Annotated in this window: 57 protein-coding genes (1 of these 57 running past the window's edge); 40 read left to right on the top strand and 17 right to left on the bottom strand. The window is 38.8% G+C overall.

Annotation, left to right across the window (positions count from 1 at the left end):
- The 7 genes in view from ACFSFY_RS13455 to ACFSFY_RS13425 are tightly spaced (at most 21 nt apart) and all read left to right on the top strand, a layout consistent with a single transcriptional unit that may run on beyond the window.
- A protein-coding gene (locus tag ACFSFY_RS13455; RefSeq protein ID WP_381538836.1) for an ABC transporter ATP-binding protein crosses the window boundary here: on the top strand, window positions 1–155 show its end. Its footprint begins 778 nt before the window's first position; 155 of the gene's 933 nt are visible here — the last part of the coding sequence; its start codon lies beyond the left edge, outside the window; it ends in the stop codon at window positions 153–155.
- A 1-nt stretch (window position 156) separates the two neighbouring features.
- Complete coding sequence (locus tag ACFSFY_RS13450; protein WP_381538834.1) at window positions 157–1,008, top strand: ABC transporter permease; 852 nt, start codon at window positions 157–159, stop codon at window positions 1,006–1,008.
- A 13-nt stretch (window positions 1,009–1,021) separates the two neighbouring features.
- Complete coding sequence (locus ACFSFY_RS13445) at window positions 1,022–2,494, top strand: hypothetical protein (RefSeq protein ID WP_381538832.1); 1,473 nt, start codon at window positions 1,022–1,024, stop codon at window positions 2,492–2,494.
- A gap of 21 nt (window positions 2,495–2,515) precedes the next feature.
- The gene (locus tag ACFSFY_RS13440) at window positions 2,516–3,511 is read left to right on the top strand and encodes an AAA family ATPase (RefSeq protein WP_381538831.1); all 996 of its coding nucleotides are present in this window, start codon (window positions 2,516–2,518) and stop codon (window positions 3,509–3,511) included.
- Entirely contained in the window at window positions 3,508–4,380 is an 873-nt protein-coding gene (locus ACFSFY_RS13435) for a DUF58 domain-containing protein (protein WP_381538829.1), read from the top strand. The genes ACFSFY_RS13440 and ACFSFY_RS13435 overlap by 4 nt, the downstream gene beginning before the upstream one ends.
- Window positions 4,381–4,396: 16 nt before the next feature.
- Window positions 4,397–6,151, top strand: coding sequence for a vWA domain-containing protein (locus tag ACFSFY_RS13430; protein ID WP_381538827.1), 1,755 nt, complete (start codon window positions 4,397–4,399; stop codon window positions 6,149–6,151).
- Window positions 6,135–8,729 carry a VWA domain-containing protein gene (locus ACFSFY_RS13425; protein WP_381538825.1) on the top strand — a complete coding sequence of 865 codons (2,595 nt, stop codon included), beginning with the start codon at window positions 6,135–6,137 and terminating at the stop codon, window positions 8,727–8,729. Before ACFSFY_RS13430 ends, ACFSFY_RS13425 begins: the two co-directional genes overlap by 17 nt.
- A gap of 517 nt (window positions 8,730–9,246) precedes the next feature.
- Here the strand turns inward: ACFSFY_RS13425 and ACFSFY_RS13420 are convergent.
- The 6 genes from ACFSFY_RS13420 to ACFSFY_RS13395 all read right to left on the bottom strand — a co-directional run bounded on the left by ACFSFY_RS13420 (window position 9,247) and on the right by ACFSFY_RS13395 (window position 14,904).
- Window positions 9,247–10,446 carry an MFS transporter gene (locus tag ACFSFY_RS13420; protein ID WP_381538823.1) on the bottom strand — a complete coding sequence of 400 codons (1,200 nt, stop codon included), beginning with the start codon at window positions 10,444–10,446 and terminating at the stop codon, window positions 9,247–9,249.
- A gap of 118 nt (window positions 10,447–10,564) precedes the next feature.
- The gene (locus tag ACFSFY_RS13415) at window positions 10,565–11,638 is read right to left on the bottom strand and encodes an ABC transporter substrate-binding protein (protein WP_381538822.1); all 1,074 of its coding nucleotides are present in this window, start codon (window positions 11,636–11,638) and stop codon (window positions 10,565–10,567) included.
- A complete protein-coding gene (locus tag ACFSFY_RS13410; RefSeq protein WP_381538821.1) occupies window positions 11,635–12,435 on the bottom strand; it encodes an ABC transporter permease in 801 nt (266 codons plus the stop codon). The genes ACFSFY_RS13415 and ACFSFY_RS13410 overlap by 4 nt, the downstream gene beginning before the upstream one ends.
- Window positions 12,419–13,243: an ABC transporter permease gene (locus ACFSFY_RS13405; RefSeq protein ID WP_381538819.1), complete on the bottom strand. Its 825-nt coding sequence runs from the start codon at window positions 13,241–13,243 to the stop codon at window positions 12,419–12,421. Before ACFSFY_RS13405 ends, ACFSFY_RS13410 begins: the two co-directional genes overlap by 17 nt.
- Window positions 13,233–14,339: an ABC transporter ATP-binding protein gene (locus ACFSFY_RS13400; RefSeq protein WP_381538817.1), complete on the bottom strand. Its 1,107-nt coding sequence runs from the start codon at window positions 14,337–14,339 to the stop codon at window positions 13,233–13,235. Before ACFSFY_RS13400 ends, ACFSFY_RS13405 begins: the two co-directional genes overlap by 11 nt.
- A gap of 22 nt (window positions 14,340–14,361) precedes the next feature.
- Window positions 14,362–14,904 carry a helix-turn-helix domain-containing protein gene (locus ACFSFY_RS13395; RefSeq protein ID WP_381538815.1) on the bottom strand — a complete coding sequence of 181 codons (543 nt, stop codon included), beginning with the start codon at window positions 14,902–14,904 and terminating at the stop codon, window positions 14,362–14,364.
- Window positions 14,905–15,094: 190 nt separating this feature from the next.
- On the opposite strand from ACFSFY_RS13395, the gene ACFSFY_RS13390 reads away from it, so the two are divergent.
- From ACFSFY_RS13390 to ACFSFY_RS13375, 4 genes are all read left to right on the top strand, one after another.
- Complete coding sequence (locus ACFSFY_RS13390; RefSeq protein ID WP_381538813.1) at window positions 15,095–15,415, top strand: hypothetical protein; 321 nt, start codon at window positions 15,095–15,097, stop codon at window positions 15,413–15,415.
- Window positions 15,416–15,567: 152 nt separating this feature from the next.
- The gene (locus ACFSFY_RS13385; RefSeq protein WP_381538811.1) at window positions 15,568–16,110 is read left to right on the top strand and encodes a peroxiredoxin; all 543 of its coding nucleotides are present in this window, start codon (window positions 15,568–15,570) and stop codon (window positions 16,108–16,110) included.
- Window positions 16,111–16,193: 83 nt separating this feature from the next.
- Window positions 16,194–16,646 (top strand): TlpA family protein disulfide reductase, encoded by a 453-nt coding sequence (locus tag ACFSFY_RS13380; RefSeq protein ID WP_381538809.1) that lies wholly within the window; start codon window positions 16,194–16,196, stop codon window positions 16,644–16,646.
- Between the two features lie 155 nt (window positions 16,647–16,801).
- Window positions 16,802–17,461, top strand: a complete 660-nt coding sequence (locus tag ACFSFY_RS13375) for a potassium channel family protein (protein WP_381538807.1) — start codon at window positions 16,802–16,804, stop codon at window positions 17,459–17,461.
- A gap of 927 nt (window positions 17,462–18,388) precedes the next feature.
- Here the strand turns inward: ACFSFY_RS13375 and rnjA are convergent.
- The 3 genes from rnjA to def all read right to left on the bottom strand — a co-directional run bounded on the left by rnjA (window position 18,389) and on the right by def (window position 21,066).
- The gene (gene rnjA / locus ACFSFY_RS13370; protein WP_381538805.1) at window positions 18,389–20,056 is read right to left on the bottom strand and encodes a ribonuclease J1; all 1,668 of its coding nucleotides are present in this window, start codon (window positions 20,054–20,056) and stop codon (window positions 18,389–18,391) included.
- Window positions 20,057–20,059: 3 nt separating this feature from the next.
- A complete protein-coding gene (locus tag ACFSFY_RS13365; protein WP_381538803.1) occupies window positions 20,060–20,269 on the bottom strand; it encodes a DNA-dependent RNA polymerase subunit epsilon in 210 nt (69 codons plus the stop codon).
- 239 nt (window positions 20,270–20,508) lie between these two features.
- Entirely contained in the window at window positions 20,509–21,066 is a 558-nt protein-coding gene (gene def / locus ACFSFY_RS13360) for a peptide deformylase (RefSeq protein WP_381538801.1), read from the bottom strand.
- 145 nt (window positions 21,067–21,211) lie between these two features.
- On the opposite strand from def, the gene ACFSFY_RS13355 reads away from it, so the two are divergent.
- From ACFSFY_RS13355 to ACFSFY_RS13300, 12 genes are all read left to right on the top strand, one after another.
- Window positions 21,212–21,853, top strand: coding sequence for a YkyA family protein (locus tag ACFSFY_RS13355; RefSeq protein WP_381538799.1), 642 nt, complete (start codon window positions 21,212–21,214; stop codon window positions 21,851–21,853).
- 264 nt (window positions 21,854–22,117) lie between these two features.
- A complete protein-coding gene (gene pdhA, locus ACFSFY_RS13350) occupies window positions 22,118–23,233 on the top strand; it encodes a pyruvate dehydrogenase (acetyl-transferring) E1 component subunit alpha (RefSeq protein ID WP_381538797.1) in 1,116 nt (371 codons plus the stop codon).
- A 3-nt stretch (window positions 23,234–23,236) separates the two neighbouring features.
- A complete protein-coding gene (locus ACFSFY_RS13345) occupies window positions 23,237–24,214 on the top strand; it encodes an alpha-ketoacid dehydrogenase subunit beta (RefSeq protein ID WP_381538795.1) in 978 nt (325 codons plus the stop codon).
- Window positions 24,215–24,247: 33 nt separating this feature from the next.
- Complete coding sequence (locus ACFSFY_RS13340; RefSeq protein WP_381538793.1) at window positions 24,248–25,615, top strand: dihydrolipoamide acetyltransferase family protein; 1,368 nt, start codon at window positions 24,248–24,250, stop codon at window positions 25,613–25,615.
- A gap of 2 nt (window positions 25,616–25,617) precedes the next feature.
- Window positions 25,618–27,030, top strand: a complete 1,413-nt coding sequence (gene lpdA / locus ACFSFY_RS13335) for a dihydrolipoyl dehydrogenase (RefSeq protein WP_381538792.1) — start codon at window positions 25,618–25,620, stop codon at window positions 27,028–27,030.
- A gap of 123 nt (window positions 27,031–27,153) precedes the next feature.
- Complete coding sequence (locus ACFSFY_RS13330; protein WP_381538790.1) at window positions 27,154–27,984, top strand: polysaccharide deacetylase family protein; 831 nt, start codon at window positions 27,154–27,156, stop codon at window positions 27,982–27,984.
- A gap of 233 nt (window positions 27,985–28,217) precedes the next feature.
- Window positions 28,218–29,198, top strand: a complete 981-nt coding sequence (locus ACFSFY_RS13325) for an NAD(P)H-dependent flavin oxidoreductase (protein ID WP_381538788.1) — start codon at window positions 28,218–28,220, stop codon at window positions 29,196–29,198.
- A complete protein-coding gene (locus ACFSFY_RS13320; protein WP_381538786.1) occupies window positions 29,199–29,477 on the top strand; it encodes a UPF0223 family protein in 279 nt (92 codons plus the stop codon).
- Window positions 29,478–29,728: 251 nt separating this feature from the next.
- Window positions 29,729–30,136, top strand: coding sequence for a hypothetical protein (locus ACFSFY_RS13315; RefSeq protein ID WP_381538784.1), 408 nt, complete (start codon window positions 29,729–29,731; stop codon window positions 30,134–30,136).
- A 111-nt stretch (window positions 30,137–30,247) separates the two neighbouring features.
- Window positions 30,248–30,658 (top strand): hypothetical protein, encoded by a 411-nt coding sequence (locus ACFSFY_RS13310; RefSeq protein ID WP_381538782.1) that lies wholly within the window; start codon window positions 30,248–30,250, stop codon window positions 30,656–30,658.
- Window positions 30,659–31,113: 455 nt separating this feature from the next.
- Window positions 31,114–31,602: a DUF4871 domain-containing protein gene (locus tag ACFSFY_RS13305; RefSeq protein ID WP_381538780.1), complete on the top strand. Its 489-nt coding sequence runs from the start codon at window positions 31,114–31,116 to the stop codon at window positions 31,600–31,602.
- 125 nt (window positions 31,603–31,727) lie between these two features.
- Window positions 31,728–32,510 carry a DUF3888 domain-containing protein gene (locus ACFSFY_RS13300; protein WP_381538778.1) on the top strand — a complete coding sequence of 261 codons (783 nt, stop codon included), beginning with the start codon at window positions 31,728–31,730 and terminating at the stop codon, window positions 32,508–32,510.
- A gap of 65 nt (window positions 32,511–32,575) precedes the next feature.
- Here ACFSFY_RS13300 and ACFSFY_RS13295 read toward each other — a convergent pair whose 3' ends face one another.
- A complete protein-coding gene (locus ACFSFY_RS13295; RefSeq protein ID WP_381538776.1) occupies window positions 32,576–33,202 on the bottom strand; it encodes a YktB family protein in 627 nt (208 codons plus the stop codon).
- Between the two features lie 155 nt (window positions 33,203–33,357).
- Here ACFSFY_RS13295 and ACFSFY_RS13290 point away from each other — a divergent pair, with 155 nt between their 5' ends.
- Window positions 33,358–33,555: a hypothetical protein gene (locus tag ACFSFY_RS13290; protein ID WP_381538775.1), complete on the top strand. Its 198-nt coding sequence runs from the start codon at window positions 33,358–33,360 to the stop codon at window positions 33,553–33,555.
- A gap of 117 nt (window positions 33,556–33,672) precedes the next feature.
- Window positions 33,673–34,467, top strand: a complete 795-nt coding sequence (locus ACFSFY_RS13285) for an inositol monophosphatase family protein (RefSeq protein ID WP_381538773.1) — start codon at window positions 33,673–33,675, stop codon at window positions 34,465–34,467.
- 42 nt (window positions 34,468–34,509) lie between these two features.
- Here ACFSFY_RS13285 and ACFSFY_RS13280 read toward each other — a convergent pair whose 3' ends face one another.
- Window positions 34,510–34,695 carry a YlaF family protein gene (locus ACFSFY_RS13280; RefSeq protein ID WP_381538772.1) on the bottom strand — a complete coding sequence of 62 codons (186 nt, stop codon included), beginning with the start codon at window positions 34,693–34,695 and terminating at the stop codon, window positions 34,510–34,512.
- Between the two features lie 101 nt (window positions 34,696–34,796).
- On the opposite strand from ACFSFY_RS13280, the gene typA reads away from it, so the two are divergent.
- Window positions 34,797–36,632, top strand: coding sequence for a translational GTPase TypA (gene typA / locus ACFSFY_RS13275; protein ID WP_381538770.1), 1,836 nt, complete (start codon window positions 34,797–34,799; stop codon window positions 36,630–36,632).
- 32 nt (window positions 36,633–36,664) lie between these two features.
- Window positions 36,665–37,039, top strand: a complete 375-nt coding sequence (locus tag ACFSFY_RS13270; protein WP_381538768.1) for a YlaH-like family protein — start codon at window positions 36,665–36,667, stop codon at window positions 37,037–37,039.
- Window positions 37,040–37,315: 276 nt separating this feature from the next.
- Here the strand turns inward: ACFSFY_RS13270 and ACFSFY_RS13265 are convergent, their stop codons facing one another.
- On the bottom strand, window positions 37,316–37,519 hold the full coding sequence (locus ACFSFY_RS13265; RefSeq protein WP_381538767.1) for a YlaI family protein: 204 nt from the start codon (window positions 37,517–37,519) through the stop codon (window positions 37,316–37,318).
- Between the two features lie 11 nt (window positions 37,520–37,530).
- Window positions 37,531–38,031, bottom strand: a complete 501-nt coding sequence (locus ACFSFY_RS13260; protein WP_381538765.1) for a peptidyl-prolyl cis-trans isomerase — start codon at window positions 38,029–38,031, stop codon at window positions 37,531–37,533.
- A 179-nt stretch (window positions 38,032–38,210) separates the two neighbouring features.
- On the opposite strand from ACFSFY_RS13260, the gene ACFSFY_RS13255 reads away from it, so the two are divergent.
- The 3 genes from ACFSFY_RS13255 (at window position 38,211) to pyc (ending at window position 43,189) form a co-directional block, all read left to right on the top strand.
- Window positions 38,211–38,492 (top strand): Fpa/YlaN family protein, encoded by a 282-nt coding sequence (locus ACFSFY_RS13255; protein ID WP_381538763.1) that lies wholly within the window; start codon window positions 38,211–38,213, stop codon window positions 38,490–38,492.
- A gap of 63 nt (window positions 38,493–38,555) precedes the next feature.
- Window positions 38,556–39,737, top strand: coding sequence for an FtsW/RodA/SpoVE family cell cycle protein (locus tag ACFSFY_RS13250; RefSeq protein WP_381538761.1), 1,182 nt, complete (start codon window positions 38,556–38,558; stop codon window positions 39,735–39,737).
- A 14-nt stretch (window positions 39,738–39,751) separates the two neighbouring features.
- Window positions 39,752–43,189: a pyruvate carboxylase gene (pyc, locus tag ACFSFY_RS13245; RefSeq protein WP_381538760.1), complete on the top strand. Its 3,438-nt coding sequence runs from the start codon at window positions 39,752–39,754 to the stop codon at window positions 43,187–43,189.
- 774 nt (window positions 43,190–43,963) lie between these two features.
- On the opposite strand, the gene ACFSFY_RS13240 is transcribed toward pyc, so the two are convergent.
- Window positions 43,964–44,875, bottom strand: coding sequence for a COX15/CtaA family protein (locus tag ACFSFY_RS13240; RefSeq protein WP_381538759.1), 912 nt, complete (start codon window positions 44,873–44,875; stop codon window positions 43,964–43,966).
- A 323-nt stretch (window positions 44,876–45,198) separates the two neighbouring features.
- Between ACFSFY_RS13240 and cyoE the strand changes: the two genes are divergently transcribed.
- The 7 genes from cyoE (at window position 45,199) to ACFSFY_RS13205 (ending at window position 51,737) form a co-directional block, all read left to right on the top strand.
- Window positions 45,199–46,116 carry a heme o synthase gene (gene cyoE / locus ACFSFY_RS13235; RefSeq protein WP_381538757.1) on the top strand — a complete coding sequence of 306 codons (918 nt, stop codon included), beginning with the start codon at window positions 45,199–45,201 and terminating at the stop codon, window positions 46,114–46,116.
- Between the two features lie 106 nt (window positions 46,117–46,222).
- Window positions 46,223–47,296 (top strand): cytochrome c oxidase subunit II, encoded by a 1,074-nt coding sequence (gene coxB, locus ACFSFY_RS13230; RefSeq protein WP_381538755.1) that lies wholly within the window; start codon window positions 46,223–46,225, stop codon window positions 47,294–47,296.
- Between the two features lie 31 nt (window positions 47,297–47,327).
- Entirely contained in the window at window positions 47,328–49,202 is a 1,875-nt protein-coding gene (locus tag ACFSFY_RS13225; RefSeq protein ID WP_381538753.1) for a cytochrome c oxidase subunit I, read from the top strand.
- Window positions 49,202–49,828, top strand: a complete 627-nt coding sequence (locus ACFSFY_RS13220; protein WP_381538752.1) for a cytochrome c oxidase subunit 3 — start codon at window positions 49,202–49,204, stop codon at window positions 49,826–49,828. Before ACFSFY_RS13225 ends, ACFSFY_RS13220 begins: the two co-directional genes overlap by 1 nt.
- 1 nt (window position 49,829) lies before the next feature.
- Window positions 49,830–50,177: a cytochrome C oxidase subunit IV family protein gene (locus ACFSFY_RS13215; RefSeq protein ID WP_381538750.1), complete on the top strand. Its 348-nt coding sequence runs from the start codon at window positions 49,830–49,832 to the stop codon at window positions 50,175–50,177.
- Between the two features lie 138 nt (window positions 50,178–50,315).
- A complete protein-coding gene (gene ctaG, locus ACFSFY_RS13210; protein WP_381538748.1) occupies window positions 50,316–51,248 on the top strand; it encodes a cytochrome c oxidase assembly factor CtaG in 933 nt (310 codons plus the stop codon).
- 27 nt (window positions 51,249–51,275) lie between these two features.
- Window positions 51,276–51,737, top strand: coding sequence for a DUF420 domain-containing protein (locus ACFSFY_RS13205; RefSeq protein ID WP_381538746.1), 462 nt, complete (start codon window positions 51,276–51,278; stop codon window positions 51,735–51,737).
- A 37-nt stretch (window positions 51,738–51,774) separates the two neighbouring features.
- On the opposite strand, the gene ytvI is transcribed toward ACFSFY_RS13205, so the two are convergent.
- Both ytvI and ACFSFY_RS13195 read right to left on the bottom strand, forming a co-directional pair.
- Window positions 51,775–52,833, bottom strand: coding sequence for a sporulation integral membrane protein YtvI (gene ytvI, locus ACFSFY_RS13200; RefSeq protein ID WP_381538744.1), 1,059 nt, complete (start codon window positions 52,831–52,833; stop codon window positions 51,775–51,777).
- A gap of 104 nt (window positions 52,834–52,937) precedes the next feature.
- Window positions 52,938–53,303 carry a YugN family protein gene (locus ACFSFY_RS13195; protein ID WP_381538742.1) on the bottom strand — a complete coding sequence of 122 codons (366 nt, stop codon included), beginning with the start codon at window positions 53,301–53,303 and terminating at the stop codon, window positions 52,938–52,940.
- A 231-nt stretch (window positions 53,304–53,534) separates the two neighbouring features.
- Between ACFSFY_RS13195 and ACFSFY_RS13190 the strand changes: the two genes are divergently transcribed.
- Complete coding sequence (locus tag ACFSFY_RS13190) at window positions 53,535–54,608, top strand: CAP domain-containing protein (protein ID WP_381538740.1); 1,074 nt, start codon at window positions 53,535–53,537, stop codon at window positions 54,606–54,608.
- 7 nt (window positions 54,609–54,615) lie between these two features.
- Here the strand turns inward: ACFSFY_RS13190 and ACFSFY_RS13185 are convergent, their stop codons facing one another.
- Window positions 54,616–55,374: an amino acid kinase family protein gene (locus ACFSFY_RS13185; protein WP_381538738.1), complete on the bottom strand. Its 759-nt coding sequence runs from the start codon at window positions 55,372–55,374 to the stop codon at window positions 54,616–54,618.
- A gap of 80 nt (window positions 55,375–55,454) precedes the next feature.
- Between ACFSFY_RS13185 and ACFSFY_RS13180 the strand changes: the two genes are divergently transcribed.
- Window positions 55,455–56,951 (top strand): UDP-N-acetylmuramoyl-L-alanyl-D-glutamate--2,6-diaminopimelate ligase, encoded by a 1,497-nt coding sequence (locus ACFSFY_RS13180; protein WP_381538736.1) that lies wholly within the window; start codon window positions 55,455–55,457, stop codon window positions 56,949–56,951.
- Between the two features lie 35 nt (window positions 56,952–56,986).
- The gene (locus ACFSFY_RS13175) at window positions 56,987–57,430 is read left to right on the top strand and encodes a YlbF/YmcA family competence regulator (RefSeq protein WP_381538734.1); all 444 of its coding nucleotides are present in this window, start codon (window positions 56,987–56,989) and stop codon (window positions 57,428–57,430) included.
- The last annotated feature ends 241 nt before the right edge of the window (window positions 57,431–57,671 follow it).

Raw genomic sequence — 57,671 nt, 5'->3', positions numbered from 1 at the left:
AAAATGAATTCACTTTTACTTATAATGGAACAAAAGAAGATCAAGTTGCGCTTTTAAAACGTGCAGTACTGAGTAATTTGCCCATACTTTCGTTTACGGAACATATTACAAATTTAGAAGATGTGTTCATGGAAATTACGAAAGGGGTGGATTGAAATGAAAATGAACTTTAAAAATCCAGTCTTGTCCAAGGAATTGAAACTTAGATTTCGTTCCTCGAAGAGTTTTACAGGAATTCTATTTTATTTAATTGCAATGTGCATATTTGTTTTTGGGTTTATTTTTGTAACGATACAAGTGAATGGAACATCCTATTTTAGACCGGATGAAAGTTTAATTTTATTCTCTATATTAGCATTCATTCAGCTCGGCCTCGTATTATTCACTACGCCAGGGTTGACTGCCGGAACTATAAGTACGGAAAGAGAAAAACAAACATTACCGATTTTATTAACAACATCGCAAAGTTCGTTTCAAATAATACTAGGAAAATTATTATCATCGATTGCGTTTTTGTTATTATTAATTGTTGCAGCATTACCGATATACAGTCTTGTTTTTTTGTTTGGAGGGACTTCACCACAAGAATTTGTTCTTGTGTTCGCATTCCTATTCATAACGTTACTGGCGATTGGTAGCATTGGCGTTATGTTTTCCACGCTCATACGGAGAACCATTGTAGCTATGATTGTGACATATGGAACAATGTTGTTCCTATCCATTATTACTGCATTTTTATTTCTACTCGTCATGCAGTTATCGGTTTTCGGACAAATGGGAACGGGGGTACAATCCTCATCCTATTTCGGCTATTTTATAGCATCTATTAATCCGGGGATTTTGATGGCTAGCTTATTATCGCCGTCAGTCGGTGTCGGAATTGCTGAATTCACCAGTGTTCAGTTTCCAATTTGGGCGAGTTATTTAATTTTCTACTCAATCGTAACTGTCGTGTCCTTATTTATTGCTGTTAAAGGGTTACGTGTCAATATGAAACGTTCAAAGTGAAGGGGGTACACGAATGAAGAACGAAAACCTGTTGAAAAAATATATAACTGCTGCTTTAGCACGGCTTAGATTTGAAAAAATAATTTATCAAATTCAAGGTGGTTTATTAGTTGCTTCATTCTGTGCGGTTCTAATCTTTCTACTTTCTAGAATGTTCATTCTTCCAAACTATGAGTTTTACGCGTTTGGGGCAGCGGTCACCGCACTTGTTGGCTCGGTTATATGGATTGTTTATAAACGGGTCCAAATGGGCGAAGCAATTCATAAACTTGATGGATTCATCCCGGAAAACATTTTGATTACCGCTGTTTCATTAAACCGGGATGAATCGATTTTAGCAACTGCTGTTATTGATAAAGCCTCGTCTGAAGTACCCGCGGCTTATGAGCTGTTTAAGAAACGAAAGAAAAAATATTTGAATGTGAAGATGTTTGGAGGATTTGTTTTTTTTACAATTCTCTTAATAGGGTTGATGTTATTTCCTTCTGAACCCCAAATTGAAGCGATAGCCATGCAGAAGGAAAAGGCAATCGTGGAAGAAATGAAAAAAGATATTCAAAAGTTAATTGAAAAAGAAAAAGTACCTGTTGTGAAAAAAGAGTTGCAAGAGCTTGGCGACAAGCTTCAAGACGCAAAAGTTTCTGAAGAGGTATTGAAAGAAATAGTGAAGAAGCAAAAAGAAATGCAGTTAAAAGAACAACGGCTTCGGGACAAAGAAACAGTTGCGAAAAATACTGGAGAAGCTTCAGATGCCTTGTCGGACGCAGAAATTGAGGAGCTTGCTGCTGTTGGGGAGTTATCCAATAAGTTGGCACAAAATATAGGTAAGTCACATTCTGCTTTAAATAAAATCGGTAAGGCACCAAAACTTCCTGCATCATCGACTGCTTTAGGCAACCCAACGAATCCGAGTGATTCGAGCAAACCAGGGGAATCAGGCGGTACTACAAAACCTGGAAGTTCTACTGATGGAAATGAAGGTACTGGTGAAGCAGGTGAAGGTTCAGACAAGGAACCTACAGAAGGTCAGGGAGAAGGTCAAGGCGAAGGTCAAGGCGAAGGTCAAGGTCAAGGTCAAGGCCAAGGTCAAGGTCAAGGACAGGGTCAAGGTCAAGGACAGGGCCAAGGTCAAGGTCAAGGTCAAGGTCAAGGCCAAGGCCAAGGCCAAGGTCAAGGCCAAGGACAGGGTCAAGGTCAGGGTCAAGGTCAAGGTATTGGAACAGGTTCAGGTGGAAGGAATCTTCTGTCTATACCAGTAGATCGAATTGGTGGGAAAACAGATCCATCTATTGATAGCGGTGAGCTTGGTAAGGGAGAGTTCATAGAAGAATCTGAAGCGACTACACCTACTGAACGAGGAACTGTTCGTCCATATCAAGAAGTAGTCGGTAGCTACAAAGAATCTTACTTAAAGGGTACAGACAAAATGAGATTACCATCCGATTTACAGCAAATTCTTGCTGATTATTTCTCCTCAATTGAATGAATAAAGAATGGGAGTGTATTGATGTCATTTACGCCAGAACAATTTAAAGAGATGAGCGAAAGACTAGGTGAAGTAAGAAATGAAATAGGGAAGTTTATCGTTGGTCAAAATGAGGCTGTTGAATTCTCTCTCTACTCTATCTTAGCGGATGGTCATGCACTTCTAGAAGGGTTACCAGGGCTTGGAAAAACGATGCTCATTCGAACAATTTCCGATGTTTTGGACTTATCTTTTTCACGAATTCAGTTTACACCCGATCTAATGCCAGCAGATATAACGGGAACGAGTATATTGGAGCGAAGCGAGGAAGGAATGCAACGTTTCGCTTTTAAGAAAGGACCGATTTTCAGTCAGATGGTTCTTGCGGATGAAATAAATCGGGCGACACCAAAAACTCAAAGTGCATTGCTCGAGGCCATGGGTGAAAAAACGGTGACCGTTCTTGGAGAGACAAGACAAATGGCGCGGCCTTTCTTCGTTCTTGCAACACAAAATCCAATAGAAATGGAAGGGACTTACCCGCTACCTGAAGCACAAATGGACCGATTTATGTGTAAGATTTTATTACCGTATCCAAAGAAGTCTGAACTAAAGGAAATTATTTTACGGACAACTGGTTCACAGAAGATACAAATCGAAAAAGTAATGAACGCAGAAGAAATAGTCATTGCTCAAGAAATGGTTAAAGAAGTGATTATCGCAGATGAAATGATTGATTATGCCGTAGATCTTGTTTCTGCAACACATAATAAGACCGGCTCGGCAGAAGAGTGGACGAAGTATGTTCAATATGGAAGTGGACCTCGTGGACTTCAATCCATTATTAAACTTGCGAAGGCTCGTGCGCTAATAGCAGGAAGATTCCACGTTTCTATCATGGATATTAAATCGGTTGCCAAACCCGCTCTTCGTCATCGAATTCTTATGAACTACGAAGGGGAAGCGGAGGGCATAGAAATCGATGAATTGATTGAAAAGCTAATTGAAGAAGTTCGGCAAGGAGAATCTTCGAGATGACGGGTGAGTTATTTTCAAACCGGCTGACGAAGAGGCTAAGTTCGTTATCTATTATTTCAAAATCAGGTCGTCTGGGGCAACATAAAGGAACGCATCGATCTAGAAAAATGGGGTCTTCACTCGACTTCTCGGATTACAGAGAATATCATCCTGGTGATGACCTTAGACATATTGATTGGAATGTATATGCTCGAACCGATAAGCCGTTCATCAAACAATTTTTAGATGAACAGGAGATGCGTATACATATTTTACTCGATCCTACAAAATCAATGGGTGCGGATGACAAATGGGATTTTGCGCGTCAATTAGCGATTGCTCTCGGTCATATTGCATTAAAGAGTGGAGATACTCTATCTTTTTCCACATGGTCAGATGAACAAAATTACTTTCTTAGAAAAAAAGGCGCAATTCATAGATCTTCTATAACTAAATTTATTTCATCCATTGAATATCCGGAGTCGACGAGTCCATTTACGAATAATGTCTTAAAGCATCTTCCAAAAGCATCTACAGTTTTATTCATCATTACAGATGGGCTTGAAGAGTTGGATAAGTGGGAGCAGCTTTTTAAAAGGCTAAGAGGTGTATGTCGAGATGTTCGAATCATTACAATTCACTCCAAACAAGAAGAGAAACCGGCGTTTGAAGGTGATGTGCGATTTGTAGACATTGAAAGCGAAGAGGGCGTTGAAGTAACAATAACAAGTCGTTCTATGAAAGACTATAGTACCCGTAAGGCTGAACATGAAGCCTATCTATTAACACTGGCAAGTAAGTATGGAATCCGTTTACTTCGGGCAGAAGTTTCGGACGGTATTATGGAAACCGTGACTAAAAAGATGAGACACGCAGCATGGATTCGTTAAGGAGGGGAGCGGCTTTATGGGAATTGCGAATTGGATGAATGGATGGACGGCAATTTTTCCATTAGCCGTCCTTCTTTATTACTTTTTCAGAAAACGTTATGAAATACAAACAATATCTTCAACCCTTTTTTGGGAACAATCTATGCAGGAAACAAAAGTATCTCCGTATTTGAAAAACCTACAAAGAAACGCATTGTTTTATTTACAAATGCTCGCTTTACTACTCTTTGTTTTTTTATTGCTGGGTCCTTTTATTGATCAAGAAGAAGTGATGAGTGATCATGTGATTTTAATCGCAGATACTTCAGCATCAATGCTCGTTGAAAAAAAGGATGGAACTTTATTTTCCGAACATCAAGAACGAATGAAGAAGTTAGTAGACGGTCGAGTGGATCAGGCGGTGACGCTGATCACGACAGGTAAAGAACCAACTGTGATACTTCGTGAAGAAACGGATCCGCAAAAAGTTCTAGATGCAATTGGAAGTCTCACAGTCAATTATGAACATGAGTTCATGGACCGTTCCATCGAGTTTGCACAGTCTATAGCGGCAAGCAGCAGTGCAGATATTCATGTATACACAGATTCATTTGATCGAGCTGCTGTTCCAGAAGGCGATGGCAAAATAGGTTGGACCATTAACAGCAATCCAGATATGAAGATGAATGTTTCGATTGATAAGTTTGGTGCTGTTCAGTCTGAGGATGGCATTGAGGCTATTGTGAAGATATCTAACCAATCCGAGGAAATGAAACAAGGCGAAATTCATATAAAGGATGGATTAACAGGGGTATTAATTGCCAAAGAAATTTTTGAAATTGAAGCTTTAAGCGACTTGCTCGAGTCTTTTAAAGACTTGCCAAACAGTAAAGCTGTACATGCGGAACTGGTCGTAGAAGACAGTTATAAAGCAGATAATAGTGCTTATGCCCTTCTTGGAAATGAAAAAAATGAAGCCATAATAGATGGGAACCTCCATGAACTCGTAAAAAAAGCATTTGAAGCCGCACAATTAGAAGTTACAATCGGCTCTGTAAACGAAATGTCCCAAGCTCAAGAAATATCGATTATCGTTACGAATGATGTCTCTTTTCTAGAAAAAGGAACAAACCCGATTATACTGATTGGACGAAATGATTCTACTGCGGAACCTGTATCCGGTGTGGTCGAAAGCACAACAGATCCGTTGTTTTCAATAGTGGACATAAGCAATGTGTATGTGAGTGAGCTGTATCCTCCAGTTGAAGGATTGACAACGATTGCATCTATAGATGAAAAACCATTCATACAAAAATCGAGCCGCGGAGATGTAGTAATTTTAGCCGATATTGAGAAGACGGATTGGCCACTGCATCCATCCTTTCCTCTGTTTATATGGAGCTCAGCAGAATTACTTCGAACTGAAGCGAATGTTGCTGGTTCATTTACACCGAATCAACGGAAATCAATCGTTTCAAGTGAAATTGAACTTTTTACGAATGAAGATGAATATGTTACAACGTTTACCGAGGGTTCAAGTTTTAGAGCACCAGAAAAACCTGGAATTTATAAGTTGCGTGAGGGCGAAAATGAAAAACTCTTCACGGTACAACTAGAGGACGATGAGAAAGAAGTTTTGACAAACACGTCTTTTACGATTACTAAAACAAACAGCGATGGCAGTGCGGAAACAGGTAAGAAGTTCATTGCGGTTGTTTTTTTACCATTATTTATATTAATGATTATGCTGATTGAGTGGGAGGTGCAAAGAAGACGTGGATATCCGAATTGACCAACCACTATGGCTGCTGCTTCTTATACCCATTGCTATTTATATTGCATTTACGTGGCGCTCATCTGCATTAAAATGGAAAAGTAAAGGAATGCTTCTTTTTGTTCTAAGAAGTACAGCACTCGTTCTTTTGGTGTTTGCACTTACAGTCCCTTACTTCAATTTAAAGGTAGAGGAAGAACAAGTATTGTTCGTTGTAGATCGATCCATTTCAATTGATGATGCTGGAGTTTCAGCAGATAAGTGGATTGCCGAAAGTTTAAAAGCTAGAAAAGAGCAACAATCTGTTGGTCTTTATTCATTCGCAAAAAACTTTCGTACAGACGCTCTGTTAACGGATGCAAGTGTCTCCGTTTCTGTTTCAGAAGACATTGAGGAAAAGGACGAAACAGATATTGCTAAAGCGATTGATATGGCAACTTCCGTTGCAAATAAAGATTTTGCTACACGAATTGTTCTTGTTTCCGACGGCAATGAAACGGTTGGTTCGACTCTGGATTTATTGCCGAAGTTTTCAAACGGCAGGATACAAATAGATACGTTACTTGTAGATACTGCGACAACAAACGATGCCTCAATCACTGCTTTTGAAACACCAAAAACGTCTTATAGCGGTGAGAAACAGTTGTTGCAAGTAGAAGTAGATTCATCGTCAAAAACGGTTGGAGAGCTCTATATCTATCGAAATGATTCAGAAGTTGTAAAACAATCTATAGAACTCGAACCAGGCAATAATGCTTTTTCCTACCGAATCGATTCTGTTGGAGAAGGTTTACTGAAATATGAGGCAAAAATCATTGTGCCTAACGACCGGTTTTTAGAGAATAATCGAATGCTATCCGTAACCATTATGGAAAGTTCACCTCGCGTGCTTGTTGTTGAAACAAAACGAAGCCCATCAAGCATTCCATCTCTTCTTGATCAAGAGGCGATTGAGATAGATGTTGTGAGTGCAGAAGAATTACCTGAAAACTTATCTGGTTATTTAGGATATGGAGCAATTATATTTGATAATGTGCCCGGTCACACTGTTGGCGAAAATAAAATGGCGATGATTGAGCAAGCAGTGAAAAATTTCGGCACTGGATTTATGATGGTTGGTGGAGATGAAAGCTTTGGTCTTGGGGGCTATTTCAAATCGCCACTTGAGCGTATTTTACCTGTGGAAATGGAAGTAAAAGGGAAAGAACAGCTTCCGTCTCTTGGATTGATGATTGTCATGGACCGTTCAGGAAGTATGTCCGGTCAAAAAATTGTTTTAGCAAGAGAAGCTGCCGCACGGTCGGTTGAATTGCTAAGAGATGATGATACTTTTGGATTTATCGCTTTTGATCATCAAGTGTGGGAAGTGATTCCAGTAGGTCCACTTGGGAATAAAGAGGAAGCAATCGAGAATATTCTTTCAGTTCCCGCTGCAGGAGGGACAGATATTTTTCCAGGAATGAAAAAAGCGTATGAAGATCTTGAAGACTTAAATCTACAAAGAAAACATATTATTTTACTTACAGATGGTCAATCTCCAATGCCGCCAGATTACGAAGAGGTTCTTTCAAGGGGGAAAGAACATAATATTACAATGTCAACGGTTGCAATTGGATCGGATGCAGACGTAGGTTTACTTGAAAGTCTTGCAGAAAATGGAGGGGGACGATTCTACGATGTTGCAGATGAATCCACCGTACCAGCAATACTGTCAAGAGAAACGGCAATGATTACAAGGACGTATATTGAGGATAATCCATTTTATATGACCCTTGGGAATGTCCCAGAATGGACGTCCCTCTTTAAAGAAGGGGTCCCTGAAATAAATGCGTACATCGCTACTACAGCAAAGAGTACAGCGACAATTATAGGTGAAAGTCCCAAGGAAGATCCAGTTATTGCAGAATGGATGTATGGTCTTGGTCGAACAGTTGCGTTCACATCCGATTCTTCAGGAAAATGGGGCGGCGATTTAGCAAGATGGTCCGGTTATTCAGAATTTTGGAATACGGCCATCGCTAGACTATTGCCATCCTACTTGGAAGTACCCTATATCATTACGCATGAACAAGGTGGTAATTACACAGTAACGGATAGTTCACGCCAAGCGGCATTCCTAGACATTGCCATCGTAGATGAAGCCGGAAAAGAAGTACCTTACACCTCAGAACCGCTTGCACCCGGAAAAGTTCGTGTGACCGTTGATGCAGAGCCAGGACTCGTCTTTTTTGGTGTAACAGATGATAAGGGTGGATTGTTTGAGGCAGGCGTCTCAGTCCCTTACAGTGAAGAGTACAAACCCTTACGAGCGAATGCTGCATTAATGGAGAAAATAGCAACTCAAACAGGCGGAATCGTATTGGATACACCGGCAGATGCTTTTCGCAGCCATCCCTTTAAAAGTGCAGAAAAAAAACCAATTGCACAGTGGTTGATCCTAACAGCAATGATTCTATTTTTCTTAGACATCACACTACGCCGTTTCGGTATGTTTAAAGGTTTTGGAGCAAAACGAATTCCAGAGTCCAGCATAGAGAATGTTTCAGTGGCGGAAGATACGATGTCTGAGCTTTTGAAAGCGAAGAGAAAACGCTAAACTCTATGTAGAAAGTGAAAAAAGGCAACTTCCCTTAAAGAGCGATGGGAAGGTGCCTTTTTATTTTTTTTTGTCTATCCTTTTTAAATAGGTTTCCGAGTATACAGTTGCTTTCCGTTCCAGTCGGACGCGTTCCACGGGGCGGGCGGTGAGCCGCATCGGATCGCTATCGCTCCCTGCTGGGTCTCACCTGTCCCGCTTCATCCCGCTGGAGTCACCGACTTGCACTCCAAGCAACTAAGATTGCACATTGAAAATGGCAAGAAATATATGGAGATAGCCTAAAAGGAGGATTACACTGCTTTAGGGAAGTTCACTTGTTTTCTATTGATATCGAACTTATATTACCCACACTTTTTAGCTGATTGGAGTGCAGACCGGCGACTCCAATGGGATTAAGCTTGACGCACGCCCCATGGAACGCGTCCGGTCGGAACGGAAATCAGCGGGTATCAGCAAAAATATCTTGAATCAATGTCTTATATTGTACAACCTTTTCTGTTGTAAGTTGATTTCATCAAGAACCCAAATCTGACAACAAAGTTCGATTTTTGCCCGCCCATATAAACGCAATGGTGAAACATGTGAGTAAAATGACCGTACCAATAATATATGGAAAAGACATATTAATATCGAATAATGTACCCGCCAATGCTGGACCAATCATATTTCCTAAACTCATATAAGCCGTCATCATACCCGCTGCAAAACCCTGTTCATTACCAGCGAGCTTGGAAACAAGCGTGTTAACCGCTGGCCTCAATAAAGAGGTCGCTGTAAAGAAGATTGCAGAAACAAGTAAAATGGACCAAAACATATGAACGAATAAAATACCAATCATTGCGAACGCTGCAATAACAAGATTCACAAGAATTACACGCATCTCTCCGAAACGCTTAAAGAGCTTATTGATGATAAACGTTTGTGCAATAACACCCACAAATCCTCCAGCTGTTATGATTATGGCAATTTGTGTAGGAGTGTAAAAGTATTTTTTATCCACATAAATCGAAATGGTGGATTGGAAGTTTGCTAAACCGAACGAAAATACAAACATAACAATGAGTATTACAAAATAAGATGTACGAGTTGAACGCTTCATTTGTTTGAATAAGTTTTCTCGTTTCACTATTGTAGCGGGTTCGGTAGTGACTTTGGGTGGGGGATTAGGTAATGCAAAATAGGAAATCGTCGCCGCAACAAGTGCTGCCGTAGTGGCAACGTAGAAAGGAAACTCAAGACTAATTCGTGAGAAAAACCCGCCAATTGCAGGCCCAATCATAAAGCCAAGTGACATAGAAGCCCCTAAGAGACCCATACCTTTACCACGTTCTTCATATGTCGTAATATCGGCAACGAAAGCCATCATGGGCGGTATGATAAATGCGGATCCCAATCCAGAGAAAAATCTTGAAACGTATAACATCCACAGTTCAGTAGATATTCCAAAAGTAAGCTGTGAAATTCCGAAAACAATGAGTCCGAAAATAATGAGTTTTTTGCGGCCGTGCTTATCCGATAAATCACCAGCAAGAGGAGAAAATATAAATTGCGCCAATGAAAACGTGGCAATTAGAAATCCGAGCGTCTGTCCCGCAACACCAAACGTATCTAAATACTGGGGCATGATGGGAATAATAAGTCCGATTCCAGACATAGCGATAAACATATTAAACATAAGTACATAAAGCGCAAACTTATTTGCACGATTCGTCATTCTACTACCAACTTTCAAAAATACTTCGAGTTCCTAAATTATACTATTATTAAAGTTTAAAGTACACATCATTGAATTATAAAAACGCCCCAATTATAGAGTAGGGGCGTTAGAATCGTTATTTCATATCCATTTTAAACTCTAGAAACAATTCGTTATAAATACCGAGCATTTCGAGTCCAAGATTTTTATAAACTTCTAGATGATCACGCGTTTCCTCATCGGGATAAAATCGTTCATCTTCAGTTACTTCACTATCCATTAATTTCATTGCTTCAAAATTAGGTGTTGAATAGCCCACATAATCTGCATTTTGTGCCGCAACATCCGCATCAAGCATAAAGTTAATAAACGCATGAGCTCCTTCGATATTTTTAGCCGTTCTCGGAATGACAATATTATCGAACCATAAATTGGATCCTTCTTCAGGTACGACATAGTTAATGTCTTCGTTTTCACTCATCATGTCAGCAGCTTGCCCGGACCATGTCAGTGAGATTGCTGCTTCACCGTTAATCATAAGCGGTGTCACTTCATCACCAATTACAGCTTTAACATTATTGCTTAACGTCTTCAATTTGTCTGTTGCTTCACGTAATTCGGCTGGGGAAGTGGAGTTTAATGAATAGCCCAGAGAATTTAATCCCATTCCTATCGTTTCGCGTGCACTATCCACTAAGATAATTTCCTGCGTAAGCGTTGGATCCCATAAATCATCCCAGCTTTCAAAAGTTTGTCCTTCTAATAACTCAGGATTATATGCAATGCCAAGAGTTCCCCAAAAGTATGGAAGTGAATATTTATTGTTAGGATCGAATGGTAAGTCCATAAAATAGGGATCAATGTTTTTAACATTAGGAATCAAGCTGTAATCAATGGGTAATAGTAAATCTTTTTCGGCCATCATTTCAATCATATATTCGGAAGGCATTGTAACATCGTATGCAGTTCCGCCTTGCTCAACTTTTCCCATCATTCCTTCGTTTGAATCAAACGTTTCGTAAGTGACCTTTATTCCGGTTTCTTGTTCGAATTGTTTTAATAAATCAGGATCAATGTATTCTCCCCAGTTGTAAACCGTTAAAGAATTTTCACCTGAACGTCCACTGCCTTCATTTAGCTTTGAATTGACAAAAGAAAGTATAGCGGAAACAACTAAAATTAATACAACGGCTCGTAAAATATCCTTCATTTCATCACCCCCGAAGATGGTGTTTTTGTTCTACGACTCAGTGCGTAATATCCAAAAACGATAGCGACTGTAATGACGAAGATGAGTCCTGTTAATGCGTTAATGGTTAACGTGATTCCTGTTCGAGCCATTGAATAGATTTCTACCGACAATGTTGAGAATCCATTCCCAGTAACAAAGAACGTAACTGCAAAATCATCAAGTGAATAAGTCAAAGCAAGGAAAAATCCTGCGAAAATTCCCGGCTTGATAAATGGAATGATCACTCGAGTCAACACATCGCGTTTCGTTGCACCAAGGTCAACAGCTGCGTCGATAAGTGTAGGACTCATTTCTTGCAACTTCGGCAATACCATAATGACAACAATTGGAATACTAAAAGCAATGTGGGAGATTAACACGGATGCAAAACCGAGTTTCACTCCAAGTATTGTAAATAGAATGAGAAAGGACGCCCCTATAATAACATCAGGACTCACAATCAAAATAGTGTTTAAAGATAATACAGCATTTCTCATCTTCTTATTCTTAATGAACACAATTGCGAGCGCACCTAGAACTCCGATTGTGGTTGAGACAAGTGCGGATAATAATGCGATGACAATAGTGTTTAGTAAAATACTGATGAGTCTTTTATCTTCAAAAACAGCTGCATAATGCTCAAGTGTGAACGATTCAAAACCAGACATCGATCCACCAGAATTAAAAGAGTAAAAAATCAAGTAAAAGATTGGTGTATATAAAATTATGAAAATGACCGCTAAAAAGAGTTTTGGAAACTTATTTAACTTTTCCACTTCCAGACACTCCTTTCTCGCTACCAGTCGTTATGATCATAATAATAAACATGAAAAGAATTAGGAATACAGCGATTGTAGAACCCATTCCCCAGTTCTGTGTAACGAGGAATTGCTGTTCAATAGCAGTTCCGAGTGTAATCACTTTGTTTCCAGCAATGAGTCGCGTGATCATGAATAACGAGAGGGCCGGAATGAAAACTACTTGTATTCCAGACTTAACGCCATTCATTGTAAGGGGAAGAATCACTCGTCTAAATGTTGTCCAAGAATTTGCACCAAGATCTCTTGCAGCGTCAATAAGTGCTGGATTTAGTTTGTCGAGCGAATTGAAAATAGGTAAGATCATAAAAGGTATAAAGATATATACTGCAACGAACACAAAACTGAAATCTGTAAATAAGATTTGTTGCTTGCCAAGTCCGGTCATTTCTAAAAATGCATTGATTGGACCGTATAAACCAAAGAGTCCGATAAAGGCATATGTCTTCAATAATAAGTTTATCCAAGACGGAATGATGATTAGTAATAACCAAAGTTGTTTGTGTTTTGTTTTTGTTAAAAAGTAAGCAGTTGGGTATGCAAAAAGCAAAGAGAATAGTGTAATTAGAAATGCATACCAAAACGAACTAATGGTTAATTTTAAATAAACCGAAGAAAAAAAGTTCTTATAGTTATCAAGCGTGAAACTCCCAGTTAAATCTAAAAAGGAATAATATACTATAAGGGCAATTGGTGTTAGTACAAAGAGCAAAATCCAAGCAACATATGGAACGTTATAGAGCGGGCGTAATGGTTTATTGTTCATTGCTTGGTACCTCGTACGCCTCAAGTCGTGCATCGAAATCTTCTTCCGTTTCATTTAAACGCATAACATGAATGTCTTCGGGATTAAAATCGAGGCCGACAATCGAACCAACTTCGGCTTTTTTCGTTGAATGAACGAGCCACTCATTGCCGTCCTCGTCGTATGTGGAAAGTTCGTAATGAACACCACGGAACAATTGCGTATCGACCGTTACGTTTAGCTTCCCGTTATCAACTGTAGTGAGTTCAAGATCTTCTGGTCGTAATACCACATCCACTTTTTCGTTCGGATTGAGACCTTTATCAACGCATTCAAAAGTTTTACCGGTGAATTTAACAAAATAATCTTTAACCATCACACCAGGTACAATATTCGATTCACCAATAAAATCGGCCACAAATCGATTAATAGGTTCGTCGTATATATCAAGGGGAGTCCCTGATTGTTTGATTTCACCATTATCCATAACGAATATTTCATCTGACATTGCGAGAGCTTCTTCTTGATCATGTGTTACAAATACAAATGTCTTTCCAAGTCGTTGTTGCAATTCACGTAATTCATATTGCATTTCAGAACGCAATTTTAAATCTAGGGCCGAAAGTGGTTCGTCAAGCAGAATAACTTCGGGATCATTGATGATTGCACGTGCAATAGCGACACGCTGTCTTTGACCGCCAGACATTTCAGAGATTTCCCTCATTGCGTAGCCTTCTAGATTTACGAATTTAAGTGCTTCTTCTACGCGTGTATCGATTTCCGCTTGCTTAACTTTTTTAATTCTGAGGCCGAATGCAATGTTTTCAAAAACATTCAGATGGGGAAAGAGAGCGTAATCTTGAAAAACGGTATTTACTTTCCGTTCATTCGCAGGAACGTCGTTCATTTTCTTTCCGTTAAACAAAATCAAACCTTCCGTCGGTTCTATAAAACCTGCAATAAGACGAAGTATTGTAGTCTTACCACATCCAGACGGACCCAGTAGTGTATAGAACTTACCGCGCTCCATTTCAAATGAAACACTTTTTAGGACAGTTGTATCTTCGCTGTATTTTTTCATTACATTTTCAAATCGAATAATCGGTTGTTTTTTCATCGTAATCCTCCTTCGGTATTCTTTATAGATAGGAATGCGTTGCAACAAGAATGATTTTGCTTTCTCCGTTGTGTGCATTCAGTAGTTTGTGACTTTCAGAACCATCGTAATACACTGCATCGCCTTTACTGGCGGTGTAGTTTGTATCCCCATGTTCAATAGTGATTATGCCAGACAACACATAAATGAATGTCTCGGAAAGGGAAGGCTCAAACTTCTTGAATTCCCCTCTTTTGTTAAATGTAATTAGAACAGGTTCCATTTCATTTTCATTGGATCTTGGAACCAACCATCGCATACTGTAATTTAGCACGTCGTCAAAGTGAACGGTTTGTTCTTCTGTTGAATAAACAACTTTTGTCACCTTTTTGGAATCATCGAAAAAGTCTTTTGGTGTTGTTCCTAATACTTCAAGTAGGGAAAAAAGTGTTTCTATAGAAGGAGAATTTAAATCTCTTTCAAGTTGAGAAATATGTCCTTTCGTTAAATCCGTTCGTTCTCCAAGTTCTTCCTGGGTAAGACCATTTTTTAATCGTAAACTTTTTATTTTGGGTCCAATTTGCATAAAAAGATCTCCTTCAAAAAAGTAAAGTATAGTTTTAGTTAACTTATAGTTTATTTTTACTACGTTTTAATTATACGAATATTATTTTAGAAATCAAGTACTTTTAAAAAATGTATAAAACTAAATCATTTGAAATTGAGATTTATCTATAAAATATGGTACAATACATCGAATATGAGGAGGGGTACTATTGGGAAAGAAAAAGGTGTTTTATTTGGACCCGGATGAACGAAAATGGACGATGGAGAACCTTGGTCTAAACATATACGACTTTCAAGACCTAGCATTAATGAACAAGAAAATAGAAGGCACTTTTCTTGCCAGAGACAGAAAAATTGTCGCTTGGACGGACACTTCCAATCAATGTCCCGAATGCTCAGGACCATTAAAATTCAATGATGAATATGATTCGAAATATTGTATTTCATGCAATGAATGGCAAGAATCGTCGTGTGATGATCCGACATGTGATTATTGTTCTGCCAGGCCCGACAAACCTTCGGACTTATAATCGACAAAGTTGTCATAAAGCCGTCATACTTCTGTATGTAAAGCCCTTAACGTAGGCATGGAGTTTGAATTCATATAGGATTTTTGATAATCTAAGGATAGATTGTGCAGTACAAATTGTACTGACACAAAAGATGTCTTGGAGGGATTTTTATGATAGAACGTATGGTAGGAAAACAAGCCCCGGATTTTACAATGGATGCAGTACTTGCTGATAAGAGTTTTGGAAAAGTAAGCCTTGCAGAAAACATGAAAAATGATAAATGGACAGTTTTATTCTTTTATCCAATGGATTTCACTTTTGTATGTCCAACTGAAATCACTGCAATGTCCGATCGCTTTGACGAGTTTGAAGATCTAGATGCTGAAATTATTGGTGTATCTACAGATACAATTCATACGCATCTTGCTTGGATAAACACAGATCGTAAAGATGGCGGACTTGAGCAGTTAAAATACCCATTAGCAGCGGATACAAATCATTCGGTTTCAAGTAGCTATGGCGTTTTAATTGAAGAAGAAGGAATTGCACTACGTGGTCTGTTCATCATCAATCCAGAAGGCGAACTACAGTATCAGACTGTGTTCCATAATAATATTGGCCGTGATGTTGACGAATCACTACGTGTTTTACAAGCTCTTCAAACTGGTGGACTTTGCCCAGCTAACTGGAGACCAGGTCAAAAAACACTATAACTTTTTAAGATTTAATAGTAAACAACAGATCCCCGCGCATACTATTGGCTGTGGGGATCTTTTAAAATTAGGAGGATATAAATATGAAACTACGCGATCCATTGCCTGAACTAAACGGTGCTACTGCATGGTTAAATGGCGAAAAAACGAAGTCAGAACTCGTTGGCGAAAAGCCTACACTTATTCATTTTTGGTCTACCAGCTGCCACTTGTGTAAAGAAGCTATGCCAGAAGTTAATAATTTTCGGGATAAATATCAAGAAGACTTGAATGTTGTAGCAGTTCATATGCCACGTTCAGAAGATGATTTAGATCTTGCAGAAATTAAAGCCGTTGCTGCTGAACATGACATCACACAATCCATATTTGTGGATAGTGAGATGAAATTGACAGACGCATTTGATAATCAGCATGTTCCTGCTTATTATGTCTTCGATAAAGATGGTCAACTTCGCCATTTCCAAGCCGGTGGTAGCGGTATGAAAATGCTTGAAAAACGTGTGAACCGTGTACTTGATGAAATGAAAAAAGATTGATATAAAGTCCAGTTACGCACTATTTGCGTAACTGGACTTTTTTAATATATAGATTAATAATAGTATGGTAAGTAAACTTGCATAGAGCATTTGATAGTGCTTATAATTGTACTATTGAAGTTGGCATTCATTAAATGGACAGGGGAGATAACGGTATGAAAAAAGAGTTTGTTGTAATCGGACTTGGTCGATTTGGTGGAAGCATTGTAAAAGAATTAATAGAACTTGGTGCAAATGTTATGGCGATTGATATTTCTGCAGAACGAGTGGACGATTACGCAACAATCGCAACACAGGCCATTGTGGCGGATACGACGGATGAAGCAGCTCTTAAATCTCTTGGTATCCGCAATTTTGAGCATGTTGTTGTCGCTATTGGGGAAAGCATTCAAGCGAGTATTTTAACAACATTGATGCTGAAAGAAATTGGTGTGAAAAAGATTACGGTAAAAGCACAAAATGATTATCATGAAAAAGTTCTTAGGAAAATCGGAGCAGACCAAGTGGTTCACCCCGAACGTGATATGGGCATCCGAATTGCAAACAATATGGTTTCAAATAATATATTGGATTATCTTGAGTTATCTGATGAGCATTCCATAGCGGAAATTAAGGCAAATGAAAAACTCGCAGGTTCTACACTTGTAGATTTAGATATCCGTGCAAAGTATGGTGTCAACATTGTTGCGATAAAGCGTGGAAAACATATATTAGTATCTCCGCAAGCCATTGAAAAAATTGAGTATGAAGATATTTTAATCGTTATAGGATCTGATGACGATATTCATAAATTTGAAAAGAAAGCACTTCATTAAAAAAAGATTCTTTGTCAAATGACGTTGGTGTAGAATTTTAGCCTGCAATAATTGATATTTTTATTTGCTAAAGGACTGTCCAGAAAATCAGTGGAAATAGATTGTTGTGGCAGTCCTATTATAGGTTTACAAGTATGCCGTTGCATTCCGTTCCAGGCGGACGCGTTCGGGAGGGCGGGCGGTGGACCAACCGAAGAGCAAAGATGTGCTCATAACGCTTCGCTTTTACTCGCAAAAGCCGTTCTTCATGACGGCTCTCGCTACGCCGCCGTTGGTTGTTTCACCTGTCCCCGGGAAGAATTGAAATTCATTCTTCCTAAATCCTCCCCGAGTCATCTTTAGCCGCGGGCCCACCCGAAGTGGGTCATGCAGTCGTTACGACAGGACGTCGTGGTTTTAGACTGCCTTGCACTCCAAGCAACTAAGATTGCACATTAAAATAAGTTGAAGGTATATGGAATTTGTCAATTCCGTAAAATGTTCAAGAATAAAATTATAGTGCTTAATAGCGTGACCGATTATTAATTGCTCTGTTTATAAAGTGGTTTTGGTAGACATTTATTCTGGAAAAATATCCCTTTTTCTTTATTTATTTTGAACTTATATTTACCACATTTTTTTTGCTGATTGGAGTGCAGACCGGCGACTCCAATGGGATCGGCGCGAATGTCGAGACCCCACAGGAGCGTGGTTTTCGCGACGAGGAGGCTCGACGAGTGCCCCATGGAACGCGTCCGGTCGGAACGGAAATCAGCGGATAGCCGGATTCATTAGCATCATATATATTTAAATATATATGATGCTAATGAAATTTCACCCCTTTCTTCTATTTTCTGAAGGAGGGGATTTTTTCACTAATATAATTAATTGTAAAAACAAAAAAATCCCGTACATGCATAAGTCTTATGCATGTACGGGATTTTTGTTTTATACTTCCATAATTACTGGAAGTACCATAGGTTTTCTTTTTGTTTTTTCATATAGATAAGGCCCAAGCACATCTGTGATTTCAGACTTAAGTGCTGAAATATTGGATGGTGAAGATGCAAGTTTGCCTTGTAATTGTTTAGAAAGCATTCGTTGTGCTTCGTGAATCATCACACCAGATTCTCTCATGTACACAAATCCACGAGAAATAATATCTGGACCGGATACGAGTCGATTATTTTTTGTATCAACCGTAGCAACAACAATGACTAGACCGTCTTCTGAAAGGATTCTTCGGTCGCGTAATACTACGCTTCCAATATCTCCAATTCCGCTACCGTCAATATACACGTCACCTGATGGAACACGACCTGCTTTACGAGCACTATCAGCAGTCAATGCAAGTACATCACCGTTGCCCAAAATAAATGTGTTATCTTGTGGAACATCACAATTAACAGCGAGTTCGGTATGCATTTTCATCATACGGTATTCACCGTGAATCGGCATAAAATATTTTGGTTTGATAAGACGAATCATTAATTTCTGTTCTTCTTGGGATCCATGTCCAGAAGTATGAACATTACTAAGAGAACCGTGTATAACATCTGCACCTGCTCGGAACAATGAGTTAATGGTTTTATTAATACTCAGTGTGTTACCCGGAATAGGTGATGAAGAGAAAATGACTGTATCGCCAGGCTGAATTTGAACTTGACGATGTGTACCATTTGCGATACGTGACAATGCTGCCATTGGTTCACCTTGACTACCTGTACATAGAATCATAACTTCATTTGCGGGTAATTTATTTAACGACTGTGTATCAATGAACAATTCCTTAGGTCCGTTAATATAACCTAATTCCCGGCCTATTGTTATTGCATTATCCATACTGCGCCCAAATACAGCGATTTTTCTGCCGTATTCTTGTGCTGAGTCGATTACTTGTTGGAGTCTATGAATATTCGATGCAAAAGTCGCAAAAATAATACGGCCATCTACTTTTCGATAGATTTCATTTAGATTTTCTCCAACTTTACGCTCAGACATTGTGAAGTTTGGTATTTCAGCGTTTGTACTATCTGAAAGAAGGCATAGTACGCCGTCTCCGCCAATCTTAGCCATTTTTGTTAAATTGGCAGGTTCGCCAACAGGTGTGAAATCGAATTTGAAATCACCAGTATGAACAATGTTACCTGACGGAGTCTTTACGACAACCCCGAATGCATCAGGAATACTATGGGTTGTCCTAAAGAAAGTCACCGATGTTTTTCTGAACTTGATAACATCATCTTCGTCTATTGGAATCATCTGAGTTGTACGTAAAAGTCCATGTTCTTCCAATTTGTTTCTAAGCAGTCCTAATGCAAGTTTTCCACCATATACAGGCACGTTCACTTTTCGAAGTAAATAAGGTATACCACCGATGTGATCTTCGTGACCATGAGTAATGAAAAGACCTTTTATTTTATCCACATTTTTTTCTAAATACGCATAATCGGGTATTACATAGTCGATACCTAGTAATTCATCGTCTGGGAATTTAATTCCCGCATCAATAATAATAATTTCATCTTGAAACTGTACGCAATACGTATTTTTACCAATTTCGCCTAGTCCGCCTAGGGCAAAAACTGCAGTTTCGTTATTTTTAATGGGTGTCATATGTTATACCTGCTCAAGCTGAAAAGACGCTGAAGCCTGTTCATATTCAAGGTGACTTCCTTCAAGGATTTGAACGTACTCAATATTGTATTCTCTGTCAGCAAGCATTTCGCGAACGATTTGCTCGGATTCTGCTTTGATGTAAAGACTTTGAGTATTTTCGCGGACGGGTATTTGTAATCTGTTTGCTTGATAATAAACTTTAAAAATCATTGTTAGCTCTCCTTTTTTTACGTTCGATTGAAACCATTAATATTCATATTACCATGACACTTCTGTAAAATAAAGAAAAGCCCACCAATTTAATCGGCAGGCCTTAAATATTAGGCAATTGTTTTCTTTCCGAGTATGCCATTGAGCCGTTTCAACAGTTTCCGTTTCAGGCGTTTATACATGGCGAACCACTCCTTAGACACCATTATACAGTTAACTGAACCTTCTGTCAAGATGGACTAGTCGCGATCAAAAGGAACAGCATTTGGGATCTCTTGGAACGGATCGTTTTTGTTAATGTGATCGTAAAACATAACCCCATTTAGATGATCAAGCTCATGTTGGAAGGCTATTGCAGCCAAACCTTTCAATCTTTTTTTGAAACTTTTCCCCTCTAAATCGTAAGCCGAAATAGTAATGCGTTTGTAACGTGGGACGAATCCTTTGATATCTCTGTCGACTGACAAACATCCTTCTCCAGAACTGAGATATGTTTGTTCCACAGAATGACTAACGATTTTTGGGTTGATGGCCACAAAACTCAGCGGTTCTCCTTCGATTTCTGTAATGTGTAAGGCGAAAATTCTTTTAGATACATCTATTTGTGGAGCAGCCAGACCAATACCGGCTCTTAAATTATATTTATCTGCAATGTCGGGGTCGTGACTATTAATTAAATATTGAAGTAGTTCTTCCGATATTTCTCGGGTTTTGTCAGTTAGTGGGAATTCAACTTCTACAGCCTTTTTGCGAAGTGCCGGATGCCCTTCGCGCACAATATCTTTCATTTGAATCATTGTATTATCTTCCTTTCAACACTAATAATGAATAATATAACACAAAGTATAATCTATTCGTAAAAAGCTTGAAAGTAATTGAGCATATGGTTGAATCTTTTTACTTTTACCGATATAATTTAGAAAGAAATGAAGGGGTGAATTTGTGAGAAAACACATTTTAGTATGGACTATTTTAAGTGTGATGGTCTTATCTGGATGTAGCATTGGTGACACTGTTGAAAAAAGACTTTCAGACACTTTAACTGAAATACATACAGCAGAACAAGATTACCGAGATGTGCAATCCGATTTATACAAGATTGAACAAAAGGAACAAGAGCAATTTGAAAGTATTATGAAATTGACTCAAAAACAAAAAGATGAACTGGAATCTGGAGTTGCTGAACTAAAAAAGCTTCAAGACGAGCGTTCTTCACTTATTGAAGATGAAGTAGCTTCAATGAAGAAAGCCAAAGATTTGGCAGAGTCCTTTGATGTAGATATTAAAAAAGCAGATGAAGAGACGATAAATGCAATTCAAACATTAAAAACAGCAACTATAGAAAGATATGATTTACATTCGGTTTTAATTTCTGAATATAAAAAACTTCAGGATCACCAAAACAACCTTTATGATCTGCTCGTAAACGAAGAAACTGAATTACCGGAGTTAAAGGATGAAGTTGATAAAGTAAACATCCAAAATGAAAAAGTTAAATCGGCAATTAATGCATTTAATGAGTCCACTAAAGAAGTGAACACTTTAAAAGAAGAATTGTTTTCGAGTTTTGAGGATGAAAAATAAGGGAATATCTAACGACTAGATGAGCAACGTCTCACTAGTCTTTTTTTTATGGATAAAAATAGCATTCTATTATAATACAGTCTGCACATTGTACTAATACAGTTTTTTAGTTTCTGTATTTCCAAATATCAATATTGTGGAAATACTGAGGCGAGTACTATGTTTGACCATTCCATTATGTTTCAGTATACTAAGTATTGATATGGTTGTACCAATTAATAAACACAAGTTTCATAATACAGTTGATAAAGGAGAGTTGCCGAAATGGCTGCAAAAAACTCGAAGCAGTTCGATCCGGTGAAAACGCTTCACGAGATTGAAGAGAAGTTTGAAATGTTCCAAATTCTGAATGAGGAAGGCGAAATCGTTAATAAAGATGCTGACCCGAAAATGTCTGATGACGAGCTTACTGAACTAATGACACGTATGGTATATACGCGTATTTTGGACCAACGTTCGATTTCACTTAATCGTCAAGGACGTCTTGGTTTCTATGCACCTACAGCAGGTCAGGAAGCATCACAAATTGCATCACATTTTGCACTTGAAAAAGAAGACTTTATTCTTCCGGGATATCGTGATGTTCCACAAATGATTTGGCACGGATTACCATTGTCTATGGCGTTTTTATGGTCCCGTGGACATTTTCATGGAAACGCAATTCCTGAAGGTGTAAACGTATTCCCACCACAAATTATTATCGGTGCACAATATATCCAAGCGGCAGGTGTTGCACTTGGAATGCAAAAACGCGGTTTGAAATCCGTCGCTATGACATATACAGGTGATGGTGGAACTTCACAAGGAGACTTCTATGAAGGAATAAACTTTGCAGGAGCATTCCGCTCGCCAGCAATTTTTGTTATTCAAAATAACCAATATGCAATTTCTACACATCGTGATGTTCAAACTGCTGCTAAAACACTGGCACAAAAAGGAATTGCGGCAGGTATACCGAGTATTTTAGTAGACGGTATGGATCCTCTAGCTGTTTATGTAGCTACACGAGACGCTCGTGAGCGTGCAGTGAATGGTGAAGGACCAACATTGATCGAAACGTATTGTTACCGATACGGTCCACATACGATGGCTGGAGACGATCCGACTCGTTACCGTACATCTGAAACAGACAGCGAATGGGAAAAACGCGATCCGTTGATCCGTTTCCGCAAATACTTAGAAGAAAAAGGTGTTTGGGATGAAGCGAAAGAAGAAGTTGTAATCGAGCGTGCAAAAGATGAAATTAAAGAAGCTATTAAATTAGCGGACGCTGCTCCAAAACAAAAAGTAACAGATTTCATTAAAATAATGCATAAAGGCGATATGCCGTATAATTTGAAAGAACAATTTGACATCTATACAGAGAAGGAGTCGAAGTAACCGATGGCACAATTAACGATGATTCAAGCAATAACGGAAGCTATGAAGACCGAGCTGAAGAATGATGAAAACGTTCTTGTCTTCGGTGAAGACGTTGGAAATAACGGTGGCGTATTCCGCGCTACTGAAGGTTTGCAAAAAGAATTCGGTGAAGACCGGGTATTTGATACTCCTCTAGGTGAATCAGGTATTGGTGGACTTGCAATTGGACTTTCTTTAACTGGTTTTCGTTCTGTTATGGAAATACAGTTTTTCGGTTTCCTATATGAAGTTATGGACTCCGTAAGTGGACAACTTGCTCGTATGCATTACCGCAGTGGCGGAAGTTTTAATGCACCAGTAACAATCCGTGCACCATTTGGCGGTGGCGTTGCTACACCAGAGATGCATGCAGACAGCTTGGAGGGACTTGTTGCCTCACAACCTGGCTTAATCGTTGTAATCCCTTCGACTCCATATGATGCTAAAGGACTCTTGATTTCTGCAATTCGTGATGATAATCCAGTTATTTTCCTAGAGCATATGAAGCTGTATCGCTCGTTTAGACAAGAAGTTCCGGAAGAAGAGTATACAATTCCTCTTGGCAAAGCAGATGTGAAACGTGAAGGAACAGATTTAACTGTTATCACTTATGGTGCAATGGTTCATGAAAGTTTGAAAGCTGCTGAAGAACTGGAGAAAGAAGGGTATTCACTTGAAGTAATCGATTTACGTACAGTACAGCCGATCGATATTGAAACAATTATCGCATCTGTTGAAAAAACAAATCGTGCAATCGTCGTTCAAGAAGCTCAAAAACAAGCTGGAATAGCTGCAAACGTTGTAGCAGAAATTACAGAGCGTGCAATTCTTAGCCTTGAAGCACCGGTACTTAGAGTTGCATCGCCTGATACGATTTATCCATATGCACAAGGTGAAAACTCTTGGCTTCCAAACGCAAAAGACATTATTGAGACAGCTAAAAAAGTACTAACATTTTAAGATTAGATTGAAATTTGAAAGGGTGAATCGCATATGGCATATGAATTCCGTTTACCAGATATTGGGGAAGGAATCCATGAAGGTGAAATCGTAAAGTGGTTTGTTGCAAAAGGCGATAAAATCAATGAAGACGATACACTTCTTGAAATCCAAAATGATAAAGCGGTTGTAGAAATTCCTTCACCTGTTACAGGTACCGTGTTGGAAATCGTAGTTAGTGAAGGAACGGTTTCGGTTGTAGGGGACGTTTTAATTCGTCTGGATGCTCCGGGTTATGAAAGTATGCATCCGAATGAAGAAGAAGCTGAAGCGACAGAAGAAACTGAATCTGGGGTTCAGGGAGCTGCAGAAGCCGGACAACCAATCGAACAAGAAGAAGCTCCAAAAGATGATGCTGCAAATGAAGATAAGAACACAGCTGTGAAACCTGACGAGAAATCAACAGAAGTTGACACAGATCGTCGTATCATTGCTATGCCGTCTGTACGTAAGCATGCACGTGATAACGATGTAGATATTAAACTCGTTGCTGGATCAGGTAAAAACGGTCGTGTCCTTAAAGAAGATATAACATCTTATATGGACGGTGGACAATCATCGGAAGAAGAAGTTGATACGCAAGAAAATGTGTCAGCACAAACTAAAGATGAGCAGAAGGATAAAAAGGTTTCATCGGAACCTGTCTATCTCGAAGGTGATTTCCCTGAAACACGCGAGAAAATGACTAGTATTCGAAAAGTGATTGCAAAAGCTATGGTCAATTCAAAGCACACAGCTCCGCATGTTACGTTGCTTGATGAAGTAGATGTCACTGAACTCGTTGCACATCGCAATAAGTTTAAAGGGATCGCTGCGGAAAAAGAAATCAAACTTACGTACTTACCATATGTTGTGAAAGCACTTGTTAGCACGTTGAAAGAATTCCCAGAGCTGAATACATCGTTTGACGATGAAACAGAAGAGGTCATTCAAAAGCATTATTATAATATCGGAATCGCAGCAGATACGGACCGCGGACTTCTGGTTCCGGTTGTAAAGCATGCAGATCGTAAATCAATGTTCGCTATTTCTGAAGAAATCAGTAGCTTAGCCGTGAAGGCTCGTGATGGTAAGTTATCACTTGCTGAAATGAGTGGCGCTACATGTTCAATCACAAATATTGGTTCTGCAGGTGGGCAGTGGTTTACCCCGATTATTAATCATCCTGAAGTTGCGATATTAGGTATTGGTCGTATTTCTGAAAAACCAATAGTTAAAAATGGTGAAATTGTTGCGGCACCTATGTTAGCATTATCATTAGTGTTCGATCATCGTATGATAGATGGAGCAACTGCACAACATGCATTGAATCACATTAAGAGATTGCTGAGCAATCCCGAATTATTATTAATGGAGGCGTAAAAATGGTAGTAGGAGACTTTCCGATTGAAGTTGACACACTTGTAGTAGGATCTGGACCAGGTGGCTATGTTGCAGCTATTCGTGCAGCACAGTTAGGTCAAAAAGTAACAGTTGTAGAAAGAGAAACAGTTGGCGGTGTATGTCTGAACGTTGGATGTATTCCATCAAAAGCTCTAATTGCTGTAGGTCACCGTTTTGCAAATGCGAAAGATTCAGAGTCTATGGGAATCACTTCGTCTGACGTGAAAATTGATTTTACTAAAGCGCAAGAATTCAAAAACGGCGTTGTTAACAAATTAACGGGTGGGGTTAGCGGACTTCTAAAAGGTAATAAAGTTGATTATCTTTCAGGTGAAGCTTATTTCGTTGATGCAAACACAGTTCGTGTAATCAATGACGATTCTGCACAAACGTATAAATTTAAAAATGCAATTCTCGCTACAGGAGCACGCCCGGTTGAAATTCCAGGCTTTAAATACTCAAAACGCGTCATCAACTCAACTGGCGCATTGAATCTTACTGAATTGCCAGAGAAACTTGTTGTAATCGGTGGAGGATATATCGGTACAGAACTTGGATCTGCTTATGCAAATCTTGGTTCAGAAGTAACGATTATAGAAGGCACAAGTGATATCCTTGCTGGTTTTGAAAAACAAATGACTCAATTGGTTAAAAAAGGATTTAAGACAAAAGGTGTCGAGGTTGTAACGAATGCATCTGCAAAAGGTGTTGAAGAAACTGAGACAGGCGTTACTGTTACGTATGAAGTAGGCGGAGAAGAGAAAAAAGTTGAAGCCGATTACGTACTTGTAACTGTTGGACGTCGTCCGAATACGGATGAAATGGGTCTTGAAGAATTGGGTATTAAATTTGCGGATCGCGGAATTATTGAAGTTGATAAGCAGTGCCGCACAAACATTTCTAATATCTATGCAATTGGTGACATTGCTCCAGGTCCACAACTTGCGCATAAAGCATCTTATGAAGCAAAAGTTGCTGCTGAAGCAATTTCTGGCCAAAAGTCTGAAGTTGATTACTTAGCAATTCCAGCGGTTTGTTTCACAGATCCTGAACTAGCATCTGTTGGTTATACAGAAAAAGAAGCAAAAGACGAAGGATATGAAGTTACAGTAGGGAAATTCCCGTTTGCTGCTAACGGACGTGCGCTTGCTCTTGATGCTACAGAAGGTTTCGTTAAGCTTGTCGCTCGTAAAGAAGACGGTCTGATTTTAGGTGGTCAAATTGCCGGTGAAAGTGCATCGGACATGATTGCTGAAATCGGTCTTGCGATTGAAGCGGGTATGACTGTTGAAGACGTTGCAATGACAATTCATGCACATCCTACTTTAGGTGAAATTGTAATGGAAACTGCTGAAGTTGTTATGGGTAAGCCGATTCATATGATGTCAAAATAAATCGTTAAACAAATGATGTCCCCAGGGCTGCACTATAGGCTGTGGGGACATTTTTGTTTTTGAAAAATATTGTAGCGTACAACGTATCGTGTTAACATATATGGATTGAAAGGGTGTAGAAAAATGACGAAAAAATATTTGGTATACATACTAGCGACACTAATACTTCTACTATCAGCGTGTTCTACTGACACTGCTAAAGAAGAAGTAAAAGATGAGGTTAAACAGAATGTTGAATCATCGGAAACGGTTGATGAGACAATCGAAGACGAAGCAGAAGATGAAGAGGTAGTTGAAGAAGTTGAGGTTGACGAAGTTATTGAACCACTTTACGAGCTAAATGCAAGTTGGGCACTTCAACCAATAAACGATGCAAATCCTAAGGTTGTTCTATTGACGATTGATGATGCACCGGATAAATATGCACTAGAGATGGCAAAGACTTTGAAAGGGCTAGATGCACCTGCTATTTTCTTTGTAAATGGGCATTTTATTGATACAGATGAAGAAAAAGCCATTTTAAAAGAGATTCATGAATTAGGATTTGCGATTGGAAATCATACGAAAACACATGCAAATTTAAAACAATCCTCTGAAGAACAACAAAAAGAAGAAATTTTATTTGTTAGTGATGCAGTTGAAGAAACGATTGGTGAACGACCAAAGTTTTTCCGTGCTCCATTTGGAGTCAATACCGATTTTAGTCGGGCACTCGTTTCGGACGAAAAAATGCTTCTTATGAATTGGTCGTATGGCTATGATTGGGAAAAGCAATATATGGAAGAGGCTGCCCTTGCGGATATTATGGTGAATAGTGAATATTTACGTGATGGAGCAAATCTTTTGATGCATGATCGTAAATGGACTGCGGCAGCATTAATGCAAATTGTAGAAGGTTTACGTGCTAAAGGATACGACTTCATTGACCCGAATACAATTAAAGGTGTGGAATAATTAAACTGAATTCAGCAGAAGTCTCCCGCTTCTATAAGTGGTGAGGTGAATGTGAATTCATTTCTATCAGTGGGGGTTCAAACTCCAGCTGAATGGGGAGGAATGAAGTTCAATTCCTCCTTGTTAAAGCCTCCGGCGGATGTCACAGATTTTTAGGGGAGTTTTTCGAGTAAACTCCCCTAAAAATCTGGACTCAATTACGCCAAGGCGAAATTGATAAAAGGGGTGTTCCAATGATCTGGCAAACGAGAGTGACGGAATTACTGGGCATTAAGTATCCGATTATTCAAGGGGGTCTTGCGTATTTAGCTTATGCAGAGCTATGCGCGGCAGTATCTGAGGCGGGTGGTCTTGGTCAAATCACAGCAATGAGTTTAAGTTCCCCTGAAGATCTTCGTTCTGAAATTATGAAGGTAAGAAAATTAACTGATAAACCATTCGGGGTAAACTTTGCAATTGGACAAACAGGACGTCCGTTTTCACATATGCTCGATGTGGCACTTCAAGAAAATGTGGATGTTGTATCGGTAACTGGCGGCAATCCAACACCGTTTTTCGAACAACTTAAAGGAACGAATGTTAAAACGCTCGTCTTAGTAGCTGCAAAACGTCAGGCTGTAAAGGCGGAAGAACTTGGTGCGGATGCAGTTATGGTTGTCGGTCAAGAAGGTGGAGGGCATTTAGGGCGAGAGGATATCGGAACAATTGTCCTGGTTCCTCAAGTTGTAGATGCTGTATCAATCCCTGTAATCGCTTCTGGAGGCATTGGGGATGGCCGAGGATGGATGGCTGCACATGCACTTGGGGCAGATGGCATTGAGATGGGAACTAGGTTTATAGCGACAAGTGAATGTGTTCACGCTTCACAGGCATATAAAGATGCACTTCTAGCCGGTTCTGAAACAGACACGACCGTCATTAAGCGTTCTATTGGCGCACCTGCTCGTGCGATTTCAAGCGTATGGACGGAAAAAATACTTCAAGTTGAAAATGAAACACCGAATTATGAAGCGTTAAAGACGTTTATTAGCGGGGAAGCGAACCGTCGATTTATTCATGACGGTGATGTGGAAAACGGTTTTGGATGGGCAGGTCAAGTTACCGGATTAATAAAAGATGTCCCATCTGTTCAAGAATTATTTGAACGAATGGTAAAAGAAGCAGAAGTAATTAGGACGAGCTGGAACTTCGGTCTGCACAAGGAGGAAACGTAAATGGATTATAATTATCCGCTAAGAGTCGATTGGAATACTGAGGAAATTGTAACGGTTATGGCCTTTTATGCTGCAGTAGAAAAAGCATATGAGGTTGGAATTACGAGAATGGACTTAATGGCTGCCTATCGTTCTTTTAAAGAAATTGTACCTTCAATGTCTGAGGAGAAAACAATCTTTAAAGAGTTTAAAGAAGTAAGTGGTTATGAAAGTTATGACGTTATAAAAAGTGCGAAAGAAAGTGCGGATACCGATAAAATAAAAGGGAAACAGCGCTGAGCTAGCACGATCTCTTCAGGATACGAAAAGTGGGAAAACATGAATCAACATCGCATTTAGCGGTGTTTTTTTATTTTTAACTTTAATTAAGAATTCATTTTCAGAAATTTCTATAGGTGTTTTTAATATCGTTATTCACAATCCTCCGAAAATTGAAACTTCCAATGCTTTATGAACGTATTAATAGTAGAACTATTATTTATTCACAAACCGAGTCTGATAAAAAATGTGTGTTGATGAGGGGGGAGTACATGAAAAGATTTCTCTACTATTTTAGTTGGACAATTGTTGTAAGTTTTATCATTTACCTCGGAGCTAAATATCAAATGTGGTTGCAATTAGAGGCTAGTAAAAATTTTGAACTTTCATCGTTATATTTATATTCAACTATATTTCCCATTGTTATTGGAATGATGCTTAGGTTGCCGAAGCTTTTAACTGAAATTAGGCAGAATAGTCAATGGACCTTTGATTGGGTTAAGTTCATTGGTATTGGGTTGCCGTCTTTCTGTATTTTATCAATGTACGTTTTACCGTTTTATTTACCTGAAAGCATGCTCTCATTGATACCTAATGCTATTATGTTCCGAAATCAGACAATTCAAGTAGTGGCTGGTGTTGTGTTGGGCTTTATATTGTTGGATAGTGTAAAGAAATGATGAAAGGTCTTTAAATAAACGGGCGCAATTTTAGTGTGAACGATCCATTTTCTAGAACTTATAGGTAACTTATTTTACCTCTGACCGTCTAACGATAAAAGGAGGGATTGTGTGAGAATACCAAAATTATTTTTAGGTTTATCTATATTCATTTTATTAATGGCCGTTGGATGTTCTAATTTATCGAATTCAAGTAAAATAGAAACTCATAAAACTGAAAATCCTGATGCAACAGAGATTTTAACCTTAGACACTAACGCTGATATATTTCAATTCGAAGGTGTGATTTATCAGACCGGAATTGATTGGGTTGAAGAGCTAACATTAACAAAAGGCGAACAAGTAGGAGAAATCAAAACAAGAAATGATACAGATACAAAATTTGAAGATGAAATGTCGAACAAATTACCTGTCGGTGCAAAAATATTTTCGGCTAAAGAAGAAGGAGAAGTTGGGGGTCCAATTTTACTCGTAGAATCAGAGGGGAAACTTATAAAATACTACGGGCTTGTTGAAGGTTAAGCAATTTTCCCATGTTTAGAATTGGATGATAGCGAAGAAATGTATGGTGTATCATCCATTGAAATAACTGTATTTTATTAGTAAGGAGTATTGGTTTAGTGTAGAAGTTACCATTAGACGGTATAATAATAGAAAGAATTCACGGGTAATTATTAAGGTAGAAAATCGATTATCCTATTATGATGCACTTGATAAAGCACATAAAACAGAAGACTACAGCGACTTTATAGGACTAGTGCAACGTGAAGTAGAGGATTCTCTAGACTTATATCTAAGTGTACTTAGTTGATTTAGCATCTCTAATGGGGTGCTTTTTTACACCTATTTAAAAATATATTGTCTTGGGTTTTCTCTGAAGAACTATTTTTGTTAAAGAAGTAAGTTGAGTCATTTTTAGTGTTGAAATGCAATATAAATAGACGGAATATTCGGTTCGATGGTAAGGGGAGGATTTTTTGAAACGAAAAATTGTGGTATTTATTTTCTTGAGTATACTTTTTTTAGTCGTAGGTTGCTCTAATAATGAAAGTGAATTGAATTTACCGGGAGATATACCAGAGTTTGTTAAAGAAAGCGATTTTGAAAAAATTGATTGGGATAAAAAAGCAGTGACGTTCAATGACAACATTATGGGGAATGAAAATAAATCAGGCGTTATTGGTGCCGATATGCCAAGTCTAAGCGGTCAAAAATGGATGTGGCATCTTTGGGGAATTGAAAACCCTGTGGCAACCAAACTAACGGTTGTTGGTCTTCACAAAGAAACGGGAACTGTTCATCAAATTTTGACAACAGGTTGGACAATAAACCTTGCAGGAGAGAATAATGGAGCGGATGCTCATGTACCTTCAAGTGTGAAAATTCCAAAGGCAGGAGAATGGGCACTATTGATTTATACGGATGAAAAATTATTTGATCAGTTAGTTTATGAAATTAATGAATAATGAGTGTGCCTTATTATTTACTTACCTAACGAACGAACGCTATATCTGGATCAGGTCAAATTTCTTACGCGCGAATATTATTTTAAATTCGGGGGAAAATACCCTTAAACAGGGTAGGTGAATAGATGCAAAAAATAATCCCCCTCTTTTTCATGCTGTTATTGATAACAAATGTCCATAGAATTTTACCGACAAGTGCAAAATTGACAAATGAGAAATTCATGGAAGAAGTTTCATTCGATAATGTGAAAACCAAAGTGGATTCTGCAACTTATGTCGCTTTTGCAAAGCAAGAGAGGGCGAACCAAGACTTTATTAATAAGTATTACTTCGATGTTAACTTAAATGGATTTAGCGAATTATATACCTTTGGAGATTTTCCTTTTTACGATGATAAAGGACAAGTTTCACCCCTAGGTAAGACTGTTTTAATTGTATTAACATCTGATGTACGGCAATGGGTTAAAGAACCAAGAATTTATGTGAAAGACGATCTTGCGTATATACATGCAGTCAAGTTGGATGGAGTGAATATCTTATTTACGTTAAAAAAAGAAAATGACCAGTGGAAAGTAGTTAATAGGCAAGAGAAGAAACTTCCTACTGTTGGAAGTGAAGTTATTCTTGAAAAAGCATTCCTAAGGACGATTGGACCTGAAATCCTTCGGGCGACAAAGACGAACTATGGTGAGGAAAGGCTTTTTGATTCTGAAAGAATAACGGACATTACTTGGGATGAAAATGATGATAAGTACGCTGTAACAATCGAAATTGTTACTTATGAAGGACCGAGAATGCCCCCGTTTGGATTTGATACAATTACTTTGCAAATACCAGGTTTTGAAGTACTAACATACGAACATAAAGACGTTTCTGATATCGATAAAATCCCTTTAGATTTTGACTGAATTTAAAATGAATACTACAAAAAAAGGGACGTAACCATTATGGTTTTGCATCCCTTTTCATATTATTATCTTCCGATTACAATGTCATAAATAGTGAGCAGTTCATCGAAAGTTTCTTCTGCATATGCCATGAATTCATCATTGGACATCCGAATTGCATCCTCGCGCACTAAATGCCTTCCAACTAAGAATTCTGCTTTTTTAACAGTTTTTAGTCTTTCTAACAACTTATCAAGCCCGTCTACTCCTATGGTACTTATGTGTGTGGCGTCAGGTTTCATGTGATCGCCTGAAACGATATATGTAGAGGGTAAAGAAAGTAATGCTTTATTGTTTTGATCAAGTCGTTCCGCAATCCCTTTTTTGTCTGGGTTTTCATAAATAACTGCCAAAATAATAAATAAATGCGTTCCCCACAAACCGATTTGAAAATGCGGCAGAGCCTTATACCCTCTTTTGGCTGGTGCAAAGGCAACCCAACTGTCTTTTGGAGGATTTACGGTTCGGCGCAGATGTTTTGCAACATGTGGGAAAAACTCATCTGTACCGTGTGCGGATAGTCGATCAGCAAAATGCCTGCCTAGTTCATGGAATTTTGGTTGAATAATATTTTGTAACGCATTCATTCGATTTTCGAGTCCATCTATTGAAAAAACATCGAAATCATCAGTTGTCCAAAAACTTTTAGTCATAATTAGTCCTCCTTTACACATTGTACGTTTATCGTAACAGAAATAGGGGAATAATCTAAAACAACAAGGCTTATGACTAGAATATGTAGTTGGAGCTGCATATCGTAATAATAATGGAGGAACTATAAACAATAATGCGATAAGGGGTGTCGGTTATGAAACAAGTTGTGCATATAATTAGAAAAATTGATGTAGAAAGAGAATATGTAAAGCTCCTACAATTAGAACTTGATTATGAATTGGCGACGCTATACGATGCAGTAAAACAAGCAGATGGCAAGCAGAAAATGAAAAGTAAAAGAAGGTTGACAGAGATTCACCATGAACTGGAGATGCTGAATGGTTTTGAATAATAAAACTTTAGCAACGTAAATAAGACGTCCATACACAAATTCCTTAATCGGGAACTGTGTAATTGGATGTCTTTTTCGTTATACTTAATAGGTGATCAGTTTTAGGGGGTGAGGTAATTGAACTGGCAAGCAGTTGATCGTTATGCAAAATCATTGATAAAGGAAGCGGGACACAAAATACGCATCTCTTTTTTCAATAAAATACATATCGATTCGAAAGCAGATCCAAACGATCTAGTAACAAACATAGATCGTGAAATCGAACAATTTTTCATAAGCAGAATTCAAAGAGATTTCCCGACTCATAAGATATTTGGTGAGGAAGGATTTGGCGATAATATTGTTTCACTTGACGGAATTATATGGATTTTAGATCCGATTGATGGGACAATGAATTTTGTCCATCAAAAACGTAATTTTGCAATCTCACTGGGCATATATGCTGAGGGAGTGGGAATGCTCGGATATATATACGATGTAATGGGGGATGATTTTTATCACGCAGCAAAAGGAGAAGGCGCCTATTTTAACGATGAACTTCTTCCGGAGTTAGAACCTACACCAATTCATGAAGCTATTGTAGGCATTAATGCGAGGTGGGTTGCTCCAAATCGATACGTTAATAACGAGAAAATCATGGATTTAATTACAACATGCCGTGGTACGCGTTCCTATGGATCAGCAGCGATGGAGCTTTCATATGTTGCGTCAGGCCGATTAGATGCATACATTTCTACGCGATTATCTCCTTGGGATATTGCGGGCGGTATTATTATTGCCCAAGAGGTAGGGGCGGTTGCGACAAATTTCAATGGTGATAAACCAGGTCTACTCTCTCAAGAGCCATTTATCGTTGCAAGACCGGGGTTGCACGAACAAATTTTGACGAATTATATTGAAATGAAAAAATAAAAAACGATTATCCAAAATGGACAACCGTTTCGTTGGTGATTTTTATAGCAAGCCCTGTTTGCGCATTTTACTTTTGGTTTTAAAGCCGAAACCCATGACGATTAGCAATGCTAAAACGGATAGAATTGCGCCAGGTATGCTGTTTGCACCGATTGAAATACCAATTCCGCACATCGTTATTACCGCAGCAATTGCAAAGAAAACAAAAGTCCATTTGATGTCTTTCAAAAAAAATCCCTCCGAATATGATAAAAAGTTTATTGTCTAGGTTCATCTTGTGCTATAATAACACAGTTAAGCATGCGAAAAAAGAATAATGGAGTGAAAAAATGACTAATTTAAGAAATGATCTTAGAAACATTGCTATCATCGCCCACGTCGATCACGGAAAAACGACGTTAGTCGATCAACTATTGAAGCAATCTGGTATCTTCCGTTCAAATGAACAAGTAGATGACCGTGCCATGGACTCGAACGTAATTGAACGTGAACGAGGAATTACAATTTTAGCGAAAAATACAGCAGTTCTTTACAAAGATACAAAAATCAACATTCTAGATACACCAGGACATGCTGATTTTGGTGGAGAAGTAGAACGAATTCTGAAAATGGTTGACGGAGTTATTCTCGTAGTCGACGCATATGAAGGATGTATGCCACAAACTCGTTTTGTTCTTAAAAAAGCATTAGAGGAAAACTTGAAGCCAATTGTTGTTGTAAATAAAATTGACCGAGATTTTGCTCGCCCTGAAGAAGTTGTCGACGAAGTTTTAGAACTGTTTATTGAACTTGAAGCAAATGATGAACAACTTGAATTCCCTGTTGTTTTTGCATCAGGTTTTAACGGTACTGCAAGTCTATCTTCAAACCCAGAGGATCAAGAAGATACATTACAAGTTCTTTATGATGCAATCCTTGAAAAAATTCCTGCACCTGTAGATAATCGCGAAGAGCCTTTACAGTTCCAAGTATCCCTTTTAGATTACAGTGATTATGTTGGCCGTATTGGTATTGGTCGCGTATTCCGTGGCTCGATTAAGGTTGGACAACAAGTTGCAGTAATGAAACGTGATGGTAAAGTGAAAAACCATCGTATTACTAAAATGTCAGGATTTTTAGGTTTAAAACGTGTTGATATTGAAGAAGCATTTGCAGGCGATCTAATTGCAATTTCAGGAATTGAAGGAATCGATGTTAGTGATACAATCTGTCCTGTAGATCATCCTGAAGCTTTACCTCTTTTGCATATTGATGAGCCGACTCTACAAATGCAATTCCTTGTTAACAACAGTCCGTTTGCAGGCCGTGAAGGAAAATGGGTAACATCTAGAAAGATTGAAGAGCGTCTTAATCAACAGCTTCAAACAGACGTTTCACTTCGTGTCGAATCAACTGGCGCGGACTCATGGATCGTTTCAGGACGTGGAGAGTTGCATTTGTCGATTTTGATCGAAAACATGCGACGTGAAGGTTTTGAACTTCAAGTTTCTAAACCGGAAGTAATCATTCGTGAAATTGACGGTAAAAAGAGCGAACCTGTAGAACGTGTACAAATTGAAATACCTGAAGAGCATACGGGTGCTGTAATAGAATCACTTGGAGCTCGTAAAGGTGAAATGGTTGATATGGTGAACAGTGGATCGGGAACTGTTCGATTAATCTTCTTAGTACCTGCTCGTGGTCTAATCGGTTATACAACTGAATTCCTAACAATGACAAGAGGTTACGGTATCTTGAATCATACATTTGATAGCTATCAGCCAATGACTTCAGGTCGCGTAGGTGGCCGTGCTGAAGGTGTTCTTGTATCAATGGATAACGGAACTGCTACACCTTATGGTATTCTACATGTAGAAGAACGTGGTGTGATTTTTGTTGAACCAGGTACAGATGTTTATGAAGGTATGATTGTCGGCGAACATAACCGCGACACAGACTTAACGATCAATTTAACAAAAGCGAAGCAACAGTCGAATATTCGTACTGCAAACAAAGATCAAACCGTTTCTATTAAGAAGCCACGCATCATGACACTTGAAGAGTCACTTGAGTATTTGGATGATGATGAGTACTGTGAAGTAACTCCTTTATCTATTCGTCTTCGTAAGAAGATTCTTGGTAAAAGTGAACGTGAACGTGTAACGAAAAAGAAGAAAAACGAATAAAAATTCTCTTGTAATGAAAGGGATGTTTTAAAATGAATTCAAGTGTTGCGGATTCGGAGTTAGTATTCGGTCGAATGTCAGGCATCTCACGCTTCATTTATGAAGGTCTTGGAACTCCTACAAGCAATGGTGAGATGGATTATACAATTGCCGGGTACGTCCTTTTAGCCGTCGTTTTTCTGTTGTCGGCACTGGTGTTTAAACTAGGATTTGCGCGAAAATTAAGACCGTTACAAACGGTCGCTATCTATATATTTCTTTTTCTTGGATGTCTCATATTGACATTCCTTGCATTTTTCCTTCCAATTGTAGAAGGACTTATTGTAGCAGCACTTATATTAATAATTTACCGTGCTCGAAGAATGAATGAATATAAAGGCACCGACAAAAAAGACTCCACCGCATAAAAGCGGTTGGAGTCCTTTTTTTGAAGTTATTTAGTTTGGATGACCTAGCCCCTCGGGTCATAAGTCATTTCGCTTATGTGGCTGAAGTACGCCACTCCAGCAAACGGCCTTGTGCCTGTCGGGGCTGAACAGGTGCTTCCGCTTTTGGTGGCGTCTAGTCTCCAGCACCTAGGCCCTTGGGTCACAAGTCATTTCGCTTATGTGGCTGAAGTACGCCACTTCAGCAAACGGCCTTGTGCCTGTCGGGGCTGAACAGGTGCTTCCGCTTTTGGTGGCTCAAAACTCTTTTTCGATTGGGTGTGAACTTCTTCTGAAGACGAAGTTGCCGGTTGCGATTCGTGCATTTGTTTTTTCGGCAATCCGGTTTTCGCAAGTGGGACACATATATGTGTGGATGGGACGATTTCTTAGCTTCTTTGCAAGAGGCGCTTCATCTAGCAGCTGCCCGGTTTCATCGCATATGACGCATTTCACTCGCATTGGATAGCCTCCTATTTAATTTTTATTGCTGTAACATTTCGAATTGGATTATCTGCATTCGATCCATCTTTAAAAATGACATGGACAGGTCCATCTTCTTTAAGTGGTTTACCATCGTTACAAAACTTTAAGATGAGTTCGTCTGCTTTTTCGACAGGAACTGAATGTTCATCTCCGGAAGAGGTTTCGATGAATAAGGTTTGCGCATCTTCATTCGGTTCAGCGTTCTTTAGGAAATGACTTAAATAAATGCCGTAAGTTCCTGTAATGTCTTTGTTTTCTTCGTATTGCTTTTCTGTTTCCAAAGTGGGAGGGAATGTTGCCCCTTCCATAATTTCGCGAGACCAATGTTTTCCCATGCTTCTTTTGTATTCTTCAAGTTCATCAACTTCTACGTGACCGCTTGTGAAAAAAGTTTCCAAATCGATACGTCGGTCATCAAATATCCAAATACTTGGATCCATTGTTATTCCAAAACGCACATTTCCTTTAATCGGTATGATTGATTCCAAAAAAATTCCTCCTAAGTTCAGTAACCTATTTTAAACTAGTATAACTGTTTCGTACGACAAGGAAAAGCTTTCGAATCCTAAGCATAATTTTAAAGGGGAAACACTTGCAATTTCTCGTTTCAAAAGATACAATTTATTAATAATCAAGTAAGAAATAAAAGTTTGATGGGGGCGTCCTCATGGAAATCGATTTGCAAGAAACATATAAAGAAAAGGCTATGAAGCAGCTTCAGGTGGATGCCGATAAAATTGCTCAATTGATTAAAGTCCAAATGGATCATTTGACGATGCCACAATGTCCTTTATACGAAGAAGTGTTAGACACTCAAATGTTTGGACTTGCTCGTGAAATTGATTTTGCAGTAAAGATTGGTCTAGTCGAACGTGTAAATGGTAACGAAATTCTTTTTTCACTTGAAAAAGAAATGACTGTTTTACATGATATATATATGAGAAAATAGACAAAAAACTCAAACTTACTTCAGGTTTGGGTTTTTTGTTTAACGAAATTGAGGTTCTTGTGAATGAAAACTTATTTTAAACGATTTTTAAGGAATTTTGATTATCCGCTTTTTTTCACATATTTAATATTAACGTTATTTGGTCTCGTTATGATTTACAGCGCGAGCATGGTATGGGCTGTTGGTCAATATGGATGGCCCGCCGATTATTTTTTTAAGAAACAAATCTTCAATCTATCACTTGCGTATCCGGTCTTTTTTTTGGCTGCTTTTTTTCCTTACAAACATTACAAACGGAAAGGTTTTATGGCAACTTCTGTTTTAATTATGCTTGTCCTTCTTGGACTTGTACATCAAATTGGTTACGGAGATACAGTTGGTGCGCAGAGTTGGATAAAGCTCCCGTTTGGTGCTGGGAGCATACAACCTTCAGAAGTTGCGAAACTTGTTTTAATTATTTATTTTGCGGGTGTCCTTGCGAATAAGTATAATGCTGGAACGATAGATAATTTAAATAAATCATTAGGTCCACCGGTTTTAGTGCTTACTTTTGCAGTGATTTCAATCATGATGGAAACGGATATAGGGATGTCTTTTATCATTATTTTATCGGCATTTTCTGTAATTGTTGCCAGTGGTTTAAAAAGGCGAACCTTTTTAAAGATGAGTGGTCTAATTTCGATTGGTATGGTGGCTGTTGCTGGTTTTCTCTATTTGAACTGGAGCACAATTATGACAGGTGGTCGTAAAGGACGGATTGAAGCATTTTTAAATCCGTTCGACTACTTACAAACTTCTGGATATCAAATCGCAAATGGATATATTGCAATTGGTTCTGGAGGGGTTCAAGGGCGTGGTCTCGGAAACTCACTTCAAAAAATGGGATATTTACCTGAACCGCAAACCGATGTAATTATGGCGGTCATTTCGGAAGAGCTGGGTATTCTTGGAGCAATTGTTGTAATAGGTGGACTTGGATTTATTGTTTTAAGAGCATTATCCATCGCATTGAAAACAAAGGATCCTCATGCAAGAATGCTTGCTGCTGGGATTGGTAGTATGATAGGTATTCAAACTTTTGTTAATCTTGGCGGACTTATGGGGCTGATGCCACTCACTGGAGTGACGCTGCCGTTTATTAGTTATGGCGGAACGTCTGTAATTCTGCTATCGTTGTCTTTAGGCATTTTGATGAACATATCCATGTTTGTCAAACATGAAAACCAAAAAACCATAATTAGATAGGGAAGTGTCTTGAGATGGAGAAGATTAGTAAAATTCTTGTTGCCAATCGCGGAGAAATAGCAATACGTATTTTCCGTGCGTGTACCGAACTGAACATTGCAACCGTTGGAATTTATTCTACTGAAGATAGTGGTTCATTCCACCGTTACAAGGCGGATGAATCTTATCTTGTAGGAGAAGGTAAAAAGCCCATTGATGCATACTTGGATATCGAGGGTATTATTGCAATCGCTAAAGATTCAGGAGCGAATGCTGTTCACCCGGGTTATGGTTTTTTAGCTGAAACGTCTGAATTTGCACGTCGTTTAGAGGAAGAAGGAATTATTTTCATAGGACCTACTTCCAAGCATCTAGATATGTTTGGTGACAAAGTAAAAGCGCGCGGGCAAGCAATAGCAGCTGGACTGCCTGTAATACCTGGCAGCGATGGTCCTGTTTCTACAGTTGAAGAAGTCGCAATCTTCGGTAAGTCGAGCGGATACCCAATTATGGTGAAGGCTTCACTTGGTGGCGGCGGTCGTGGTATGCGAATTGTAAATTCTGAAGAAGAAGTTGCACAGGCATTTGAACGTGCAAAATCAGAAGCAAAATCGGCATTTGGCTCAGATGAAATGTATGTTGAAAAATACATAGACAAGCCGAAACATATTGAAGTTCAAATACTCGGGGATCAGCATGGGAATGTCGTTCACCTTTATGAACGCGATTGTTCAATTCAACGCAGACATCAAAAAGTCGTTGAAATTGCACCTTCGATTTCACTCAGTGATGAACTCCGAGAGAAGATTTGTAATGCTGCTGTTAAACTCGCGAAAAATATCGGTTATGTCAACGCTGGAACAGTAGAGTTTCTAGTTTCAGATGGAGAATTCTACTTTATCGAAGTAAACCCACGAATTCAGGTTGAACATACAATTACCGAAATGGTAACAGGCATTGATATTGTTCATTCACAAATATATATAGCAGATGGAAAGAACATACATGATGGTATAGAAAGTATTCCAGCTCAAAAAGATATACCACTTTTTGGTTACGCAATTCAATCACGAGTTACGACAGAAGATCCGCTTAATGATTTCATGCCAGATACAGGTAAACTTATGGTGTACCGTTCGGGTGGTGGATTTGGTGTTCGACTTGATGCGGGGAATGGATTTCAAGGCGCAGTGATTACACCTTATTACGATTCACTGCTTGTTAAAGTATCTACATGGGGAATGACATTCCGTGAAGCTGCTGCAAAAATGGATCGTAATATGCAGGAGTTTAGAATTCGAGGAATTAAAACCAATATTCCATTCTTGAGAAACGTTGTGAAACACGAAAACTTTTTAACTGGTGATTACAATACAGGTTTTATTGATTCGACACCGGAATTATTCCAATTTCCGGTTAGACAAGACAGAGGAACGAAAATACTTAATTATCTAGGGAACGTTACAGTTAATGGTTTCCCTGGTATTGAAACGAAATCTAAACCAGTTTTCCATCCGGTTCGAAAACCATCAATAGATCTACTTACAACGCCAACACCTGGAACTAAGCAAATTCTAGACCAACTAGGTCCAGAAGGTCTCGTGAAATGGATTAAAGAGCAGGATGATGTACTTTTAACGGATACAACATTTAGAGATGCACACCAATCCTTACTTGCAACAAGAGTAAGAACAGCAGATTTAACAGGTATTGCATCCGAAACTGCCCTACTCATGCCCGACTTGTTTTCATACGAAATGTGGGGTGGAGCTACATTTGACGTTTCGTACCGTTTTCTAAAGGAAAGTCCTTGGGATCGACTGATTAAATTACGCGAGCAAATTCCAAATGTCTTGTTTCAAATGTTATTCCGAGGTGCAAATGCTGTTGGGTATACCAATTATCCGGATAACGTCATCAGAGAGTTCGTGAAGAAATCAGCAGATGCTGGAATAGACGTCTTTAGAATCTTTGACAGCTTAAATTGGATAAAAGGAATGGAAGTTGCGATTGACGCAACACGTGATGCAGGAAAAGTAGCCGAAGCGGCGATTTGTTATGCTGGGGACCTTCTTGATGACAAGAGAGACAAATATACAATTGATTATTATAAAAAGATGGCAAAAGACCTTGAATCTGCAGGGGCTCATATTTTAGCAATTAAAGATATGGCTGGTTTATTAAAGCCAGAGGCGGCATACCGTCTTATTTCAGAATTGAAAGCCACTGTTGACCTTCCAATTCACTTGCACACGCATGATACAAGTGGAAACGGTATTTACTTGTACGCTAAAGCGATAGATGCGGGTGTAGACATCGTTGACACAGCACTTGGTTCAATGGCGGGACTTACATCACAACCTTCAGCAAGTTCACTCTATTACGCTTTAAAAGGTGGAAAGAGAAATGTTCGAGCTAATGTTGAATCGCTTGAAAGCTTATCGTACTACTGGGAAGATGTACGTAAATATTACCAAACATTTGAAAGTGGAATGAACAGTCCTCATACAGAGATTTATGTTCATGAAATGCCTGGTGGTCAATACTCAAACTTGCAGCAACAAGCAAAAGCGGTAGGTCTTGGCGAACGTTGGGAAGAAGTGAAGAACATGTATTCTCGAGTCAATTTACTGTTTGGGGATGTTGTTAAAGTAACACCTTCATCTAAAATTGTTGGAGACATGGCTTTATTCATGGTACAAAATAATTTGGATGAAGTTTCAGTGTTAACTCGAGGTAAGTCTATTGATTTCCCTGAGTCGGTTATTGAGTTTTTTGAAGGTTATATTGGTCAGCCTTATGGTGGTTTCCCGAAAGAACTTCAAGAAGTGATTTTAAAAGGAAGAGAAGCAATCACGGTTCGTCCCGGTGAACTGCTTGAAGAAGTTGACTTCGAATTGCTCCTTACGCAGTTAAGCGAGAAGCTAGGACGCCCAAGTACGGAACATGAAGCTCTTTCTTATGCAATGTATCCGAAAGTGTTTGATGAGTTCTCCGCAATTAACAAAGAGTTTGGTGATGTGTCTGTTATAAAAACACCAGAATTTCTATACGGATTGCGTCTTGGTGAGGAAATTGAAGTGGAAATTGAAAAGGGTAAAACACTTATTATAAAACTTGTGTCAATAGGGGAGCCTCAATCGGATGCTACTCGCGTTCTGTATTTTGAAATGAACGGACAGCCGCGTGAAGTGATCATCGAAGATATGAATGTAGAGTCCGATCATGTTCGAAAAGTGAAAGCAGACCCTACCAATGAAACGCATATTGCTGCAACGATGCCGGGTACTGTATTAAAAGTTGCTGTTTCGAAAGGCGCTAAAGTAAAAAGAGGCGAGCACTTACTCATTACTGAAGCTATGAAAATGGAAACAACAATACAAGCACCATTTAGCGGTACAGTTAAAGAGATTTATGTAACTGCAGGGGAATCGATTTCAACAGGCGATTTGCTTATTGAAATTGAGGTTTAATAACTAAAGAAAAAGCATTTAAAATCGTATTCATTTCGATTTTAAATGCTTTTTTCGATTAAAAAGTTTTTTTGACGAATGACGTGGGTGAAGAATTATAGCCTACTATAACCGAATTATTTATTTGCTACGGGGCTGTCCAGAAAGTCGGTGCAAACTGATTTTTGGGGTAGTCCTTTTATTTAAGTTTTCAAGTATCCCGTTGCTTTCCGTTCCAGGCGGACGCGTTCTGCTAGCGAAGAATAAAAACCATTCTTCTTAGGGCCGGGCGGTAAGCCGCATCTGATCGCTGACGCTCCCTGCTGGGTCTTACCTGTCCCGCTAATTCCGCCAGAGTCGCCGCCTTGCACTCCAAGCAACTAAGATTGCTCATTGGAATAAAGAGTATTACATTGAAGGTGTTTTCTAACTGTATAATAATTTATTCCCTTATAGTTTGAACTTATATCTCACACACTTTTCAGCTGATTGGAGTGCAGACGCAGTCTAAGTACGCGACGTCCTGTCGCAACGACTGCATAATCAACATCGTGTATGACCACGGCTCAAACACTCCAATGGGATCAGCGCGAATGTCGAGACCCCACAGGAGCGTGGTTTTCGCGACGAGGAGGCTCGACGCACGCCCCACGGAACGCGTCCGGTCGGAACGGAAATCAGCGAGTAGCAACAGAATTCTTAGTTTAGTATATATATTAATTAAAGATTTTACCAACGTCATAAATTGTACAACCATTAAAAAAAGCTACTCCATTTGGAATAGCTTCAACGTTTTTATTTCATTGAGTTGCTTCGGGAAACGAGTAATATCATATACGTCAATAAACCGAAAAGTAATGTAATCAATAATGAGTGGAGCAATGCAAAGTAAAGATTGAGTCTTGTAAGTACAACGATCATGCCTGTGAGAGCTTGTCCAGACACGAGTATCAATGCAATGATCCAACCCCAATAAAAGACGCGTTGGTTTTTGTAGTGTTTAATTGCATGAATGGCGATTACGAGTATCCAAACAAAAATAAGTGCTGCCGCAGCTCGGTGACCCATTTGGACCCACTCATATAGATTTCTAGGTAATTCAAATGCGGTATTGTTACACAATGGCCAGTCTTTACAGGCGAGTGAAGATTCAGTGTGTCTTACAAGCGCTCCTGTATAAACAACAAAGTAAGAATACACGGCAACTCCAATTGTGTGCCTTTTAAGTGTTTTGCCAATGCGAACATTTTCAGTATCAAATTTCTTATCTACTTCAAATATAAGAAGTGTTAGAAGTAGAACGGATGCAAAGGAAATTAGAGAAATTCCGAAATGCAGTGCAAGAATAAAATCACCTTGACCCCACATTACTTGTGCAGCTCCAATGAGAGCTTGTAAGATAAGGAAGAATACTGCCATTACAGATAAGAATTTAGCTTCCCTAATATGTCCAATGGATTTCCATGACCATACGGCCAGTATTAGTATTAAGATACCGACAGAACCCGTTACGAGTCTATGAGAGAACTCGATGAGAACTTCTGCAGTGATGACATCAGGAATGAGTTGGCCATTACAACCAGGCCAGTGACGACCACAGCCCATGCCGCTATCTGTTTTAGTTACAAGAGCTCCGCCAAGAAGGATCAGTAGCATTCCTACTGTTGAAGCAACCGCAAACCATTTCAAGTATTTATTATAGCCCAAATTAGACACCTTCTTTAATTAATGATGACCATCGGTTCAAGGTCCCCGCTTGTTTGATGATAACGAATGAACGATGAAAAAACAACGTCTAGCAATTTGAATTCATCAAACTTCGACTCTTTTCACAAATTGTTCATAAAAGAGTCCTTATATCTTCACAAATGAACCGGCTAAATGGATTAGTATAGAGAGGATGCCAGAACAAATGTGTCAACATAATTCGAAAATCTGAGGAAAATTTGCTTATGTATAGAAATTATACTCGAATTTCGATATAGTGAAGGTATAGGATCTTCACTCAAATAGATGAAGGGAGGGGTAAAATGTCAAACGGTCGTGCATTATCACCAGCTGTTCAATCCGATGCTGAAGCACAATCATTATTGAAGGACTTTCTAGCGCTTATTAAAATCGGTATTGTCAATTCAAACATGATTACGACATTTACTGGTCTATTTCTTGCAATACAGCTAAGTAACGAGCGTTTCTTTCAAAATCTTGATGTACTGTTTTTCGCATTAGGAGGTACTGGATTAATAATTGCCGGATCTGCTGCACTTAATAATTTAATTGATCGAGATATTGATCCGATAATGTCCAGAACAAAATCCAGGCCAACAGTCACAGGTCGATTTAAAGCACCGCCAGTATTGGCACTCGCGCTTACTTTCATTGTTGTAGGTGAGTTCTTATTGTTCTCTGCATCCTTTGCAGCAGGATTATGGGGACTTGCAGGAGTATTCAGCTATGTAGTACTCTATTCTATGTGGTCTAAACGTAAGCATGTTGGAAATACTGTTGTTGGAAGTATTTCAGGAGCGATTCCGCCTTTAATTGGTTGGGCTGCTTTCGAACCGTCATTGGGAGCAGGAGCGTGGGCATTGTTTTTAATCATGTTCATTTGGCAACCACCACACTTTTACGCACTTGCAATGCGTAGAACCGATGAGTATCGTGCAGCAAACATTCCAATGTTGCCTGTTGTAAAAGGGTTTGCACGAACAAAGAAGTCGATGCTGGTATGGGTGTTGTTACTTTTCCCATTACCGTTTCTACTAACAGAGTTAGGTGCAGGCTTTTTAATATTAGCAACCTTATTGAACATAGGATGGCTGTATTTTGCACTTAAAGGCTTTAAGGCGAAAGATGATTTAAAGTGGGCGACAACTATGTTTGTCTATTCTCTCAATTATATGACGATACTATTTGTCTCTATAATCATTTTCTCGTTGTTCATTTAACAAACGGAATTCTTTCTTTCAACAGGAATTCACATAGAAGTGTTAGTGTTAGAAGTTCTTTGAACAAGAATAATATTTTTTACAGAAAGAGAGGTATGATTAAGCGATGATGAAAGGACTCAAAAAGTGGCGTCTTTTTTCTTTACTAGCAGTTTTGACTGTGTTCCTATCGGGATGTGGTCAGCAGGAACTATCGGCACTTCTTCCGACCGGGCAAGTTGGTAAAGATCAGTTCAACTTATTACTATTATCTTCATTTATCATGTTGTTCGTTATTACTGTAGTAATGATTATTTACGTAATAGCACTCGTACGTTTCCGACGTTCGAAATTGGGGGAAGATCATGTCCCTGAACAAACAGAAGGAAGTCACACACTGGAATTATTATGGACGGGAATTCCAATTCTTCTTGTAATTTTACTTGCAGTTCCAATGGTTTATTATACATATAAACTTGGGGATGTTACTGCCATGGAAAACGTAGATGAAGATGGAAATGCCGAGCATCTCGTTGTAGATGTAACAGCAAAACTATTTTGGTGGGAATTTGAATATCCGGACTTAGGAATTGTTACCGCTCAAGAACTTGTCGTTCCAATGGGCGAAAAAGTATATTTCAATCTTATGGCTGCTGACGTTAAGCACTCATTCTGGATACCGGCAGTTGGTGGTAAGTTAGATAATAACGTTGAAAACGTTAATAAGTTTTATCTTACTTTTGACATGGACTCTAAAGATGTAAAAGACGGTACGTTTTATGGTAAATGTGCTGAGCTTTGTGGCCCTTCCCATGCATTAATGGACTTTAAAGTAAAAACAATGCCTCGTGCTGAGTTTGATAATTGGGTAGCGTTAATGCAGGATACAGAAGAGCTAGTCGTTGATGATTCAAGTTCTGTTGGAGAAGAAGTATTTGCACAGAGCTGTATCGCATGTCATGCAACTTCAGCTGTTGGTGCGTCCAACGAAAAAGCGGGTCCAAACTTAGCAACATTCGGTGACCGTAACCGTGTTGCAGGATATATGGATCACACTGAAGAGAAATTAAAAGAGTGGATTAGAGAGCCGCAGAAACACAAACCAGGCAATCTAATGACAGCATTTCCAGAAGACATGATTTCAGATGATGATTTAGATGCACTTACAAAATATCTCATGGGATTAACCGTTGAGAAGTAATTATAAGTGAAATTGAAGAGGAGGTTACAAAGTGAGTTCAGTTGCTCAAAAAAGAAGTTTTGGCGCGGCATTATGGGATTGGCTAACAACAGTCGACCATAAGAAAATTGGAATCCTTTATCTCCTTGGTGGAGGATTCTTCTTCGTACTCGGTGGAATAGAAGCATTGATTATTCGTTTCCAGCTCCTTACACCGAACAACGATCTAATCAGTGCCGGAACTTTTAACCAAATGATTACGATGCATGGTACCACAATGATTTTCTTAGCGGCCATGCCTATATTGATCGGATTTATGAACGTCGTAATGCCACTCCAAATTGGAGCACGTGACGTTGCGTTTCCATTCTTAAACTCATTAGGTTTTTGGATGTTCTTCTTTGGTGGAGTATTTCTAAACTTGTCATGGTTCATCGGACAAGTACCTGATGCAGGTTGGACTTCTTATGCATCACTTTCACTAATATCCGAAGGACATGGTGTTGATTTTTATGCAATAGGTCTTCAAATTGCAGGTGGAGGTACCCTTATTGGGGGGATTAACTTCCTCGTAACGATCATTAACATGCGTGCTCCGGGAATGACGTATATGCGTATGCCATTATTTACATGGACTACGTTTGTCGCTTCAGCGATGATCTTGTTCGCATTCCCACCACTTACAATCGGTCTATTCTTCTTAACATTTGATCGAATGTTCGGCGGTAATTTCTTTGACCATACTATGGGTGGTAACACTATTATCTGGGAGCATATATTCTGGATATTCGGTCACCCTGAAGTATATATATTGATTTTACCTGCATTCGGGATTTTCTCGGAAATATTCTCGATTTTCTCACGCAAACGTCTCTTTGGATATCCATCGATGGTATTTGCTACAGTATTAATCGGTTTCCTTGGATTTATGGTTTGGGCTCACCATATGTTTACAGTAGGTCTTGGACCAACTGCAAACGCGATATTCTCGGTTGCTACGATGGCAATCGCTGTCCCAACCGGTGTTAAGATATTTAACTGGCTCCTCACAATGTGGGGCGGTAGTATTAAATTAACGGTACCAATGCTTTACGCAATTGCCTTTATTCCAACCTTTATTATGGGTGGAGTAACTGGTGTAATGCTTGGAACAGCGCCACTGGATTACCAATTACACGACTCATACTTTGTCGTAGCTCACTTCCACTATGTAATTGTTGGAGGAACGGTTCTTGGTATTCTTGCAGGAGTTCACTTATATTGGCCGAAAATGTTCGGTACAATGTTGAGTGAAGGATTAGGTAAAATCACATTTTGGTTCTTCCTAGTTGGTTTCCATTTAACATTTCTAATTCAGCACTGGTTAGGTCTTTGGGGTATGCCACGTCGTGTCTTCACGTATATGGACGGACAAGGTTGGAACTCAGGAAACGCAATCAGTACTGCTGGTGCCGTGTTAATGGCAATTGGTATAACTGTGTTGATTTATAACATTATTATTACTACAATTAAAAACGTACGTGTTGCAAATGATCCGTGGGGTGATGGTCGTACACTTGAATGGGCGATTGAGTCGCCGCCAGTGTATTACAACTTTGCACAGACGCCACTTGTGCGTGGACTTGATACGGTATGGATTGAAAAGTCAGAAGGTAATGAATCTGGAATAACACCTGCAGAACCTATTCAGGATATTCATATGCCAAACGGTTCAATTATTCCATTCATCTTAAGTATGGGATTATTCGTTACTGGTTTTGGTGTAATGTTCAGAACTGAACAAGCATGGGGTCTTCCAGTTCTAATTGGTGGTCTTGTATGGGTATTTTTAGCAATGGCAGTTCGCTCATGGCAAGATGATACAGGTTATTATGTTACAAAAGAAGAAATTTTAAGAGATTTAAAGCGTAAAGGGGGACAAAAATAATGGATTTGAATAAGAAATTCACCCCTGAAACGTGGCCGGATAATCCGGAAAAAGCAACACTTGAAGCAAAAAATAAGTTCGTCGGATTCTGGCTCTTCCTTGGTGGAGAGACGATATTATTCGCAACACTTTTTGCTACTTATCTTGCTTTGAAAAATAAAGGCCCGAGTGGTATGGAGCATACTACTCAATCGCTTTACCAGTTACCGCTTGTATTTGTTATGACGATGCTTCTACTTACATCGTCACTAACAAGTGTGTTCGCAATGTATCATATGAAAAATTACAATTTCAAAAAGATGCAACTTTGGTTAGCGATTACTGCTTTCCTTGGTCTTGGTTTCCTTATGTTGGAAGTGTATGAATTCTATCACTACGTACAAGAAGGCTTTACATTCGGTAGTAGTGCATTTAGTTCGTCGTTCTATTCTCTTGTAGGAGCTCACGGATTCCACGTTGCAATTGGTCTAGTGTGGATCACGCTTTTGATTTACCGTAACTCTAAACGCGGACTGAATTTGTATAATGCAACGAAATATTATACATTTTCTTTATACTGGCACTTCATTGACGTCGTTTGGGTATTTATCTTCACTGTAGTCTATTTGATGGGAGTGATAGGTTAATATGTCGAGCATCGATATTTATCAAAAATCACCTGTTGAACTGGAACTTGGCCAGAGACGTGCAAGAAAATCTATGCGAAATCAAATAATGATGTTCTCATTAATGATTTTCTTAACAATCATTTCGTTTACAATGGTCGTGGCATATCAATCAGAGGTAATCGGATTTTCGAGTTATTTCTTAATGCCCACTCTAATGTTGTTTGCGGGAGTTCAAGTAGCTTTACAATTGTACTATTTCATGCATATGAGCGAAAAAGGTCATGGTACAGCCATGATGTTCATGTATACTGGTGCATTTCTAGCTTTCCTTGTTGTTTTAACATTTCTTACAATCGTATGGTGGTAAGAATTTAATTACGAAAAGCCTGTGGAATCTATACTTTTCCATAGGCTTTTCCTATTTTATTTAATAAAGTCATACTTCGTACATTGAGTTCATGAGCAGTTCGTTTTATACTAGTAAGTAGTTATAATTGAAGGAGAGATGGCATTGATACCATTAAGCATATTTGGATTTCGTGCACTTTGGAGCCCGTGGTTTTTCTTGGCTCTAGCTGCTCTGGTTGTAGTCTATTTCCTACTTACAGTTAAGTGGAAAGATCGTTTTGAAGGTTCCGCTCCTCTTACGCGTAGAAATATTAACTATTTCCTCAGTGGAATGATTTTACTATATATTGTTAAAGGATCACCGGTAGACTTATTAGGTCATATCTTGTTTTCAGTGCATATGGTGCAAATGGCTATATTACTTCTTATAGTTGCTCCATTTTTGATCATCGGTATTCCGAACTGGATGTGGAAAAAAGTATTTGATGTTAAAATTCTCAATGCGATTATTTCTTTGTTTACAAAACCGGTAATTAGTTTAATGGTTTTCACGGTTATGTTTTCGCTCTATCACTATCCAATCATTTTGGATACAGTGAAATTAAGTCTTACTTTGCATTCAGTTTTTACAATCAGTTTATTTTTAGCAGCATTCTTTCTTTGGTGGCCTATTGTGAATACGCTTGAAGGTCAACCTCAGCTTCACGGCTTAAAGAAGATTGGTTATGTTATGTTGAGCGCTCTACTGATCACACCAGCTTGTACATTAATTATTTTTGTAGATGTACCCGTTTATGAAACATATACATCAGGTGAGGCTTGGTTACAGGCGATGGCTCTTTGTGTTCCAGCAAGCACTTTATCTGGATTGTCAGGACTTGGAATTTCAGGACCTGAATTGTTTACAAATATGCCGTCACTAGAGGATCAGCAATTGGGTGGTATTCTAATGAAAATGATACAAGAAGTAATTTATGTCGTGATTATTGGGAAAATCTTTATCACTTGGTATAAAGATGAACAAGCAAATGCAGATGAAATCACACAAAAAGATTTATTAATGCGTAAAAATCTTACGATGCATGGATAGTTTCTTTGGGGAAAGAGGTTTTATGTAATGGGTGTGCCGTTTTTACCAACTCTTAGCACATTTTTTATAATCCTATCTGCGGTATTAGTTGCAATAGGGTGGTACTTAATTGTCCAAAAGAAAGTTGAAGCTCATAAAAAAACGATGCTCGCAGCTGCTGTTGCAGCAGTTTTGTTTTTAATTATTTATGTATCACGCACAATTTTGGTAGGGAATACATCTTTCGGGGGACCGGATGATTTGAAAATCTATTATACGATTTTCTTAATTTTTCATATCATTTTAGCAACAACTGGAGCGGTTTTTGGTGTTGTGACGATTCGTGCCGGACTTAAAAACAATTTAGTGAAGCATCGGAAGCTTGGTCCAATTACAAGCATTATTTGGTTTTTCACTGCAATTACTGGAGTTGCTGTCTATCTGCTGTTGTATGTGTTTTACAAAGGTGGAGAAGTGACATCGATGTTCAGAGCTATTTTAGGGTTTTAAAAAAATGCTTCCGCAAAGTTGATGCGGGAGCATTTTTTTATATTTTGAAATCAAGTTTTATTATTCCAGCTTCACGTGCTGTTGTGAAAAGGATGACAAGGAGTGGACCTATGAAGAATCCAAGGAAACCAATAAGCTTCAAACCGATAAACATTGCGATTAGCGTAGGAAGCGGTGAGAGCCCGATGTGAGACCCCATCACTTTCGGCTCAACAATCCTCCGGATGAGTAGTAAGACGATTGCTAGGGTGGCTAACTGAGTTCCAGTGGCCACATCACCGCTAATGAAGTGATAGAGAGCCCATGGAGCGAGCACGATAATCGAACCAAGTATCGGTACGATATCAATTATCCATATGACAAGCGACATAGCTACTGCGTATTTAGGTGCTACAATAAGTAGACCGACAAATGCAACGGCAAGAATGATAAAGCTTACGAGTAGTTGGGCTTTCATAAAGCCGATTAATACAGCATTCAAACGGGTAACCATTATGCGCACTTTTTTCGCTGTGGATTCTGTAAAGCGTTCAAATAACTTGAATTTTAAATTTGGTAATTCAAGCATGAATAAGAAAAGAGCAATTATATAAACAATGAGACTCACAAGTAGATTAGGTATATCTGTTGCGAATAGAAGAATTTGTTCAGAGCTTAAAATATGCAAAATGGATTCTCGCATGGAATTTAATACAGTATTTGATTCCCTTTGGATGGAATTAACAACTTCAATAGGTAAGCCAGATGTGTATTGGAACATCTTGGTTTGCATATCAATCCACATTCCTGATAATTTATTGAATAGATCGGGTGCCTGTTCAGCGAAATCAATTATTTTACCTATAAGTTTATTAACTGTAAAGTAAAGAATAGATGAAATAAGTACTAGTATAAACATGAAGACGGATATAACTGCTATTTTTCGTTTCCATTTTAACTTTACTATGGCGAGCTGAACCAGTGGATCAATGAGCAAGGCGGTTAAAAGTGCTAAAATGATTGGTACTGAAACGGGAACGATATAGATAAAAATTAATATGACAATTGCAATACTAAATAATATAAAAAAATTGCGTTTCGTAAGCCATTTTGACACAAATCATTCCTCCGTTACTTTCATATTTTAACGATGACCAAAAGTTTTGATATAATCGTTTAAAAAAACCGAAGAACGCAGGGTTCTCCGGTCTTGAAATACTTTTATTTTTTTGTGTTATATGGTAGTAATGCTTCGTTTACTAATTTCAGTGTTGCGTTACAGTCTTTTATTAACGTTTCCGGGAAATGTTCTCCCTCGCCATATTCCACGCCGTGCGGGTAATAGTGCTTACCAATTACTGGTTTTTTTAGAATCATCATTGCGTCACGTGTATCGACGTCTCCATCGGTAGTGTAGCCAAAAACACGTAGATAATATGTGCCTTCTTTAATGACATACTTTTTGTCATATGTTACTCGCTCATAGTCCCATTGACCGGCACGAACAAGATCATGTTTCATCATTATTTCATCAATTACAGATAAATCGGCAACGATATTTTCAATGCCAGTATTTTCAATATACATGGTACGTATCCTCCTTCAATCTATCTTCCAGGTAATTTCCCTATACCTATTCATAATAGAACAAATCAACAATAGTTGCAATGACAACATTGTGTCATACTCAAACGGAGGATCATTCGAATGGTATGTTCATAAAAAGCATATAATGTCGAAATAAGATGTACTGCAAAGCATAACGATGTTTGAATACGTTTTCCAATACATAATCATTGGTGAGAGTAGGTGAGAAGGTTGAAAGGTTTTTTGAAAGTTGTCGTTGTTCTTATTGTGTTACTCTTAGTCTTTTATTATACAGATGATCGAATAAAAGAAAATGAACTATTGGAATCATTGCCAAAGCAAGTGACCGCTATACCTCAATTAAATGATGGTGTAGGTGCGCCTATTACTCAAACGTCCCGTCCCGCTGAAGGATTATCTACATATGTGGGAAAAAGTACGGATGAATTAATAGAGAAAATGGGGAAACCAGACCGAATTGAGCCATCCAGCTATGGGTATAACTGGTGGATCTATTTTGAAGATATTAATTTTATGGCGGGTGTTACAACTGAAAACCAGGTCAATCAAATATATACATCCACTCTTTTGTCGGATGTAAAACCGTTTACGATTGGGCAAAAAGTGGAAGATATTTACCGATTTACGATTGTTGAATCAGAAGTGAATGTATCTCTAAATGACAATGTATATACTTTTTCTTTAAATGGTGAGGATCAGAAAAATCGATTGTTGATTATATACAAGGACTTGTATGCACAACTTTACGTGGATCAAGTGGATGGGGTTTTAGAAGGGGTTCGGTTTATAGACCCTGAAACACTTGTCCTTCATCAACCGTACGATATGACATTTACGGGAGAAATGCTCGTGCCGCATGTACCTTCATCGACGGTCCAAGTGGAAGTTGATAGAGCAGCAGAAAGACAAATTTTTGAGCTGACCAATAGTTATCGACAAAAGAGAAATATTCCTGAATTAGAAATGGATTATCAGTTAAAAGTTGTTGCTCAAAAGCATAGTAAAGATTTGATGCTCGGCAGTTATTCTTCTTCTCAGGCGCTTGAACCTGACAATTTAACAAATCGGTTGAAAGAAGCCGGTATTGATCAAAAAAGAGCGGGAGAAAATATTGCTTCAAATTACGTAGATGCAATTGAAGTAGTTCATGGTTGGTTAAATTCTTCCGCTCACCGAAAAGTGATGTTGGATAAATATTTCACACATATTGGAACGGGTGTTTTTGGAAAAGTCTACAGTGAAAGTTTAATACTTAAGAACAAAGATGATGACCGTAGAAAATAAACTTGGTTTAAGGAATAATCCAAGTTCCATCTTCAGTTCCTGCGATGCCTCGTACATATAGGGGCATCGCTTTTAATTTTGCATAAAGTGCAGCACGTTTTTGAATTATGGGATTTACAGTATTCAGAAGAAGTAGGAATTCGTCTACTGTTAGCACGTCTATCTTTTTGGATTCCTTTGTTAAACGGGGATCACCCGTCATTACTCCAGGAACGTCTTTATAAAATTCAGTATGTGTAGCGTTTAGTGCTGCCGCTAATGCAACGGCTGTCAAATCACTACCACCTCTACCGAGAGTCATCACATTCCCTTTTGTGTTCACCCCTTGAAAACCAGGAATGATGATGCAATCCATTTCTTTGAGATACGCATTAATTTCCGATGGATCCAGATGTACAATTTCTGCATCGCCGTATTCGCCAGTTGTTAAAATACCAGCTCTTTTACCATGCAATACGGTTGTATTGATGTTGAAGCTATTGAGTTCGGCGGATAGAACTGCGGCCGCTATAAGCTCTCCACAAGACGCTATTAAGTCCCTTGCAACTTTATCTGCATCAAATGCCTTGGATAAATTTAAGAGGGTGTCTGTAGCGTAGGGGTCGCCTTTTCGACCAATTGCCGAGACGACAATTACAACTTTTTCGTGTTTTTGAATACCGCTCTTTATGTGTTCAATACATTTCTTTCTTGTTGTTTCATCTTTCATTGCTATACCGCCGTATTTTTGAACAATCATCAAGGCTCCCAACTTTCTTCGTGACATTCGCTAAACTTTTCTCATACGATAAAGTAGGTTCGCTCTCAATATATTCGCTAGGAAATAAAATGTTCGGGAAGGAGAGAGTGGTGCTACTTATAACTGAACTTCTTAAAGACTGGCCATGTACAGCTGTCGGGGAGGACCTTGGGATATTTGTTAGTGGAATAACTGAACACTCGGCAAATGTTAAACAAGGATATATTTTTGTTGTTCGAAAGGGAGCAAGTGTAGACGGAGCTTGTTACATCAAGGAAGCTATCGATGGAGGTGCGGTAGCTATTGTAATGGATCGATCTCTTGTTCATTTTCAAACGAATGGGATTCCAATTATTACAGTTCCGGATTGTCGTAGATTTTTGGCTTATGCGTGTGCAAGGTTTGCTGGAAATCCTTCCGAACAATTAACGGTTATTGCTGTGACCGGAACAAATGGGAAGACTACAGTAACGCATTTTGTTGGGCAAATATTAAGTCGGTTTGGTGTTCGAAGCGCTGTAATTGGAACGACCGGTATCTTTGTCGATGGAAAGAAAATAGACTTTGAAGCACCTGATATGACTACATTGCCTGCGGAATATTTTCAACCGTTACTCAGGAAATGTTTGGAAGAGGGTGTCACTCATATCGTACTAGAGGCTTCATCACTTGGTTTATCGACAGGCAGATTGGACTACTGCGATATTGATATTGGGGTTCTTCTTAATATTGGCATCGATCATATTGATGAGCACGGCGGAACATCTAATTATATTCGTGCAAAAAAGAAATTGGTGGATATGTCAAAAGTATTTATTGCAAATCGGGATGACGAAGTCTGTGTAAAGATGACTGATTCCATTGCGAATAGATGCATTTATTTTGGCACGCATTCATTATCAGATGTTCGTATTTTAAGAGAAGAGAATTTGTACTTGATGGTTCGAAATGAAAAGCAAGAATTTCCTTTATCCGTACCTGGAAATTTTAATGAACTCAATTCTGCTGCAGCAATATCAGTTCTTTTGGAGTTGGGTTTTCAAATCAAAGAGATTATGAAACATGTGGGTGCTCTAATGCTTCCTGAAGGAAGATTGCAGAGTTATGAACAGGATGGAATTACAGTATATGTTGATTTTGCACATACTCCTGATGCGATTGAAGCGGTCCTTCGTTCGCTTTTAGGTATCTGTGAGGGGAAGCTCATTACTGTTTTTGGTTGTGGAGGAAATCGAGACAAAGGTAAAAGAGCGAAGATGGGAGCGATTGCTGCTTTATATTCTTCGCAGGTCATTGTTACGTCGGATAATCCGCGTAGTGAAGATCCGCATTTAATTATAAAAGATATTATACAAGGCTTTCGAGACGATTTTAAGGGGGTTCAAGTGGAACCTGACCGAAAACGTGCGATTCAGATGGCGATTGCTCTTGCTTCGGAAGGGGATATTGTTTTAATTGCTGGAAAAGGGCATGAGAAAACACAACAAACGGCAGAGGGCGTATTTTTATTTTCCGATCAAGAAGAGGCGAAAAAAGCATTATTCTCTAAACAAGTGAATCGAGGCCGAAATTTATTGTCCAATCAATTCACGGATGTAAATTAATCTGTTATGATAGAGGGGAACGGAGGGGTTGCGTTTTGTTGATGACCGATGAATGGGTTACCATCCTTGAACATGCGGAGGACCTGACTGAAATCCTTCTATCCTCGGATGTCGTAATCAGTTATCGAAATGCACATACGAATGTTTATTCAGATTCTGAGCTTGCGAAAAAAATTCACGAGTTTACTGAAATGAAGGAACGTTATGAAGAAGTACAACGATTCGGTAGATATCATCCGGATTATAATATAGTAATGAAGAGTATTCGAGTACAGAAACGAGAACTGGATATGAATGAACATGTTGCGGCGCTTCGGATTGCTGAAAATGATGTGCAGCATTTGTTTGATGAAGTCGGTTCAATCGTTGCGTTGTCTGTGTCTGAGTCGGTTAAGGTTCCTGCAGGCAGTGCGTTTTTCTCGGATTCATCTTGTGGTACTGGATGTGGAACTGGTGGCGGTTGTTCTTGTTCTGCATAAGGTACAACGCCATTTAGATCCAAAATAAAAAACAATCTCACCATTTTCATTTGGTGGGGTTGTTTTTTTAAAAAAGAGGGGTTAGTCTATTTTTATAACGGGGTTTAGACTAAAAATACCCTTTTTCGTGTAGCTATAAACAGGTTATTTGGTGACTTTACAATAGGTGGTGTAAGGCTATCAGCCGGGTTAGCACTATAAGTGCCTTGTAATGCTTTAAGTGTTTAGGATATTTCGTTTG

Origin of the sequence: Sporosarcina siberiensis (assembly GCF_042681925.1) — a bacterium.
GTDB classification, from domain to species: domain Bacteria; phylum Bacillota; class Bacilli; order Bacillales_A; family Planococcaceae; genus Sporosarcina; species Sporosarcina siberiensis.
Note: the sequence above shows the minus strand (reverse complement) of the source record. Positions and strands in the feature narration are given on the sequence as shown.

What these genes read in the sequence shown, in the direction of transcription:
- ACFSFY_RS13450 (WP_381538834.1), top strand. Translation starts at nt 157, where the DNA reads ATGAAAATGAACTTTAAAAATCCAGTCTTGTCCAAGGAATTGAAACTT.
- ACFSFY_RS13445 (WP_381538832.1), top strand. Translation starts at nt 1,022, where the DNA reads ATGAAGAACGAAAACCTGTTGAAAAAATATATAACTGCTGCTTTAGCA.
- ACFSFY_RS13440 (WP_381538831.1), top strand. Translation starts at nt 2,516, where the DNA reads ATGTCATTTACGCCAGAACAATTTAAAGAGATGAGCGAAAGACTAGGT.
- ACFSFY_RS13435 (WP_381538829.1), top strand. Translation starts at nt 3,508, where the DNA reads ATGACGGGTGAGTTATTTTCAAACCGGCTGACGAAGAGGCTAAGTTCG.
- ACFSFY_RS13430 (WP_381538827.1), top strand. Translation starts at nt 4,397, where the DNA reads ATGGGAATTGCGAATTGGATGAATGGATGGACGGCAATTTTTCCATTA.
- ACFSFY_RS13420 (WP_381538823.1), bottom strand. Translation starts at nt 10,446, where the DNA reads ATGACGAATCGTGCAAATAAGTTTGCGCTTTATGTACTTATGTTTAAT.
- ACFSFY_RS13415 (WP_381538822.1), bottom strand. Translation starts at nt 11,638, where the DNA reads ATGAAGGATATTTTACGAGCCGTTGTATTAATTTTAGTTGTTTCCGCT.
- ACFSFY_RS13405 (WP_381538819.1), bottom strand. Translation starts at nt 13,243, where the DNA reads ATGAACAATAAACCATTACGCCCGCTCTATAACGTTCCATATGTTGCT.
- ACFSFY_RS13400 (WP_381538817.1), bottom strand. Translation starts at nt 14,339, where the DNA reads ATGAAAAAACAACCGATTATTCGATTTGAAAATGTAATGAAAAAATAC.
- ACFSFY_RS13395 (WP_381538815.1), bottom strand. Translation starts at nt 14,904, where the DNA reads ATGCAAATTGGACCCAAAATAAAAAGTTTACGATTAAAAAATGGTCTT.
- ACFSFY_RS13385 (WP_381538811.1), top strand. Translation starts at nt 15,568, where the DNA reads ATGATAGAACGTATGGTAGGAAAACAAGCCCCGGATTTTACAATGGAT.
- ACFSFY_RS13380 (WP_381538809.1), top strand. Translation starts at nt 16,194, where the DNA reads ATGAAACTACGCGATCCATTGCCTGAACTAAACGGTGCTACTGCATGG.
- ACFSFY_RS13375 (WP_381538807.1), top strand. Translation starts at nt 16,802, where the DNA reads ATGAAAAAAGAGTTTGTTGTAATCGGACTTGGTCGATTTGGTGGAAGC.
- rnjA (WP_381538805.1), bottom strand. Translation starts at nt 20,056, where the DNA reads ATGACACCCATTAAAAATAACGAAACTGCAGTTTTTGCCCTAGGCGGA.
- ACFSFY_RS13365 (WP_381538803.1), bottom strand. Translation starts at nt 20,269, where the DNA reads ATGATTTTTAAAGTTTATTATCAAGCAAACAGATTACAAATACCCGTC.
- def (WP_381538801.1), bottom strand. Translation starts at nt 21,066, where the DNA reads ATGATTCAAATGAAAGATATTGTGCGCGAAGGGCATCCGGCACTTCGC.
- pdhA (WP_381538797.1), top strand. Translation starts at nt 22,118, where the DNA reads ATGGCTGCAAAAAACTCGAAGCAGTTCGATCCGGTGAAAACGCTTCAC.
- ACFSFY_RS13345 (WP_381538795.1), top strand. Translation starts at nt 23,237, where the DNA reads ATGGCACAATTAACGATGATTCAAGCAATAACGGAAGCTATGAAGACC.
- ACFSFY_RS13340 (WP_381538793.1), top strand. Translation starts at nt 24,248, where the DNA reads ATGGCATATGAATTCCGTTTACCAGATATTGGGGAAGGAATCCATGAA.
- lpdA (WP_381538792.1), top strand. Translation starts at nt 25,618, where the DNA reads ATGGTAGTAGGAGACTTTCCGATTGAAGTTGACACACTTGTAGTAGGA.
- ACFSFY_RS13330 (WP_381538790.1), top strand. Translation starts at nt 27,154, where the DNA reads ATGACGAAAAAATATTTGGTATACATACTAGCGACACTAATACTTCTA.
- ACFSFY_RS13325 (WP_381538788.1), top strand. Translation starts at nt 28,218, where the DNA reads ATGATCTGGCAAACGAGAGTGACGGAATTACTGGGCATTAAGTATCCG.
- ACFSFY_RS13320 (WP_381538786.1), top strand. Translation starts at nt 29,199, where the DNA reads ATGGATTATAATTATCCGCTAAGAGTCGATTGGAATACTGAGGAAATT.
- ACFSFY_RS13315 (WP_381538784.1), top strand. Translation starts at nt 29,729, where the DNA reads ATGAAAAGATTTCTCTACTATTTTAGTTGGACAATTGTTGTAAGTTTT.
- ACFSFY_RS13300 (WP_381538778.1), top strand. Translation starts at nt 31,728, where the DNA reads ATGCAAAAAATAATCCCCCTCTTTTTCATGCTGTTATTGATAACAAAT.
- ACFSFY_RS13295 (WP_381538776.1), bottom strand. Translation starts at nt 33,202, where the DNA reads ATGACTAAAAGTTTTTGGACAACTGATGATTTCGATGTTTTTTCAATA.
- ACFSFY_RS13290 (WP_381538775.1), top strand. Translation starts at nt 33,358, where the DNA reads ATGAAACAAGTTGTGCATATAATTAGAAAAATTGATGTAGAAAGAGAA.
- typA (WP_381538770.1), top strand. Translation starts at nt 34,797, where the DNA reads ATGACTAATTTAAGAAATGATCTTAGAAACATTGCTATCATCGCCCAC.
- ACFSFY_RS13270 (WP_381538768.1), top strand. Translation starts at nt 36,665, where the DNA reads ATGAATTCAAGTGTTGCGGATTCGGAGTTAGTATTCGGTCGAATGTCA.
- ACFSFY_RS13265 (WP_381538767.1), bottom strand. Translation starts at nt 37,519, where the DNA reads ATGCGAGTGAAATGCGTCATATGCGATGAAACCGGGCAGCTGCTAGAT.
- ACFSFY_RS13255 (WP_381538763.1), top strand. Translation starts at nt 38,211, where the DNA reads ATGGAAATCGATTTGCAAGAAACATATAAAGAAAAGGCTATGAAGCAG.
- ACFSFY_RS13250 (WP_381538761.1), top strand. Translation starts at nt 38,556, where the DNA reads ATGAAAACTTATTTTAAACGATTTTTAAGGAATTTTGATTATCCGCTT.
- pyc (WP_381538760.1), top strand. Translation starts at nt 39,752, where the DNA reads ATGGAGAAGATTAGTAAAATTCTTGTTGCCAATCGCGGAGAAATAGCA.
- cyoE (WP_381538757.1), top strand. Translation starts at nt 45,199, where the DNA reads ATGTCAAACGGTCGTGCATTATCACCAGCTGTTCAATCCGATGCTGAA.
- coxB (WP_381538755.1), top strand. Translation starts at nt 46,223, where the DNA reads ATGATGAAAGGACTCAAAAAGTGGCGTCTTTTTTCTTTACTAGCAGTT.
- ACFSFY_RS13220 (WP_381538752.1), top strand. Translation starts at nt 49,202, where the DNA reads ATGGATTTGAATAAGAAATTCACCCCTGAAACGTGGCCGGATAATCCG.
- ACFSFY_RS13215 (WP_381538750.1), top strand. Translation starts at nt 49,830, where the DNA reads ATGTCGAGCATCGATATTTATCAAAAATCACCTGTTGAACTGGAACTT.
- ctaG (WP_381538748.1), top strand. Translation starts at nt 50,316, where the DNA reads ATGGCATTGATACCATTAAGCATATTTGGATTTCGTGCACTTTGGAGC.
- ACFSFY_RS13205 (WP_381538746.1), top strand. Translation starts at nt 51,276, where the DNA reads ATGGGTGTGCCGTTTTTACCAACTCTTAGCACATTTTTTATAATCCTA.
- ACFSFY_RS13195 (WP_381538742.1), bottom strand. Translation starts at nt 53,303, where the DNA reads ATGTATATTGAAAATACTGGCATTGAAAATATCGTTGCCGATTTATCT.
- ACFSFY_RS13185 (WP_381538738.1), bottom strand. Translation starts at nt 55,374, where the DNA reads ATGTCACGAAGAAAGTTGGGAGCCTTGATGATTGTTCAAAAATACGGC.